The following is a 57,671-nucleotide window of genomic DNA, read 5'->3' as shown; positions in this document are numbered from 1 at the left end:
TTTTGGTGCAGAAAGAAGATTCTTATTTAAGCATAAGCAGACCAAAGAAACCATTACTACATTTTTGGAACATGGAAGTTTGTTGGTGATGAAAGATGAAACACAAAGCAATTGGTTACACCGCTTACCACCAACTACAAGAGTAACCACACCACGGATAAATTTAACCTTCAGAACAATGGTTGTTTAAGCCTGTACCTAAACAACCATCAGCATTTCTTATTTTTTAAACTCGCTAATATCTATAATACGGTCATCGTCAGGATTTTCCTTTAAAAACGAAGTTCCACGGCTGTTCTTTTCCCAGCTGTAGTTCTGCTGAATTTCGTTAACCATTGTTGCCGAATTCAGTACACTTGCAGGAACAGGTAAGTTAAGTGTTTCTCCAGTTAGATAATTTACCTGGTACAAACCATCTTTTACAGCAAAAACTAACGTTGTTTTATCCGACGAATAAAGGATAAAATTTCCCTGAATCAGTTCATTGGGGTTTTTTCTATTAATCTGATAAACTTTTCCTCTAACGGTAGCCACCACAAAATCATTATTCACTACCAAAGTTGTTCGGGTAATCTCCTGCAATCCCTTTGCAAAATCTTTATCTCCTTTTCCGTTGGATGCAATATTTAAAGTAACTGCATTTGGTACACCATCTTTAAGTGTGATGATATAAAATGGCGACAAACTACCAGCACCATCTTCAATCTGCACCAATACAGCGGTTTTTTGTGAATTCACAAATCTAGCCTCACGAAATTTATGCGCTACTGGCTTCGAACCCTCCTGAACGTAAAGCGTAGTATCTTTTAATTTCACGCTGAAACCACCTGAACTGTCTGGATTTTTATCGTAAACATCTTCAATGGTTAATATTTTGTCTTTGAATTTAGGAAACTCATTAAAGTCATCCTGATCGGTAAATGGCTTTGAGGTTAATGTTTTTTCTAATTTCCCGGAGCAACTAAATAAAAAAATAGACAGGAAAAAGGCGATGATTGTGTTTTTCATAAAAAGGAATAGCTTTAATTTTTAGCTAATTTATTATGTTTATGCTTAGTGATACAAGAAATGGCTGATAAAATTTTTGCTTAACAGAAAAAATACAATGTCAATTATTTTAAATTTTATCCATAATCCTAAAACCAAATCCAATAAACGACTATTTAAAGTAAGATAAACAACTGAAAATCTAACCGTTAAGAATTATGTTAGTACAAGCACTGCTGGGCGAATTTCTTCAGGAAGCAGAAAGCACCCGAAAATTGTTAAACGCTATTCCTCAACATATTTTGGAATATAAACCTTCTGAAAACTCCTGGACTACCGGGCAATTGGCCTGGCACATCTCCGAGATTTATAATTGGTATCCTTACACCGTTCAGGGTGCTGAATTTAATATGGATGAATATGAGGACGTAGAAAGGGATTATTCGGATATTGAGAAAATAAAAGAAAGGTTTGAACGTAATTTTAGCAAAGCCAAGGAAAGCCTGGAAACCATTAACGATGAAAATTTAAATGACTTGTGGAAGATGACCGTTGGAGGCCAGGTTGCTATTCCAGAAACGCCAAGGGCAGAAATCATCCGCGGATTTTTAATGAACCACATTTACCATCACAGGGGTGAAATGATCGTTTATCTTCGCCTGAACGGATGTAAAGTACCGGGCTTATACGGACCAACTTTTGAAGATGAGCAAGCCATGCAGGCTAAATAATAATTTAATAAATGAATGCTTTTATAGAAACAGAACGATTAATACTCAGAGAATTAAAAATTACCGATGCCAAAGGAATGTTTGAAATGGATTCAGACCCTTTGGTGCATCGCTTTTTAGGGAATAGCCCGGTTTTAAACATCAATCAAAGCGCTGCCGATATTGCTTTTATACAAGTGCAATACAAGGAAAATGGGATTGGCCGATGGGCGGTGATCGAAAAACATTCCGATCAGTTTATCGGTTGGAGTGGGTTGAAACTAATAAAAGATATCAATAACAACCACAGCAACTATTACGATATCGGTTATCGGCTTAATAGGAAGTTTTGGGGCAAGGGTTATGCCACTGAATCAGCAAAAGCTGCCATTGATTATGGCTTTAAGGAATTAAATCTGGTGCAAATCATCGGCATTGCCGATGTTGAAAATAAAGATTCTATTCATGTCCTTGAAAAATTAGGCCTGCAAAAAATTAATGTATTCGATTATAAGGGAAGAGATCATCATTGGTTTAAAATTGACAATTATCGTAAATGATGCATGCCTTTTAGCATTGCTTATTGATTTTTATGATTCAACCGGCTTAGGGTTTCTCTTGAAACACCCAAATATGCCGCGATAAGCTGCTTTGGTACAATATTATATAGCTGTGGATACATGTGCATCAATTCCTCATAACGGTATTTTACATCATTATTCATTAACGAAAGCAGCCTTTTTTGAGCAGCCACATATCCTTTATTGGATCGCCACCGAAAGAAGTATTCCATTGGGTACAGCTCCTTACAAAGTTTCTCCCGATCTTCGTTTGACAGGCACAATACCTCCGAATCAATCACACAATCGAGTGTAACAGTTGCCTTAGCATCCAAATACAAAGCATTATAATCCGAAGCCCACCAATTTTTCATGGCAAACTGAAGGATAAACATTTTTTGCTCGTCATTAAGATAAAATGTTTTGATACAGCCATCCAACACAAAATATTCCTCATTAACCGTATCACCTAAATTAATGATGGATTGCCCTTTTTTTAGGGACATGGGTTTAAAATGAGTAAACACATAATCAAATTCCTTTTCCGAAAGGTTGATGGTTTTGCTAAAATGTGTTTTCAAAATATCCTGTGCGGTCATTTTCATAGAGATGTTTGTACAGACAAAGATAACAAACCGGCTATTCATTCACATCAAGCCTAAAAGCGGTACACCATGTGACCTACATCACAAACAATCGACACCCTATTTATTGTGATCTAGGTCACGCAGCAATGTGCCGATTTTAAATCAATTTTGGTTCATCAAAACAAGCCACTCGAAAAAGGGTTAAATATTTGAAAATAAAAATTAAGAAATCATGACAAGTACAAACACTTTTAAAGTACTCATCGTACTCACCTCACACGACCAATTAGGCAATACCGGTCTTAAAACAGGATTTTGGTCTGAAGAATTTGCAGGTCCGTATTATACATTGGCCGAACATGGTGCTGAAATCACATTGGCTTCTCCGCAAGGCGGTCGTCCGCCACTTGATCCAAAAAGTGAACTTCCTGAATTTCAAACGGAAGCAACTAAACGTTTCGATGCTGACGAAGCCTTACAGGAAAAACTTTCGCATACATTAAAACTCAGCGAAGTTAACGCTGAAGATTACGATGCCATTTTTTATCCTGGTGGCCATGGTCCACTTTGGGATTTAACCAATGATCAAGCATCGATAGCACTTATCGAGGCATTTTACAGCAGCGGAAAACCTGTGGCTGCAGTTTGTCATGCACCAGGCGTATTAAGGTTTGTAAAAGATGAAGACGGATCACCATTGGTAAAAGGCAAACAAGTTACAGGATTTGCAAACACCGAAGAAGAGGCTGTAAAATTAACCGATATCGTTCCTTATTTGGTAGAGGATGAATTGAAAAAATTGGGTGGAATCTACTCCAAAACTGATGATTGGGGCAGTTATGTACTACAGGATGGACAATTGATTACCGGACAAAACCCAGGCTCATCAGTAGCCGTTGCCGAGAAATTGATTCAGTGGTTGGAAGAACATAAAAAATAATGGAAAGTTTCTGTATGGAAGCGCTATAGTTTCCATACAGAAATACATAATGAAAAACTGGGTAATTCATGAAATATCCAGCTTTTAAATAAGTCTAAAATCTCCATTTGGATTAATTTTTGATTGATGAAAAACAAAACTCTACACATCATGAAAAATTTATTTATCTGCGGATTAGTTTTATGCTTATTTAGTTCTTGCCTGGAAAAAATAGACCAGAACAAACTTGCGCAAACCAAATGGGAACTTACTGAACTTTCTGGCTTAACCTTACCAGCATCGGCAAAGGCTACTTTAAATTTTGGAGATAGCCTAAAAGTGAGTGGCAAATCTTTTTGCAATAGCTATGGAGGCCAGGGTGAGATTGTTGATAATAAACTAGCCCTTAAGAATCTTTTCAGCACTAAAATGTTTTGTCAGGAAACGGATGCTGCAGAACGAGCTTATTTGCAGGCTATCAATCAGGTAAACGCAGCAAAAATTGAAGGCAACCAACTCGTTTTATCTAATGGAACACAAAAATTATTGGTATTTAAAAAATTAGATTGATAACAATATCATATACAAGAGTCCGAAACAAACTATTTTAAGTAATTTCGGACTTTAGTTTATTTCCAAAGGATGCCAATAACCATCAAAGAAGATTTAAAATTCTTTTTCTCCACGGCGAGAAATGCATTCATCTTATATCAAAAGAATGATCCCTTACGTTTAGCGGGCGCAACGGCCTTTTTCACCAACTTTGCTTTACCACCAATCCTCATCATTTTAATTCGTTTGTTTGGCATGTTTACCGATAGAAGAATGTTGGCCACGCATTTATTTGAGCGTTTGGCCAATATCTTAGATGAAGACAGCATTCAACAAATCAGATCAACATTGAGGAACATCCGCGGTATTGATCAGGCCTGGTACATTACACTATTCAGTTTTGTATTTTTCCTTTTCGTGGCCACCACCCTTTTTAACGTGATCAAAAACTCTTTGGAGCAGATTTGGAACATTGGGCAAAAAGATAAAAAAGGATTTCTGAATACAATGAAGTCAAGGGCGATATCAGTGATTATTATCTTGCTTGCCGGTATTCTATTTTTTATTGGATTACTGGCTGATAGTATTCAGGCCATCATCGGCGCCTATTTAAACACCAATTCTCCCTCATTTGGATTGATACTGACTTCTATACTGAATCAGCTGATTTTCGTATTTATTGTAACTACTTGGTTCACCATGTTATTCCGGTTTCTAACTAATGGAAGGCCAACCTGGAAAGCTGCACTTTCTGGCGGATTACTCACAGGTTGTTTATTTACTGCCGGAAAGTATATTTTAAGGATTTTATTACCACTCAGCAACATCAGTAACATCTACGGCTCTGCCGGATCATTGATTGTGATTATGTTATTTGTTTTTTATTCCTCGCTGATTTTTTACTTTGGTGCATCCTATATCAAAGCACTCAGCATCGGAAGGGAAACTCCGATTATTCCTAAAAATGGCTCATTTGCCTACGAGATGACAGAAGTTGAGCTGGAGAAAAACGATTAAATTAAAAAGGCAAATCCATGATAGATTTGCCTTTTTAATTTATTTGAAATGCAGTTCGTTTAAAACAATCTATACCCTAAACCAACCGTAAATAGGTTTAACTTTGTTCCAGGATAACCTGCTTTATTAATTTTAGATAAACCCAATTCGTATCTCGCTTCAAGACTTAATTTTTTCAAATCAACCCCTGCACCAAATTGCCATGCAATTGCCTGATTTTTGAAATTTGCTCTGAACACATTTCCTGCTGCTTGTCCGAAACTCTGATTTTCATCTAAAATTAAAGAGAACATTGGTCCTGTATTTAAGCGCACTCCAATTCCGGCAGCACCAAATTTAGTTCCAACTAATAAAGGTACATCAAGACTGGTAAACCTTACTTTATTTATCTCCCCAGTAGCTTCACTAATCAGGTCTGCTTTTTTACCAGAAATATAAAGTTCTGGTTGGAAATGAATTCCCGCTGCACCTATTCTTGCCCACACACCGCCATAAAATCCTGCCCTGTTATCACTTGCAAAGGTATTTTCTGAATCGAATTTCGAAAAATTGGCTCCAGCCTTTAATCCGAATTGAACTGAGGGTAATACTTGCGCACTCGCAAAAAAGCAAACCATAAGCATGGCTGCTGTTAAAGATAAAAATTTCATATTAGGAATGATTTAAGGTTATTTAGCTGGTTGCATTGTTAATGGCTTCTTGTTCTTTCAAGGCCTCAACATTGTTTTTATTGCCAAAATTTTCCGTTTTGTTTGCAAAATAGTCTAAAATTGCAACAATAGTGTCTAAGTTGTCTGCCAATCTTTGGTGCATATCTCCGGCATCTTTCTCTAGTCTGCTATCGCCCAACTCAATGTTATCCACTTCAATTTTACCAATCTTCTGAATAAGTGCCTGTTGTGAATTTTGTAAATCCTCAAGCTCACGCACAATCTTTTCCATTAATTCAAACTTCTTTAAAGTATTCATAGGTCTTATTTTTTAATTTTTAAACTGTTTTATATTAAACCCCTACCTGCTCAATTTGTTTTTATTTCGATTCATTTGGAATTATGAAAAACAACTAATAAATTAGTTTAAAATTATTCTGATATGAGGAAGCTCCTGATCACCTGCCTTTTATTGTCCATCAAAACGATTTGCCTGGCACAATTAGTTACCATTGATAAAGAGAAACTTTTTGATTTTTATCAGAACCAGCGCTATGCTGAAGCAGGAGAATACTTGAAAACAAGTTATGGTTCGGAAACAACAGATTTGAAGGCTTTAACGCAGATAGGTTATTGTTTTTTAATGGCCGGGAATAATGTAGAAGCTGAAAAGTATTATGCAAAGGCTGATGCCACTCAACCAGGCAATTTGCCCATCCTCTTTTCATTGGCCAGTATCAACACCCGACGAGGAAATACTGAAAAAGCAAAATTGTATTACGGAAATATCGTAAAGATTGACAGCAATAATTTCATGGTGTATAAACTTTTAGCTAACCTTTACCTTTCAGATAAAGATTCATTAAAACTGGTCTATCTACTCAAGGCCAATAAATTGGTACCAACAGATGGAGATGTAGCGGCTGATTTAGCTGCCGTACATTCAATTTATCAGAATTATGATCGGGCTTATGACGTGCTGAATGTAGCGATAAGGGCAGATCCTGAAAATTTAGTTCTTCAACGGACCAAGCTGCCAATAGCAAATCTGCTCAAAAAATATGACGAAGTAATTGTTAGCGGTGAATCATTGCTGAAAGATAATAAAGATGCTAGCGTAATTAAGGATTTAGCAAAAGCTTATTACTACACAAAAAAATATGATAAAGCCGTTACGCTCTTCAGGCAGCTAGAGGAAATGCTTATGCAAAATGAGAATACGCTTTATTTTACCACGTTATGTTACCGGAATTTGAAAAACTACAAAATGGCAACCATCTATGCCAAGAAAACAATTGAAGAAGCCATTTCGCCAAATACATCAAGCTATTATGCCTTACTTGGTTTGGCTTACGAAGAAGACGAAAAATTTACGCTTGCTGAAACAGCTTATAAAAAAGGCCTACAATTTAAATCAAACCCCAACTTGTATTACCGCCTTGCGACATTAAACGATACAAAATTTAAACGGAGTAAAAGTGCCCTAAACTATTATCAGCTTTATTTAAAGAGCAAACCAAACCCCAAAGATGATGCAGATGAAATCAAATTTGTGCAGGCAAGAATCGAACAAATGGCATTGCTCACTAAATAAGGTCTTCGAAAACAGGCTTTACATGATCCCAGAATTCATCGAGGGCAATAATTCTGGGTTTGAAAAACGAGATCAAATCTGGCCAGTGCTGCTGATTGAATACGCTTACGCCGTTGAGTGTTAAAAAAATCTGGCTAACGGTTTTACCGTATTCGTCGGTAAAATCCCGGCTCCAATCCCACTCCTCATTTAATGTGTTCGTAAACATCAGTTTAAACTCCTCAAACTGATCAAATATTAAATGTCTGATTTCAGGATCCGGATGGGTAAGCTGAATAGCAATAATCGCCTGTTTATTGGTCACATCCATTTTAAAAAAGATGTTTTTTACGCCTGTTTTGTAGTTTACCCAATGAACAGTTGAGCCACTGGCAGAAGGAACAGGCTTCATATACTGTCCAAAACTGATCCAAAATTGTTGCCGTAGCCTCGCTGCTTCGTCTTTACTATACATATATTATTATCGCTATCGCCACAGCTATTACTACCAGCTTTTAGCGACCTGCAATATTAAAACATTAATATTTGTATTCAAAATGGTAGTCTCCCGAACCGATTTTCTCTTTTCTATCGGTATTGGGTAGCAACAAGGTGGCCCTTGAGTTTGGCGGAACGGAAACATCAAGTTTGAAAACGCCATTTTGCAAAGTCCATGATGATTTAACTTTACCATAAACAGTTTCCAGTTCGCCAGCTGCGCTGGATAATTTTCCACCGGGTTTTGGAGCAATTAATATTTCTTTGTAACCCGGATTTTCTGCTACCGGATTAATCCCTGCAATATTTTTATACATCCAATCGCCAATGGCACCATAAGCGTAATGATTGAATGAGTTCATATCCGCCGTTTGGAAAGTTCCATCCTGTTTAATTCCGTCCCATCTTTCCCAAATTGTGGTTGCACCCATTTTTACAGGATATAACCAGGAAGGATAGCTTTCCTGTATCAATAAATCGTAAGCCACGTTATCATAACCAAATTTGCTTAACACGTGGCATAAGTAAGGTGTCCCTAAAAAGCCTGTGGTTAAATGGTTGCCATAATCTCTAATGTTTTGAACCAGCCTTTCTGCAGCTTGCCTCCTGCTTGCTTCTGGAAGCATATCAAATTGCAAAGCTAAAACATAAGCCGTCTGTGTATTGGATGCGAGTTTACCATTGGCGGTCATATTCTCATTCACATAAGCTTGTTTGATTCGTTTTAAAAGCCCTTCATATTTGCTCACTTCATCATTTTTCCCTAAAACCCTTGCCGCATTGATGAGAAGTTGTGTAGAGTGCGCATAAAAAGTTTGTGCAATCATATACTTGTCGGTTACTGCTGCTCTGCCATCATTGTCATCATTCGGGCGATAAAAAAGCCAATCCCCAAAATGAGAACCCGTGTTCCACAAATCGTTTTTTGCTACGGAAGAAATGTAATCCACCCATTTTTTCATGCTGGGATATTGTGCTGATAAAATGCCCTTGTCGCCATAAGCTACATACATATCCCAGGGAATAATGGTGGCCACATCTGCCCAGCCGGCAGAACCAGCATCTCTTTTGTTAAGTACATTTGGCACAACATAAGGTACGCTGCCATTTTCTAGCTGATCTGCAGCAACATCTTTCATCCACTTGGTAAAAAAGCCAGCCACATTCATATTAAAGGCCGCGGTATTGGCAAACGCTTGCGCATCTCCTGTCCATCCTAAACGCTCATCCCTTTGCGGGCAATCGGTAGGCACATCTACAAAATTGCCTTTTTGCCCCCACTGGATGTTGTGCTGTAATTGATTAATCAAAGCATTTGAACTGGTAAAAGTACCGGTCGTTTTCATATCAGAATACAATGCAACAGCGGTTAGCGCATCAGCAGTGAGTTCGCCAGGATAACCATCTATCTTCACATACCTGAACCCCTGAAAGGAGAAGTGTGGCTCAAAGGTCTGTAATACATTTCCTTTGAAAATATATTGGTTGGTCTGTTTTGCAGAGCGAAGATTGGTGGTGTAAAAATTACCGGCCTTATCCAACACTTCAGCGTGGCTGATGCTAATTTTTGTACCTGCAGGTCCTTTTGCAGTTAATATCACCCAACCAACAAGGTTCTGTCCGAAATCAACAACGGTTTCTCCAAGTGGCGTTTTAAAAATTTTAACCGGTTTAAAAGTTTCATGTTTTTTTACAGGCGGGCCACTCATGCCAACCAATTTTTCATTTCCTTTCGGGATAATTCTCACCGCTTTCCAGGATGCATTTTCCTTGAAACCAACCCGATCCCAACCGGGCTGTTCTTGCCTGGCATCATAGGTTTCGCCATTGTAAATATCAGAATATAAGATGGGGCCATTCGCACTTTTCCAGGTATCATCAGTAATGAAAATTTCTTTGGTTCCATCTGTATAGGTAACTTCTAACTGAAAAAGCAGTGCCCTGGTATCGCCGTAGAACTTATTCTGCCCAGAAAAACCAATATTACCCTTATACCATCCATTTCCCAATGAAATACCAAAAGCATTTAATCCGATTTTTAACGATTTTGTTAAATCATAAGCCTGGTATTGGATGTGATCTTTATAGCTGGTCCAGCCGGGGGCGAAATAATGATCGCTGATTCTGCGTCCATTCAAATTGGCCTCATAAAGTCCTTTAGAAGTGATAAAAGCCATAGCCGTTCGAACCTTTTTTCGGACATTGAATTCTTTTCTGATCATCGGACTGCTTGCAGCGGTATCATTTCCCGCAACGGTCACCCAGTTCGAAACCCAGTCTGCTGCCTTTAAACCCGTTTGGAAAATTTGTACCGGAGACCACTTTGAAGTATTTCCATAGTTATCTTTCACCCTCACCTGCCAATAATATCTGGTATTAGATTTTAAATCGGCGCCGCTATAAGTTATTAGTACCGACTGATCATTATTTTCTTTAGTACTCCAAACCTTTTTTTTCTCAATTGATTCATCCAATCCTACACGAATTTCATAAGAAGTTTGCATCGTATTTTTGATCTCAGAAACTATCTTCCAACTAAACCTGGGTTGCGCTTCATCTATAGTAAAAGGATTTACTAAATGCTCAACAGTTAAATCTTTAACCGCAATTTTCTGTGAAAATCCTGCCACTGAAGCGAAGACAACAAAAGTAAAAACAGCTGTAAATCTGATTATTAAAGAAAATAAATTCATATAGGTTGGCTCAATTTGGTTTGAATATACGATAATGGCGAATATCAAACGGCAAACCGTCCTGTACTGTTATGATTAAAAGTAAAAACCCCGGTTAGCAATAACCGGGGCTTCCTTTGCTACCAAATTTTTACTTTCGTTTATTTGTTTCCCATTAAACGGGCAACATATTTTCCAATGATATCAAATTCTAAATTTACGGTATCGCCAACCTGTACCTGGTGCAAATTTGTATGTTCAAACGTGTAAGGTATAATGAAAACTGAAAACTCATCATCTTGTGAATTGACAACGGTTAAGCTAATTCCATTTACGCATGCAGAACCTTTTTCAACAGTTACATTTCCGGCAGTAGCATCGTATTTAAACCGATATTCCCAACTGCCATCCAGTTCTTCCCGCTTTATACAAACTGCTGTTTGATCAACATGTCCCTGAACAATATGTCCATCAAGGCGGGCATTCATTTGCATGCAACGTTCCAGATTGATTTTGCTACCTACTTTTAAATCCCCTAGATTGGTTTTTTTTAACGTTTCGTCTATAGCCGTTACCGTATGGGTATCATCGTTTAACGCTACCACCGTTAAGCAAACACCATTATGTGCTACGCTTTGATCTATTTTAAGTTCATGACTAATGGCTGATGCAATGGTGAAATGTATGTTAGTATGATCGTTTTTGATGGCTTTCACCTCGCCTAGATTTTCTATTATTCCGGTAAACATTTTTTAGTATTTAATTCTGTTTTTTCTCCAATCGGAGGTTTTCGCATGTGCTTTTCTGCTCAATGAGGTACTTTCTTTCTGATCGAAAAGTTGGGCGGCAATTATTGCTGCAATCATTGCCTCCTGCTCATCAGCTTCTTTCAAACTTTCCGGATTGAAATATTTACCGACAAAGTGCGTATCAAAATCGCCTGATTTAAAAGCATCGTGTTGCATCACAAATTTACCAAAAGCCAGCGTTGTTTCTATCCCGGTAATATCATATTCTTCAATTGCCCTGATCATTCTGTTGATTGCCTCTTCCCTATCCTTCCCGTAGGTGATGAGTTTGGCAATCATCGGATCGTAATAAATAGGAATTTCCATGCCCTGTTCAAAACCATCATCAACCCTTACGCCATTTCCTTTTGGTGTTTTGTAGGTTTGCAATGTACCAATATCCGGAAGGAAATTATTGTTAGGGTCTTCGGCATAAACCCTCAATTCTACCGCGTGACCGCTGATTTTTAGATCATCCTGGCTGAAACTCAAGGGCTCTCCTGATGCGATTCTGATTTGCTCTTTCACCAGATCAATACCTGTGATCAGTTCGGTAACAGGATGTTCCACCTGCAATCTCGTATTCATCTCCAGAAAAAAGAAATCGAGGTTTTCATCCAAAATAAATTCTACTGTTCCAGCACCTGTATAATTAACCGAACGAGCCACATCAACAGCACATTTCCCCATTTTTGCCCTGATTTCTGGTGTTAACACTGATGAAGGTGCCTCTTCAACAACTTTCTGATGGCGCCTTTGAACGGAACATTCGCGTTCAAAAAGATGAACAATGTTTCCATGTTCATCACCTAGCACCTGAATTTCGATATGCCGTGGAGAAGTTACATAACGTTCAATAAAAACTGCGCCATCGCCAAAAGCTGAAGTGGCCTCGCTTACAGCCAATTGCATTTGTTCTTCAAAATCATCCACACGCTCAACAATCCGCATTCCTTTACCACCACCACCAGCAGCGGCTTTAATTAAAATCGGAAAACCTACTTCAACTGCCCGCTGTTTGGCTTCACCAATATCTTGTATTGCTTCTTCAGTTCCGGGAACCATCGGAATGTTGTATTTCAAGGCCGCAGCTTTTGCCGATAGTTTGTTGCCCATAATTTGCATGGCCGCTGGTGAGGGTCCAACTAAAATTAATCCTGCATCGGCAACCTGCTGAGCAAAACCTGCATTTTCCGATAAAAATCCATATCCAGGATGGATGGCTGTGGCACCGGTTTCCTGGCAAGCTTTAATAATTTTTTCTCCAACTAAATAACTTTGATTCGACGGGGCCGGACCGATACAAACGGCTTCATCGGCATAGCGCACATGCAAGGCTTCGCGGTCTGCCTCCGAAAAAACAGCGACAGTTCGAATGCCCATTTCTTTTGCAGAACGCATAATACGCAACGCAATTTCACCACGATTGGCTATAAGAAGCTTAGATATTTGAGTTTTGGATCTTTTAAACATTTGGCTATTCACTAAAAACTTTATTACAACAATCTTTACAAATGCAAAATAATTTCGATGGCTTCATCAATCATCGATTGATTCAAATCTAAATGCGTTACTAACCTAATGGTACTTGCACTCGTAGTATTGCAATGTAAACCTTTTTCTTTTAATTGATCAACGATTTTTTGCGCAGCACCCGGAGCAACAACAAAAACCAAAATATTGGTTTCAACAGGCATAATTGATTTTACATAACTTGTTCTGGCCAGCGCTACCGCCAGGGCTTTTGCGTGGTCATGGTCTACTTTTAGGCGTTCCACGTGATGATCAATGGCGTAAATACCAGCTGCAGCTAAAAATCCGGCCTGGCGCATACCGCCGCCAAAGGCCTTTCTAAGCTTCCTGGCTTTCCTGATCATATCTTTACTGCCAAGCAAAACAGATCCAACCGGAGCACCAAGTCCTTTAGAAAGACAAATGGAAATTCCATCGAAGTACTTACCATAAGCACTTGCCTTATCGCCTGTGGCCACCAGAGCATTAAAAACCCGGGCACCATCTAAATGCAATTTCAAACCTTTAATATTACATAAGTGATGAATAGGTGCGATTTGACTTAAGGTATAACACTTGCCGCCGCCTTTATTTACAGTATTCTCTAAAACCACCAAACTCGAATTGGGGTAATGAATATTGTCTTCATTAATCTCTGGCTCGATTAACTCAGGTGTTAATATACCACGCTCCCCATTCAGCAGCCTTACCGAAGCTGCAGAGTGAAATGCAATACCGCCAATCTCGTAGCGATAAACGTGGGCAGTTTGGTCGCAGATAACTTCATCCATTGGCTGGGTGAAACATTTAATGGCAATCTGATTAGTCATGGTGCCAGACGGGCAGAATAATCCTGCCTCCATGTTGAACATTGTAGACAGTTTTTGTTCAAGTGCCGTCACCGTTTCATCTTCACCAAAAACATCGTCGCCCACTTTGGCACTCATCATCGCATCCAGCATACCTGCTGTTGGCTTGGTCACCGTGTCACTCCTAAAGTCTAAAAATCTGCTATTCATTTTGATATTAATTGTAAAATATTTCTGACGATTAAAAAAAAGACCAATGCCTTTTCGAGTATAATTTTAAGCTTTTTAGCCCATTAAGCGGCTTATATAGTGTATTTTTTACACACTTAAATTTTCACAACAACAAATTGTTAAAAAATTATTAAAAAAAAAGATACAAAATATAAGAGTTTTTATACTTTTATCGTGCTAAAACCAAAAATAAATAAAATGATAGTAATTGCAGACGGCGGATCTACCAAAACAAATTGGTGTTTGATTAACGAGGCCGGCAGAAAAATTTACTTTAATACTGAGGGATACAATCCTTATTTTTCTAAGGGAGAATATATTGTAAAGTCTTTAAATGAAACGCTTCCAGACCACTTGGAAAAAGAAAAATTGACGGGAGTTTACTATTACGGTGCCGGATGTTCAACCCCAGGCAATGTAAAAATTGTTGCTGATGCAATGAAGCAGGTTTTTACGAATGCTGAAATTTTTGTTGGTCATGATCTTCTTGCCTCTTGCAGAGCACTTCTTGGAAACGAGCCAGGATTTGCCGCTATTCTAGGTACGGGAACCAATTCATGCTTATATGATGGAACAGACATCACCTTAAATATTGATTCTTTGGGTTACTTTTTAGGTGATGAAGGTAGTGGATCTTACATTGGTAAGCGTATTTTGAGCGATTACATGAAAGGTTATATGCCGAAAGGTTTACGTGAAGCATTTTATGATAACTATGCCTTAACTAACGAAGATATTTTCGATAACATTTACAACAAACCATTGCCAAACCGTTTCTGCGCAAGTTTTAGTAAATTTTTATACGATTTTAAAGATAACTACGAAGATTACGCTTTCAGCACAATCGATTATGCATTTACTTCATTTTTTGAGGCTTTGGTTATTCACTACCCGAATTATAAAGATCACAAGTTAAATTGTGTAGGTTCTGTAGGTTACAGTTTCCGTGATATTTTGAGTATTGTTGCCGACCGTTATGAAATGGGCGTGGGCAAAATCATCCGCTCTCCTATAGATGATTTAGTTCATTACCATTTAGAATTGGCACCGAAGAAATAAGTCTTGAGTCCGAAGTCCGAAGTCCGGAGTCTCGAGTCAATAGTCGATAGTCGATAGTCACAAACAAATAAGCCCGATTTGAAATCTCAAATCGGGCTTATTTTGTATAAAAACTCTCGGCTCAATGCCTTTTCACTTTCTACTTTTTACTTTCAACTTTTCACTTTCAACTTTTTACTTTTTACTTTCCACTTCCAGCTTAAAAAGAAATTTCCTTACCGAAAAGCTTGGCATATTTCCGCTTATCGAAACGATATAAAGTAGCAGCCCTGTAAGAAACGCCTTTTTGTTTTTCGTCCAGTTCTTTCAATACACCAAAGCTTACAATCTTTTTTCTGAAATTTCTTTTGTCGAGCTTTTTACCGAGTACCAACTCATAAACATGTTGCAATTGCGTGAGTGTAAACTTTTCTGGCAGCAACTCAAATGCAATGGGTTGGTGTTTAATACGCCGCTTAATTTTCTCAAGGCCTTTATCATAAATCTTTTGGTGATCGAAAGCAAGCTTCGGCAAATCTGTTATCGGCAACCAGTTGGCTCGTTTTGCGTAATTACTAATCGGGCGAACTTCTTTATCACCACCCAAACGGATCAAAGCATAATAAGCTAAAGTAATTACCCTTCCCTGAGGGTGCCTGTTAGGATCGCCAAAGGCATAGTATTGTTCCATGAAAATACCACGCAAACCAGTAAGTTCATATAAAATCCGAGCGGCCGATTGATCTAAACTTTCATCAGCACCAACAATGTTACCGGGCAGTGCCCACCAATCTTTAAATGGTTCTTCATTCCTTTCAATGAGCAGGATTTTAAGTTCCTTACCATCAAATCCAAACAAAACGCAATCTATCGAGAATACTGAATCTAAATGAGGTAAAATTTGTTCCAAGGTAAAATTTAGTTATTTTAAGCAGATAAAGGTATGACTTTCAATATTAAGTAAAAAAAATAAAAAAAATTACTTAGTGTAAAAATTACACACTATATTCGTATCATAGATGGAGCCAAATATTAAAAATATAGCTGTACTTACTTCTGGTGGCGATGCCCCAGGAATGAATGCCGCAATCAGAGCTGTTGTTCGTACCGGAATATATCATGGCATTAACATGTTTGGTGTAATGCAAGGATATCAAGGACTAATCACTGACAACATAAAACCAATGGACGCCCGATCTGTAAGCAATATTTTACACTTGGGCGGAACGATATTAAAAACCGCACGTTGCCTTGAATTTAAAACTGACGAAGGGCAGCAAATAGCATACAACAACTTAAAGAAAAATGACATTGATGGATTAGTGGTAATTGGCGGAGATGGTACTTTTACCGGTGCCAAAAGATTTTCTGAAACTTTTGGAGTTAAAGTAATTGGTATCCCTGGCACAATAGATAATGACTTAGTTGGATCTGACTTTACGTTGGGTTATGACACCGCCATAAATACAGTAATTGAAGCGATTGATAAAATCAGAGATACTGCCGACGCACACGACCGTTTATTTTTCATTGAGGTAATGGGCAGAGATTCTGGCTGTATTGCCTTAAGAAGTTCAATTGCAAGCGGAGCTGAAGCGGTACTTTTACCTGAAAGAGAAACCAGCGTAAATGAATTGATTGATAAACTTGCTTTAGGTGCCGCAACTAAAAAATCATCAAGTATTGTAATTGTTGCCGAAGGTCATAAACAAGGTGGTGCTTATGATATTGCAAAAAAGGTAAAAGAAACTTTCGATCATTACGATACTAAGGTTACGATACTGGGCCATTTACAACGTGGCGGAAGTCCGAGCAGTTTCGATCGGATTTTAGGCAGCCGTTTAGGCTTTGCCGCAGTTAACGCTTTAATTGCAGGAGAAACGGAACAAATGGTAGGATTAAAAGGAAACGAAATTAAGTTGACTAGCATTAAAGAGGCGTTATCATCGCATAGCTTTAAACTAGAGCCCGATTTAATGGAAATGACCGAAGTTTTATCCATTTAATTATGATAGCAGTTGTTTACAGTGGATCAAGAACGGCATTTTGGAAATTAACCCAAAATGGACAGGTTGTTGCGCATTGCAACACAACGGGGATAAATCCAACTTTTGTTGATCCGAAAACACTTTTGCAGATACTAAACAAGAAAGTTGTTCTGGTAAATCATGCAGAAAATATAAAGAAGATTTATTTCTTCGCAGCCGGCGCTTCCTCTGCCGATCGTAAGGAGGAATTGGCAAAAACCCTTTCATCTTTTTTCAGATACAGTAAGGTTTTTGTAGAAGATGATTTATTCGGCGCAGCAAAAGCAGCCTGTTACGATAAACCCGGAATAGTAGGCATGTTAGGAAGCGGCTCACACTGCGCCTATTTCGACGGCAAAAAACCATTAAGAAATAACTTCGGCTTAGGTTATATCCTTGGTGACGAAGGTTCTTCAAATTACTTTGGAAAAATGCTCTTGAAAGATTTTTTAAGTGAAAAATTACCGAAAGATTTGGAGACGAAATTTATCAGAAATTATAATCTGGATCGCCCTCAAATATTGGAAAGAATTTACAACAAGCCACAGGCCAATGTATTTTTAACGTCTTTCTTTGATTTTTTTACACAGAATATTGAACATGAGTACATCATCAAGTCAATTGATGATGGATTTGAAAAATACTTCCAGAACTACATCATCCCAACTGTAAATAAATATGGTGATGAGGAAATTCATTTTGTTGGCAAGGTGGCTGCAGAAATGGAAGATCGTTTGCAATTGACAGCAGAACGACATAAACTTAAAATTAAAACAGTTATTAAAGAACCAATACTTAATTTATTAAAACATTACACTAATTAACAAAACAATGAGCAAAATTGGAATAAACGGCTTTGGCCGTATCGGCAGACTGGTTTTCAGAGCTGCATTAAAAAGAGGATTAGAAATTGTAGCAATTAACGATTTAATTGAGCCAGATTACATGGCTTATATGTTAAAATATGATACTACCCACGGTAAGTTTGATGGAACAATTGAAGTTGTAGATGGAAATTTAGTAGTTAATGGCAAAACAATCCGTGTAACTGCAGAAAGAAATCCTGCTGATTTGAAATGGGATGCTGTAGGCGTTGAAGTAGTAATTGAATCAACTGGTTTATTCTTAACACGTGCTGATGCAGAAAAACACATTGCTGCAGGTGCTAAAAAAGTAGTTTTCTCAGCGCCAGCTAAAGATGCTGATATCCCTACATATGTAATGGGTGTTAACCACGATAAATTAACAGCTGATCAAACGATCGTTTCTAACGCTTCTTGTACTACAAACTGCTTAGCGCCAATTGCTAAAGTATTAAATGATAACTTCGGTATCGTTGAAGGTTTAATGAGTACTATTCACGCTGTAACGGCAACACAAAAAACTGTTGACGGGCCTTCTGCAAAAGACTGGAGAGGTGGACGTGGTGGCTTCTCAAACATCATCCCTTCATCAACTGGTGCTGCTAAAGCGGTAGGTATGGTTCTTCCTGAATTAAAAGGAAAACTGACAGGTATGTCATTCCGTGTTCCTGTTGCTGATGTTTCAGTTGTTGATTTAACTGCCCGTTTAGAAAAACCAGCTTCTTACGAGCAAATCAAAGCAGCAATGAAAGAAGCTTCGGAAGGTTACCTTAAAGGTGTTCTGGCATATACTGAAGATGAGGTTGTTTCATCTGATTTCATTGGTAACGATCATGCATCAATTTTTGATGCTGGTGCAGGTATTTCATTGAACGATAACTTTGTAAAAGTGGTTTCATGGTATGATAATGAGTGGGGATATTCATCTGCACTTGCAAAATTCGTGGAATACTACGCAAGTTTAAAATAATTTTTAGTTTAATTACTAAAATGGAAAGCGGCAATGTGAAAACATTTGCCGCTTTTTTGCGTAAAAAGAACCTTCACTAATAAATAAAATAAATTCAATATCGATTAATTCAGTTTTACTGTATTTTTTATCATGAATTTACCCTTAAGATTTAAAAAAATAGCTTAATACGTACCTAAAAATCAAACAAAAGAATGTTAAATCGATTTTTAGGAGATTTTTCTGCTATCCGCCACCATATTTCAATAATATTTAACATTTACTTAACATATTTTCACCCTACATTTGCATCGCTATCATTTTAAAACATCAAAAACGTGATAAAAACATTTGTAAATAAAAAATGACAAAAAAAATATTAAAAAAAATCTTAGTGTATTTTTTACACTAACAACTTTTTTACTATATTTGTAGAGTAATAAACGGAACGATGTTTGTTAACAAGTAAAAAGAAAAATCATTCTCGAAAAACTTTAAGTTTTGAAGAGGATTAAAGACAAAGCCTGGCTCATAACAGGTTTATATTTGGTTAGAAAAAAAGGAGACGCTTGGATGAGGTCTCCTTTTTCTTTATACAACTTTTTTAGAAGATCATTTATATCAAAATAGACATTAACACATTCCGGATATGAGTTGTAACGAAATATGATTAAACCTGAAAACCATCCTGCAAACTGAAAAGATCGTATGACATGTTACAGTATGTTTTTAAGGGGTTGATTAATTCATCAGGAAAATCAAAAGAAATGTTACCAGCACAACTTCAGCAGGTCAAAATAAAATCAGATCGGTAATGTTGTAGCGAAAATTGAATTAATTTTCAGCTGTAGTTAGTTCTAGTTCAATTAAAAAGCTTACGAAGAAATTAATTTTTGTTTATTGGCAATTTGATTCATCCAGGTGAATAATCTGGTTCGTGTTTCATCAAACGAAGAAATAGAATTCCAAATCTCTATGAAAGTGTATTCAAGAATCTGTTTAGACTTTATATCATCGTGCACCGTTCTTTTAATGTTTCCATAAATGGCACCTGAATATTGATGATACAACTCTTTAAATGCCACTTCATCATGATTCCTTAACCTGTTCAGGAAAAATTCATAATCTGAACTCCAAACTTTAAGGTTTGATTTTACCAGATGATCATGATCAGCAGAAAGAGGGATTGACAATTGCATTTTATAGCTTAATAATTTTATAACACCGTATTTTGAGGTTTGTTCTTTTCACATCTCATTTTCAAACAACTAACTGGAATACAGGATATAAATGTGATTTTTTCTGTAAATCGATTTGAAATGCCAATTATTAACCATGAATTATTCCCCGTGAATTGCCGATGATTTGTACATTTGCTTAAATATGAAATTTTTGATCTATATATTGAGTTTCGCGATACTCGGCCTATCCTGCATTACCTGCGAGGATGTCGTTTCTTTAGCCGCCAATTCATCAGAAATTTCCTCAGCAGCTGTAGAAAAGTCCAGCACTTCAGCAGATCAGGATAATTGCTCTCCACTATGCACCTGCAATTGTTGCGGACAGCCCTTATTAGTTTTTTCAATTGCTTCAATGGCAAATACATCAAAGCGACAAGCTCCTAAAGATAAATTGATCGCATACAATAACCAGTTTATTTCCAGTTACATCCAAAACATCTGGCAGCCGCCAAAATTGAGTAATTTTTATATCGGATAACCGATTTATTAAGGATCACAGGATCCATTTATTCAATTATAAACATTTCACATGCGAAAAATATTTTTATTGCTATGCGCCTTTGTGTGCATGGCCAGTGCTTATGCACAAAATTCACTCAGATTAACAGTTAAAGACAAAAAAGACAATACAGTTTTAGCCGATGCAACAGTTTTAGTGAAGGGCACCAATATCATCCTTAAAACTGCAACCGACGGAACCGCAAATTTGAATAGCATTCCCAACGGACCTCAAACGATATTGATACGAAATGTAGGTTTCGAAGAATATAAACTCTCTTTAAACTTTCCACTCACTCAAAATAAATCATTTGAAGTTTTGATGGAATCAGCCGAAGATGAATTGGAAGATGTTATTATCTCCTCAACCAGAACCAGCAGAAGCATCCAAAACACGCCAACCCGGGTAGAAACCATCGAACTGGAGGAAATTGACGAAAAAAGCAACATGCGTCCCGCCAATGTTTCGATGATTTTACACGAAAGTACGGGTATTGCTGTCCAACAAACCTCGGCAACAAGTGCAAATGCCAGCATCAGGATTCAGGGTTTAGACGGTAGATATACGCAACTTTTAAAGGACGGTTATGCCAGTTTTGGCAACTTCGCCAGCGGCTTGAGCATTTTAGAAATTCCACCGCTTGATTTGGCACAGGTAGAAATTATTAAAGGCCCATCATCCACACTATTTGGTGCAGGCGCCATTGCCGGCGTAGTCAATTTTATTTCACGGTCGCCGAGAGAGAAAGCAGACTTGAATTTTATCCTTAACCAATCGAATGTTGGCCAAACTAATGTGGGAGCTTTCAGTATGCAAAGAGGTGCAAAAATTGGATATAGTTTACTTGCATTGACCAATTTCCAAAAGGCTTATGATGTGGATCAGGATGATTTCACTGAACTTCCAAAAACGAAAGATTTCACCATTCACCCCAAACTATTCATTTACCCAAATGATAAGACTACAATTATTATTGGTAATGCGTTTACAAAAAGCGATCGTACAGGAGGCGATATTTTTGTAGTTAATAATGGTGTTGATGCCAATCATCAATACTTTGAAACAAACAATAGCACCAGAAATACGTCGACTTTAGATTTCAGTTATAAAACTGCTGAAAAAGATCTATTGAAAGTAAAAACCAGTTTTAACTACTTCAAACGTGGGATATCTATTCCGGCATATGTTTTCAATGGGGTTAATTACAACTCTTATACTGATTTAAGCTATCTCAAGACGCTGAAGAATCAGAGTTTAATTTTCGGGGCAAATGCCGTGTATGATAAATTTTCAGAAAGCAATCAACAACCACTTCTTAAAAAAGATTTTACTACCCGAACTGCCGGGGCCTATGCGCAACATACCTGGGATGTAACAGAAAATTTCAAATTAGAAAGTGGTTTGAGAATAGATTTTGTAAACTATTACAATACCAATTACAAGCAAAATGAGGTTTTCGTTTTGCCACGTGTTTCTGCTTTATATAAATTCGATGACCACTGGAGTTCGAGAATCGGCGGTGGCTTAGGCTACAAAACCCCTACCCTTTTTACTGAACAAACCGAAACTTTTCAGTATCAAAACCTCCTGCCATTGGCAAATGTTAAGGCTGAGCGGAGTTATGGCGGAACCGCTGACATCAACTACAAAACAAATATTGGTGATGACTGGTTGCTTAGCTTTAATCAAATGTTTTTCTTTACCCGAATTAATAATTCAACTATTCTTTTACAAAACAATAATGGCGATTTTTATTTTGGCAACACGAAAGACGCGGTACGGAGCCTTGGTTTTGAATCCAATGCGAAGCTAATATTTCATGAGTACTTTAAACTTTTTGCGGGTTATACTTTTACTGATGCAAAAGCGAATTACCTCCCAGTGATTCAAACCATAAGGCTTTTACCGAAAAGCAAACTTAATCTGGCGCTGCTTTATGAAAAGGAAAGCAACTTTAAAATGGGGCTGGAAGGCTATTTCACTGACAAACAATACCTTTACAACAACCAGCAAACCAACCCTTTTTGGGAATTTGGCTTTATGGCAGAAAAGGTTTTCGGAAAAATTTCTGTTTTCATTAACGCAGAAAACTTTACGGATACCCGGCAAAGCCGATATAAAAGCGTAGTGAACGGATCACATCTAAACCCTACTTTTGATGATATCTGGACGCACACAGAAGGCAGAACCTTCAATGGAGGAATTAAATTAAAGTTGTAATAATTAAATAAAACTTGCGAGTACAAAGAGTTATTGTATCTTTGCACCCTCCTTGGAAGCTTCCACTCCAAGGATTAAGAAAGCCTTTCAGCAATGAGAGGCTTTTCTTATTTTATCATTTAACACTTTTAAATACCACTAAGGCCAGTGGCGGAAGCGTGATCTCAATTGAATATTCTTGTCTGTTAAAACTCTCCGTTGATGGAACAATATCACCTCTATTATTGATTCCACTGCCATAATACACAATATCATCCGTATTGAAAATTTCTTTCCATTTGGTTTTAAATGGCACACCGATTCTGTAATTTTCCCTAACAACCGGCGTAAAGTTTAATGCGATGACCAAGGTGTCTTTAGCCTTTGGTCCTTTTCTCATAAATACAAAAACCGATTCGTTCGCGTTATCCGCATCCAGCCATTCAAAACCTTCATAGCTAAAATTGAAATGATACAGAGCTGGTTCCTTTCGATATAGGAAATTCAGGGCTTTCACCGTTTCCTGCATGCCTTTGTGAGGTGCATACTGTAGCAGATGCCAATCTAGCGACTGGGTGAAATTCCACTCATTGGTATCGCCAAATTCATTACCCATGAATAAAAGCTTGGCGCCCGGATGGGTAAACATGTATCCATAAAGTGCTCTCAGATTGGCAAACTTTTGCCATTCATCTCCGGGCATTTTATAAAGCATCGGCGATTTTCCATGCACCACCTCATCATGTGAGAAAGGCAACATAAAGTTCTCGGTAAAAGCATAAGTCATGCTGAAACTTAACTGGTGATGATGATGTTTTCTACCCAGCGTATCTACCTTAAAATATTTTAAAGTATCGTTCATCCAGCCCATCATCCATTTCATACCGAAACCTAAACCACCAGCATGTACCGGATGGGTAACGCCAGGATAGGTACTGCTTTCTTCAGCAATGGTTTGCACACCTTCAAAATTGCCGTAAACAGCAACGTTTAAGTCCTGCAAAAACTGAATGGCACCAAAATTTTCTGGTCCACCCTGATCATTGGTAGCTGCATCGCCGTCTTCTCTCGAAAAATTAAAATATAACATGGAAGCCACGGCATCAACCCGCAAGCCGTCGGCATGGTATTGATCGATCCAGAAGATGGCGTTGCTGATTAAAAAAGAGCGAACTTCGGGTCTGTCATAGTTGAAAATATAGGATTTCCAATCTGGATGAAATCCTTTACGCATATCTGCATGTTCATACAGGTGCGTTCCATCAAACTCATATAATCCGTGTCTATCGCCAGGAAAATGAGAAGGAACCCAATCTAGAATCACTGCAATGTTTGCTTTATGCAGTTCATCAATTAAATACATAAGGTCTTGAGGAGAACCATAGCGAGAACTTGCTCCAAAATAGCCTGTAATTTGATAACCCCAACTCGGAAAAAAAGGAAATTCCATCACCGGCATCAGCTCCACGTGTGTAAAACCCATTTCTTTAACATAAGGAACAAGCCTGCCAGCAACTTCTCTTGCCGTTAAAACTCGTTCCGGATTACCAGGGTCGCGTTCCCATGATCCTAAATGTATTTCATACACTGAAATCGGCTGATCCAAGGCATTCATCTTCGCCCTTTTAGAAAGCCAGGTTTTATCTTTCCAGGAATAATCGGTATCCCAAACCATTGAAGCCGTTTGTGGAGGATGCTCCCATCTTCGGGCATAGGGGTCGCCCTTTAAATGTTCCGACTCATCAAAACCTTTAACGAAATACTTATAAATGTCTCCTTTTGCCATGCCTGGTAAAAATCCCTCCCAAATGCCCGATTTGTCCCAGCGTTTGTTAAGTTGATGTGCATGATTATCCCACTGGTTAAAATCTCCAACTACGCTTACCCTAATGGCATTGGGGGCCCAAACCGCGAAATAAGTTCCATTTGTTTTTTCGACATTGATGAGGTGCGAACCTAATTTTTCATACAGCCGGAAATGCTTGCCAACTAAAAAAAGATCGATGTCGTAATCGGTAAACAAACTGTGTACCCAAACTGATTTACTGGTATCAACCTTGGCTATTGCTGTTTTTTTCTCTGAAACTTTTTTCGTTTTTGGCATGTGGATTTTGGCTAGATAAATGAAGCCCCAAATGCTAAACAACATTTGGGGCTAAAAGATTTACAGACTTAAAATCTGAATTTCACTAAAGGTTTTTAAACACTTGAAGTGTAAAATGTTTTGATCATCAGTATAAAAATCACTTACTTCTTTATTATCAACAATGATTTTTTTAACCTGGAATTTCAAGCCCATCACATTACAAACATAAAATTGATAATTTGGGGTATATAAGCCTTCAATACGTTGATTCACTTTAAATATTTGCTGATCAGCTTTCACCGTAAACTTTTTCTCCAGGTAAATATCCTGTTCAAAAGCAAAAGTATCGCCGTGATCCTCATACATGTAAGAGTTTACTTCGTAATCGCTTTGATAGATATTCAATACCACTTCCGTAATTGCTTTTTCATCAACATACTGCATCACCGGGTATTCCGGAATGACAGATCCGGCCCTAACGAACATCGGCATGCTGTCAATTTTAGCCTCAACGGTATATTCGTTTCCACCTTCTAAAACTTCGTTGGTCCAGAAATTGTACCAGGTTCCTTTAGGGAGATACACTTTTCTTGAAATTGCGCCTTGCTCTAAAACCGGACAAATCAACAATTTATCGCCATAACAAAATTCATCCTGGCGGAAACTGTTGCTGATATTTTCTTGCTCCAACATTACCAAAGGACGTAAAATCGGGAAACCATAACGGTGATGCTCCCAAAAAACTGAGTACAGGTAAGGCATTAAACGATACCGCAGCTCTATAAATTTACGGTTGATATCTTCAAAAAATTCGCCAAAACTCCATGGCTCACGTTCTGCAGTATCACCAGCAGAGTGGGCTCTCATAAACGGCGAGAAAGTTCCCAGCTGAATCCAGCGGGTAAATAATTCGCCATCAGGCTCGCCGCTAAAACCGCCAATATCTGTTCCACAGAAAGGAACGCCAGATACCGATAAACGTTGGCACTGAATATTCCCGATTTTCAAATGTTCCCAGGTAGCAATATTATCTCCGGTCCAAACACTGGCATAACGTTGCATACCAGAATAACCTGCACGGGTAATGGTAAACGGACGTTTATTGCGCATCAGTTTTTTCAAGCCTTCGTAGGTTGAACGAACCATCTGCATGCCATAAACATTATGCGCTTTGCGGTGCGAACCGCGGTAGCCGTCGTAATTGTGACGCACATCATTCGGGAAGGTGCCTGAACCAAACACTGCCGGTTCGTTCATATCATTCCAGAAACCAGCAACACCCATATCCACCAACTCCTCATACAATTTACCCCACCATTTTCTAACTTTAGGGTTGGTAAAATCAGGAAACTGGCAACGGCCTGGCCAAACATGGCCTTCCATAAAATAATCATCACTTCTTCTACAGAAGTATTTATTGTCTTTCCCTTCTTTGAAAACCCAATAATCGTCATCTACCTTAATTCCCGGATCAATCATCACAACGGTTTTGAAACCATCATCAGAAAGTTCTTTGATCATTTTGCGTGGATCAGGGAAATATTTTTTATTCCAGGTAAAGCAACGATAACCATCCATGTAATCGATATCCAGGTAAATGGCATCGCATGGAATTTTTCTATCTCTAAACTGCTTGGCAATTTCCTTAACTTTTGTTTCCGGATAATAACTCCAGCGGCATTGCTGATAACCTAAAGTCCATTTTGGAGGCATTGGGTGTGTGCCCGTTAAACTGGCATAACGTTTCACCACATCCATAATGTGCGGACCATGAATATAGTAATATTGCAGTTCGCCACCATCAGCCCAGAAACTGGTTTTACTTAAATCTTCACTACCAAAATCGAAATAAGATTTAAAGGTGTTATCGAAAAAGATTCCGTATGCGGCCTGATTGTGAAGACCAATATAAAATGGAATGGTTCGATACAGCGGATCCTGGTTCCAACCGAAAGAATAAGCATCGGTATTCCAGTTTTCGAAACGGCGACCGCGTAAATTGAAATTTCCGGATTTATCACCTAAGCCGAAAAAGTTCTCTTCGGGATGACATTTTTTGGTTGCATAAATGTAGTAACCGCCAAAATCGACATTCTCTTCCCAGTGCATGGAATTGGCCTCATCAACCATTACCAGATTGGTAATGTTATCAGAAAAAGATATATGGAAATTAGCCTTTTCGATTTTACAGGTTACAGAATGCGTGGATACTGTATAGTGATCTTCATGTTCCTGCATTTTAAAAACTGAAACTTTTTGATCAACCTCTGGGACAGCGTAAGAAAAATCATCCAGAAAAACACCGTGTGGTGCGAGGCGAACGCGAATAATCTCATCACTAACCACCCTAATTTCCACCTTGGCATCGCCATCAGAAAAATAAAAACGATTCCCCTCTTTTTTTACCTTTTTTACTGCTCCAAGATATTGTTTAACGATTGGCTTAACCGATATATCAACAGGATTATTTAAATGCTGAATCTCTTGTTCCTTCTCAATCAGGTCGTTTACCTCACTTGTCTTGTCGTTAGTATCTTCCATCCTTATTTATTCAAAATTTTAAATTAATTACCCTTAAAGTGGGATGTGCTTAAGAAAGTACTATAATACAAATATTTTATAAAACAGGGGGATTAAATTATAAATAAAAGCCCTCATTACTTTAAGGTAACGAGGGCTTCATGAAAGCGAATGTTTTAAATTTTTATGGATTAAAAGAGAATGCCAGGTAATAAATTGCACCTGCGGCAGGGTTACCGTAAGAAGTAATGTAATATTTGTTCATTACGTTCGATCCACCCAATTTGATTGATGATTTTACCGATGGGATTTTATAACTAACCTGTGCATCTAATGAACTGTAAGCCGGAACTTCTCCTGATGCAAATGATGAATTCCAGTAGAATTTATCTTGCCAGCGATAAGATAAGTTATAACCCACATTTTTAAAGATTTCTTTATTTCCAAAACCCAGGTTGAAACGTACTTTCGGCGTATTAAAATCATTAATATAATTCGCCGGAAGATCGCCAATTTGATTGTATGAAACATTACCACTGATGTTATAATTGCCAATCAGATAGTCCAGTCCTAAAGCTGCACCGTAAGAAGTTACTTCTCCTGCAGCATTTACCGGAACACCAAATTTAACAAAAGTTGGAGCCGCCAATGTACCTACATTCTGATAAACATCAACTGCCGTGATAAAGTCTTTATAGATGTTATAGTAGCCGTAAGCATCAACCAATAAATTTGGGAGGATTAATCCTTTATAGCCCAATTCATACGATTGAACACTTTCAGGACGAACGCCGCGATCATCAAAAGTGTATTGCTGTAATAAGGTTGGGTTTGGTGTGCCTGTAGCTGCTGAAGCTAAAAATGCCCGATAACTTACATCAGTAAAGGCTTTATTGCCATTTAAATTGTATTTGCCAAACATGATCTCAGGCAAACCACCAATTAAACGCTGAGAACCACCGCCCACAGATAAATCTATATACTGATTTTGGGTAGTTGGATTACGGTAACCGGTTTGATAAGAAGCCCTGATGTTGTTGTTTTTAGCTACTGTAAAAACCCCGGTGATACGTGGTGTAAAACGCCCTTCGAAGTTCATGCTTTTATCGTAACGGCCAGCAAAAGTGAACTTCACTTTATCATTAAATAGTTTTTTACCAATTTGTGCAAATGCACCATATTCATTAATATCAATTGATTCATTCAAATCGTTAAAAATTGTCCCTGCTGAATTTAAATCGTATAAACGGTATGAAGCACCCACCTGAAATTCTACCACATTGTTGAAGGCATTGGTAAAATTGTACATTCCCTCGTAGTGGTATAAATTCGATTTATCATCAAACTTAGCACCGTAAACACCCGTACCAAAATTTGTAGCACTGATATTGGTGTTCATGATATTTTGTTTAGCCGTTTCAAACTGCGGGCTACCTGGCTCAAACCTGCCTTGGTTAGCTACGCCTCTTGCTGTAACGTGTGCTGCCGCGTCACTTTGACCTGCTGCCCTTGCACCTACATAATTGCCGATATACTGTGGAAACCAGGTAGTGGATGGTTTTGAAACCTCATTAATATAACTTCCTAGGATAGATGAGATATAAGAATCACCTGAACGCTCCTGGGTAGTGTAACCTTTGATGGAGAAATCCTGTCCTTTAACCTCTAACTTGTACTGACCAATATTGAAATTACGCAACGAATAACGATCAGAACCGGTATAAACTGATGTTCCTGTTCCCCAGTTGGCTTGTGCCACAGCCTGAATGGTGTTGGTAATATTATAGTAAACTGCGCCTGATGCTTTCAATGATTTGGTATCATAATCAACCAGATTTTGTTCATTGTAACCAGTTCTTGAAACATTTTGATCAGGAATCAAATTTGCTTTTAATCCCACATAAAATGGAAGATAATTTTGAACTGCCGGACGCAATGCCGCTGGCAGCCCTGCTAAAAAACCCGTTTGCTGAGCAGCATTTGGAATGGCAGCACCAAAAGCACCATCCATTAGCGCCTTAATGTTCGGAATGGCACCCCCAGAACCTGCATTAATGCCTGAAATGGTTGCATTCTGAACACTCAACGCTACATTACGCATATTCTGGCTTACCTCATCTCCATAAACATTAATACCATCGTAATTGGTATCGCTGTTACGATCGCCTGATTTAAACATCCTTGCATTACGATCAAAGTTAGAATAGTTTGTACCCATCCAGTCTTTTGCTTGCAAAAATGAGAAAGCCGCTTTCACACCAAACTTATTATTCCACGATTTTGCCACACGAACATCCAATTGATTAAAAGGCTGAACACTTGAGTTATCATCGTTTACATGGTTAACACCGGTTTTATATTGAAAACTCGCTCCTTGATATTTGAATGGATCTTTAGAAGTCATCAATAAAGTACCATTAATACCACCTGCACCGTATAAAGCAGAAGAAGCTCCTGGTAAAAGTTCAACATTATCTACATCGAGTTCTGTAATCCCAACAATATTACCCACCGAGAAGTTTAAACCAGGTGCCTGGTTATCCATTCCATCGATGTATTGATTAAAACGGGTATTTCCGTTGGAGTTAAAACCACGGGTGTTGATGGATTTGAAGGTTAAACTCTGCATACTGCTTTCTACACCTTTCATGTTGTTCAAGGCATCGTAAAACGATGGCGCAGCAATTTCGCGAATGGATGCAGCGCTCATTCTTTCGATTGAAACCGGCGATTCTAAAATTCGCTCCGGTGTTCTTGATGCCGAAACTACCACATCACCACCTAAGGTAACAGCTGTTTCCAACTCGATATTAATTCCGGAAGTATTCCCCGTAACTTGGCGTTCTACAGTTCCATAGCCCACATAAGAGGCAACTAAGGTAAACGGAACTTTTGCGCTTGTTGTAAATGAAAAACTTCCATCGCCTGATGAAGCTGTACCACCGGTTTGCCCCTTAATGGTAACACTCACGCCGGCAAGGCCTTCTTTTGATTGCTTATCTTTAACGGTTCCACTAACCGTGATGTTTTGTGCATGTGCTGCAATATTTATCGCAAACACTAAAAATAACACATACAAGATCTGTGTAAAGTTTCTTCTCATAAATGATTAAAATTTGGTTAGTTGTATTATTAGTTAGGATAAACTTAAATGCTTTTTTCGAATTAAACAAATTATGTTTGCATAATAATTTCAATTCATTTTATAATTTTGATTGATAGTCAGTTTGTTGTATTTTCATCTCATAAAAATCAGCATTTTACTCGTAACTTAGTCAACTGATAGTTTTTAGCTAACCATTATTTATGAATAAAATTAAAGCGCTATTCTGTGTAGTTATCCCCATAGCCCTCGCCTTCTTATTTAATACGAAAATTGGTCAAAACCCTCCCCTTTTAAAGTTTTTGAATCCTTTTATGGGTTTTTGGCAAAATGCTGAAAACAATCATTTTATTTTTAACCATAAGGTGAAAATAAAAGGTGCTTTTGATAAGATTGAGATTGTTTTCGACGACCGGATGATCCCTCATATTTTTGCTCAAAACGACCACGATCTTTATCTAGCCCAGGGTTATGTTACGGCAATGCACAGGCTTTGGCAGATGGATTTTCAAACCCGATTTGCAGCTGGAAGAATTAGTGAAGTGGTTGGCGAAAAAGCCATCGAAGTAGATCGCTATCAGCGTAGAATGGGGATGGTTTATGGTGCTGAAAATTCGTTGAAAGGGATGATGGCCGATCCTAAATCAAAGGAAATGATCCTGGCTTATACTGATGGAATTAATGCCTATATCAAAACGCTTTCTAAAGCCAATTATCCGCTTGAATATAAACTACTTGATTTTAAACCTGAAAACTGGACACCTGTAAAATGTGCGCTTTTATTAAAGCAAATGTCTGCAGTACTGGCCATGGGTTCCGATGAGTTCTACATGACCAACATCCTTAAAAAATTCGGTCCTGAGGTGACTAAAGATCTTTTTCCCGATTACCCGTTTAGAGAAGATCCGATTATTCCGGTAGGAACCAAATGGGATTTTACGCCGCTGCCAACACCAAAAACACCTGAAAGTTTTACACAAGCCCTAACAGGAGAAGTGAAAACTAAAGAAAAAATTGAAGGTATAGGCAGTAACAACTGGGCTTTATCAGGTTCAAAAACAGCTTCAGGTTATCCCATTTTGGCAAATGATCCGCATCTGGATTTAACCTTGCCATCTATCTGGTACCAGATTCAGTTGCATGCGCCAGGCATTAACACCTACGGGGTTTCATTACCCGGTGCACCAGGTGTAATCATTGGTTTTAACCAGAAAATTGCCTGGGGTGTAACCAATGTGGCTGCCGACGTGCTCGATTTTTATCAGATTAAATTTAAAGATTCATCGCACAATGAATACTGGTATAACAATAAATGGAATAAAACTACCAGGCGATTAGAAACCATCAACATTCGTGGCCGTAAAACTGAGATTGATACCGTTTATTATACCCACCACGGTCCGGTTGTTTATTTCCAGAAACCAAAATACGGAAGAGCAGATAATGTGCCGGTTGGCGATGCCCTGAGATGGATTGCGCATGAAAAATCGAATGAGTTGATGACATTTTATCAGCTAAATCGTGGCAGCAATTATAACGATTACCGTAAAGCTTTAACTTATTACACTGCGCCGGCGCAAAATTTCGTTTTCGCCAGCATTGATAATGATATTGCCATTACGCCAAACGGTAAATTTCCATTGAAGTGGAAAGATCAGGGAAAGTTTATTTTGGATGGAACCGATCCGGCATACGATTGGCAGGGATGGATTCCGGCTGCTCAGAATCCAACGGTTAAGAATCCACCACGCGGTTTTGTAAGTTCGGCCAACCAATCATCTACCGACAAAACTTATCCATATTACATCAATTGGGAATTTTCACCCTATGAAAGAGGAAAACGCATCAACGACAGGTTAGGTGCGATGAGCAAAGCGACGATGGATAGCATCAGACTCATGCAAAGCGACAATTACAGCATTATGGCTCAAAATCTGGTTCCAGCCATAGTGCCTCTGCTAAATAATGAAAGCTTAAACGCCACCCAGAAGGAAGCTTTAAGTTATGTATCCAAATGGAACAAACGTTACGATGCGGATGAAATTGCGGCCAGCATTTTTGAAATCTGGACCAAGCGCTTATCCTTTAATATCTGGAATGATGAATTTGTAGTTAAAGGCATTCCCATGCGTTATCCATCCAGAGATCGCACTGTAGAAATGATCTTAAAGGAGCCGAATTCCAAATGGTACGATAATGTGAATACCAATCAAAAAGAATCACTTGCTGATCTGGTAAATGAAGCATTTAGATACAGCTGCGACAGTTTAGAGCGCAGGTTTGGCCCGATTAACAGAGATTGGAGATGGAGTAATGTGAAACAAACCAATGTACCTCACTTAGCAAAAATCCCGGGAATGGGTTCGAAAGTCTTACAAATCGGGGGAGCGAAAAGCACGATTAATGCCATCAGCGAAACCAATGGACCTTCATGGCGTATGGTGATTGAATTGGGTAAAACCCCAAAAGGTCATGGCGTTTATCCAGGTGGCCAATCTGGAAACCCAGGAAGCAAATTCTACGATAACATGGTAGATACCTGGGCAAATGGTCAATTGTACGACTTATTTTATATGAAAAGTGCCGATGACCAGTCGGGCAAAATAATCTCTCGTTTAAAAATTTCAAAATAGCTTAACATGGTTTTCATCGTTATACTGATAATTTGTTTCTTTCTTCAAATGATTGCACCTTGGTGGGTGATCGTTGTAATTTCATTTGCTACCTGTGGCATCATTGGCAAAACAGGGAAAATCGCTTTCTGGCAATCGTTTTTTGCCATCTTTTTATTGTGGATTGGTTATGCCTTATTTAAAAGTTTACCTAACGATAATGTGTTGGCAGGCCGCGTTGCGGTGATGACAGGCATTAAATTGTGGTGGGCTTTGCTTTTAGTTACCGGAATTTTAAGCGGATTGGTTGCAGGCATTAGTGGTTTTTGTGGTTACCATTTCAGAATGGCCATGCTTGCTAAAAAAACTGACGAGAAAATAGCATAAGGCTTCGTACTTTTGCACTACAATGCTTAATCAGGAAGATTTATTCGCTATAAAGACTGCAGAAGAGTTTAGTGCTCATGCCCTTTCCATTTTTAAACATCAGGCAAAACATTGTCAGGTCTACGGAGAATACATCCATCATTTAAAAATTGATGTTGATCAGGTAAAAAAGATGGAGCAGATTCCGTATTTACCGATCGGTTTCTTCAAAACACATACCATTTTAAGCAGCCAAAACCCCGTTGAAGTTACCTTCAGCAGTTCGGGCACCACAGGCATGGTACAAAGCAGTCACCACGTTACAGATGTTAGCCTATATGAGTTAAGCTATTTAAAGGCATTCGAATATTTTTATGCTGAAGTAACTGATTATTGCTTCCTTGCTTTACTCCCATCCTACCAACAGCGCTCAGGTTCGTCATTAATTTACATGGTAAATGACCTGATTGAAAAAAGTGGTCATCCGCAAAGCGGTTATTTTTTGTATAACCACAAAGACCTTTTACAAACTTTGCTGGCTTTGAAAGCAAAAAAACAACCTACAGTATTAATTGGGGTAACTTATGCCCTGCTTGATTTTATTGAACAATTTGAGATTGATTTCCCTGAATTAATTGTGATGGAAACCGGCGGTATGAAAGGTAAACGCAAGGAAATGGTTCGTGAAGAATTACATGAGCAATTAACAAAGGGCTTTGGTGTACCAACCATTCACAGTGAATACGGCATGACCGAATTGCTTTCCCAGGCCTACTCTTTAGGTGATGGTGTTTTCAATTGCCCCAATTGGATGAAGGTTTTAATTAGAGACACCAATGATCCGTTAAGTTTAATTCATAATGGCAAAACCGGAGGAATTAATGTTATTGATTTGGCGAATATCAATTCCTGTTCATTTATTGCTACACAAGATTTAGGCAAAATTAACCCAGATGGAAGTTTTGAAGTTTTAGGCAGGTTTGACAATGCCGATATTAGAGGTTGTAATTTATTGGTGCAGTAACTTACAGCAACCGGTTATCGAAACTAAAAGGTTTGATTTCTAAAATTTTAATGTTTTCTGCCAGCGGATGACTGACGTTCATTAAGAAATTGAATTCATCTGCAATGAGAGCTGAAGGCACTTTTAGCAATAAGTGTTTGTTTGTTTTTACAAATTCATCGCCGATCCTTTGCAATTCAAAAGATGATGGATAGGATCTCCAGTTTTTAGGAAGTTGATTGACGTTGCAAACCTCAATACTTTCATCACTAAGTTCAAAAATTGTTAAGCATAATTGATTTGTATCGCTAATGTTATCTATGTTGGCTAATACCTCCAGGGCCGCCAATGCCCGGTTTTCTGCCATGTAGTGCATTGGTGTACCAATGGAATTCCATCGGCCACCAAACATTTTAGCACCAGTTCCGCTGCTATATTTAGCATATTTACAATTGCTAATGCGATATAAAATCATTTAACTAAAAACACCGTATTCTATCCTACCTAGAATTTGTAAAACCATTTCGAAACCAATGCTGGTATCTAATAAAGCTAAGGGAATTTCATTATTCAGTGCTTTGTTAGGATGCCTAACCCAGGAATTAAACGCCTTTGTTGTACCCAGAACTTCGATGCCGCGTTCGTATAATTTCGCCAGTGCAATCGCTCGATCTGCATATTCCGTTTTAACGAGGGTATCTGCTGTGTAACGCTGTAACGTTCTATCTGAAATATGTAAAATGCCGGCAATTTCCTCCATGGTTAAGGAAATTTGTTGCGCCAAAGCTGTTAAAGATTTCTTTGCGATCCCTTTTCGGGCAAGCTCGAGCAAGTCAAAATCAGAAGGATTTGAATACTGACTTCCCATCATGGCAACCATAGGGGTGTAATTAACACCTCTGTACACTACCATTGGTTCCGCTGCATTTTTTAAATCATCAACTTTCTTTTTCATATCAGACAAATATACTCAAATATATACATTTTGTCTGATTTAGAAAAGACTACAAAAAAAATCCCAATCGATTTGACCGGGATTTTATCATTGAAATTTTAATACTATTCGGCTATGAGTAAGAAATAATTTTTCTTTCCTTTTTGAACCACTATGAATTGATCATTAATCAAATGATCAGCATTGAATACCTGAGTAGCCTCAGCCACTTTTTCTTTATTTACTGATACGCCACCGCCCTGGATGAGTTTTTTAGTTTCTCCTTTTGATGGAAATACCGATGCTTTTTCAGCAAGCAAAGTTGCGGCATCAATTCCAGCTGCCAGTTCGGTTTTAGAAATTTTAAACTGTGGAATACCTTCGAACATTTCTAAGACCTGCTTTTCAGCTAAACTTTTCAAAAACTCCAGCGATCCGTTTCCAAAAAGAAATTCAGAGGTTTTGATAGCCGTTTCAAGCGCTTCAACACAATGCGTTTTGATGGTGATATCTTCCGCCAATGCTTTCTGTAAAATACGCAAATGAGGCGCTGCATCATGTTCAGTTTCCAAAGCTTCAATCTCTTCTTTGGTTTTTAAGGTAAAAATTCTGATCCACTTTTTCACATCATCATCAGAAGCATTTAGCCAAAACTGGTAATATTTGTAAGGTGAAGTTTTTTCAGGATCTAGCCAAACTGCACCACTTTCGGTTTTCCCAAATTTGGTTCCGTCTGCTTTTTTTATAAGTTGGGTAGTAATGGCATAAGCTGTTCCCGCATCTTTTCTTCTGATGAGCTCTGTTCCGGTAACAATGTTCCCCCACTGATCTGAGCCACCCATCTGAACCAGGCAGTTTTCATTTTTCCATAAATGATAAAAATCGTAACCCTGAATCAACTGGTAACAAAACTCCGTAAACGATAATCCCGAATCACCTTCCAAACGTCTCTTTACGCTATCTTTCGCCATCATGTAGTTCACGGTGATGTGTTTACCTACATCCCTGATAAAGGTAAAAAGGTTCATATCTTTAAACCAATCGGCATTGTTAACCATTACAGCACCATTGCCACCATCTTCAAATTTTAAGAACTTGGCCAGTTGCGTTTTCATTCCCTTAAGATTGTGTTCAATCATTTCTGGAGTTTGGAGATTACGCTCATCAGATTTTCCCGATGGATCGCCAACCATTCCAGTCGCACCACCAACTAAAGCAAGAGGTTTATGCCCGGCTTTCTGGAAATGAATTAAAGTCATGATTTGCGTTAAATGGCCAACGTGCAATGAATCGGCAGTCGGATCAAAGCCAATATAACCAGAAGTCATACCCTCTTTTAATTTTTCCTCCGTATTCGGCATAATATCATGCAGCATGCCACGCCACCTTAACTCTTCAACAAAATTCGTCATTGTACAAACACTTTTATAATATGCCTGCAAAGATAAAATTTTAGCTTAGTTTAAAGCAAATTAGTTGGCAACGGTAAACCAGGTTATAAAATCAGCCTTGGCGGTATTAAAATCAGCATGTCCAATCAGGCAATTCAGTGCACCATCACTTCTAATGGCCTGGTTTGGCACCCCCGCATTATTCAGCCAATTATCACAAAGTTTATTAATAAGCGCAACTTCTTTATCTTCAACTGCATCCATATCCATGGCATTTAAGGTAGCGTATTCATCTTTAGTAATGCCGGGAGGTAAATCCCAATATTTACCAGTAGCGTCATTAATCAGCATTGGCCGTAAAACAGGATTCATCCTTATAAAATCAACAGGTTTTGCGGGCATGGCTGAATTTAAAATCATATAAGCTACAAAGGCCGCGGTATCGGGTGGATCATTTAAAATACTGGTTCCCATTTTTTGAATATCCTGTATCAAACCAGGTTCTTCATGTTTGGCTTTTAATTCACTGTACCTCGTCGGGATTTCCTCATCGTACTGCAACTGCGAAACTGTGCCTGTACCGATAGAAAGCACCTGAATATGTTCAATTTGATATTGCTGACGGTTGCAGATGGCCTCTGTTACAGCAGCCAGAACCGGATTATTATTACCGGTTACCCCACCATCCCAGTAATATTTTAATTTATTATTTACCTTAAAGGTAGCAGGCTCATTGAAATAGTTTACAGGAGCCGTACTCGAAGCATGAATGGCATCAACAAGGCTCACCAAACAATCAGAGGGTGTTTGCACAATCGGAGGAAGATTTTTAAGTTTTCTTTCGATTACTGAAGTAGATGCCATACTATCGCAATCAGTCCTGAACATCTCTGCCCTGTTTCGGTAGTAATCATACCCAATAATCAAAAACTGGGTTTTAACTTCACTATTGATGGCAACGTGTTTGGGAACATGCATTAAATCAATCTGCGATATTTTTGGCAAAATTTCTTTTAATGCCTTGTGTTTTCTTTTGGTGGCATACTTTGCCCCAATTTTGAATAATCTGGCGGCGCTTGATAGTAAACTTTTCTCCCAAAAACTCAACCTGGAGAATACCCTGCTTCTTAATTTTTCATCACCGAATATCTTTTCGATTTCAGATAAACGAAGATTTTCAGCCATTGCCGCGGCTACCAAACTGCCACCACTATTGGCGGCTACCAGGTCAAACTTGGCTAACACTTCATGCCCGGTTGGGTCAGGATTATTGAAAGTTTCCGCAAAAAGTTTACGCAAACATTTTACTTGAATCAGCGCCCAGGATCCACCTCCATCTAAAGACAGGATCCTGTAGGTTTTTGAATTAGGCATGACGGGTTTGTTAGGGTAATTAAATTTATAAATAATTAGTTTACAAAACAATACGATTTTCCGACCTAATATCCACTACTTGGAGTTTTTAGGCAAGAAAGAAAACATTAACTTGTGCCATGAACTTTTTGTCTCATTACTACTTCGATAAATCAACTGATGATGCCAATGTGGTTATGGGAATTGTGCTGCCAGATTTAATCAAAAACGCATCGAAGGAAGCAAATTTATATCCTCAAAAAAATGAATTTCTTTTTCATGGTAATCCTGATGAAGAATCGCTTTTAAAAGGCTGGAAAAGACATTTACAGGTTGATTTGCTTTTTCACTCTTCCCATTTTTTTTTCGAAAAAACAACGGCACTTAAACACCTCATCAAACCAGTGGTAGAAGGAACACCTGTTCGACCTTCATTTCTTGCCCACATAGGTTTAGAGCTTTTACTGGATCATTTGCTTGTTGAACATAACCGGATTCAGGTCAACCATTTTTATGAAAAACTGGTTGCTGTAAAAAAGGAATCGCTTGCGGATTTCCTGGAGCATTGTGGTTTAAAAGATCAAGCTGTTTTCTTTAAGTTTCTTGACGGATTTATCGGCAGTAAATACCTGTTGAGTTATCAAAAACTGGAAAATATCAGTTGCGCCCTCAACAGGATTTGCATGCGCTTATGGCCTGAGACTTTAAGTGAAAAACAATTAGAGTCGCTAACATTTGAGTTATCGATTTTTAAAACTGTATTGGAAAAGGATTTTATGGAAATTTTTGAGGAAATTGAGGGAAAGTTGGTATGAGAGCATTAATTTTATTTTTATTTTTTGGCATTGGTATCCATAAAAATCAATCAGTAGAAGAAACATATCAATTTAAACCACTATTAAATCATAAAAATGCTTTACAAGAATCAAAACAGAATAAAAAATTAACACTGCTCTACTTTTCAGCATACGGTAGTGTTATTTGTGAAATGATGAAGGAAAATGTCTTTGGTGATGCAAATATAAAAAGCTTGTTAAAGCAAAAATATTGTTCTTTTAAGGCGATGGTAGATGATAAGACACCAATCCCCAAAGCCGAGCAGTATATCTCCAAATTAGACAAAAAGCCGGTTCTAACTGTGGGAGCAAGATCAATTGATATTCAAGTTTCAGTTTTAAAAACCAATATTCAACCATACTTTGTTATCATTGATGAAAACGGAAAGCAAATCAGACACCTAGTTGGAAAAACAAATGCTAAAGATTTCTTAAAATTTTTAGTTGGCAAATAAGCACTTTTTTAACCCTCCAAATTTCAGAATTAGCAAAATACCTATTTCTCTTTTTTATATTTGCTCCTATGTCGCTATTTGCAATAAAAGAAGAAATGGATGCACTGGTTGCCGAGTTGAACCAGCACAATTATAATTATTATGTTTTGGCGATGCCAACCATTGGCGATTATGAGTTTGATAAAAAGTTAAAGCATTTAGCCGATTTAGAAAAAGCAAATCCTGATTTCGCCGACCCCAATTCTCCTACCCAGCGTGTTGGTGGCGACATTACCAAAAACTTTATTACCGTTCAGCACAAATACCCGATGCTTTCATTGGGTAACACGTACAATGAACAAGATCTCCGCGACTTTGATGAGCGTATTCGCAAAGCCATTGGCGATAATTTTCAATATGTGTGTGAACTCAAATTTGACGGACTATCGATCAGTTTGACTTACGAACATGGAAAACTAGTTAGAGCAGTAACCCGTGGTGATGGTACCAAAGGCGATGACGTAACCAATAACGTTAAAACTATCCATACTATTCCGCACCAAATTAAAACTGAAAAAGCACCCGAGCACTTCGAGATACGTGGTGAAATTTTTATGCATAAAGCTGCATTTTTGCGCTTGAATGCTGCACGTGAAGAACTGGGTGAAATTGCTTATGCAAATCCACGAAACTTTGCTTCAGGAACGATAAAAATGCAGGATAGCAAAGAAGTGGCAAAACGCCCTTTGGATGGATTTATCTATTTTTTATACACCGATAAAAACGAATTCAAAAACCATTGGGACAGCTTAAATGCTGTGAAAGATTGGGGGTTCCATGTTTGCGAGCACAATCGCTTGGTGAATAACATCGATGATGTATTGGCATTCATCCATCATTGGGAAACTGAACGTTTTAAATTAAGCTATGATATTGATGGTATTGTAATTAAAGTAAATAGCTATGCGCAACAACAGGAGCTCGGTTTTACGGCCAAATCTCCACGTTGGGCAATTTCATATAAATATAAAGCAGCTGAAGTTGAAACAGTTTTAGAAAAAGTAACTTACCAGGTTGGCCGTACAGGTGCCGTTACGCCGGTGGCCAACTTAAAACCTGTACTATTGGCCGGAACAACGGTTAAAAGAGCCACACTACATAATGCTAACGAGATCGAAAGATTAGACTTGCATGAAGGAGATACGGTTTTTGTAGAAAAAGGCGGAGAAATCATTCCGAAAATCATCAAGGTGAATTTAGAGAAGCGGCTAGCTGGGTCAGTTAAAGTACATTATTTGCGCAATTGTCCGGAATGTGGAACCGAACTGATTAGAAAAGAAGGAGAAGCGGTCCACTACTGCCCAAATGATGAGGGCTGTCCGCCGCAGATTGTGGGTAAAATTCAGCATTTCATTAGTCGAAAAGCAATGAATATTGATGGATTGGGTGATGAAACCATTGAAACATTTTACAAACGAGGCCTGATTAACCACATCAGTGATTTATACACTTTGTATCAAAAAGCTGATCAGTTAAAAGAAATCGAAAGATTCGGAGCACGATCTATTGAAAACATGCTTGCAGGAATTGAAAAATCGAAAGAGATGCCTTTTGAAAAAGTTCTTTTTGGATTAGGCATTCGATATGTTGGTGAAACTGTTGCCAAGAAATTAGCTGCCGGAGTGAAGAATATTGATAAACTCTCGACTGCCACTGTAGAAGAACTGATTGCCATTGATGAGATTGGGCAACGTATTGCCGAAAGCATTGTTGAATATTTCTCAAATCCTGAGCATTTAAGACAGATAGAATTATTAAAATTAGCAGGATTGGCTTTTGAAATTGAAGAAAAGGTAATTACACTTGATAGCGATACACTTATTGGAAAAACATTCGTAATTTCGGGCGTTTTTGAGCAATACAGTCGCGAGGAGTTAAAAGATCTTATTGAAGCCAATGGCGGAAAAATTTTAAGCAGCATTTCTGCAAAACTAAATTTCCTTGTTGCAGGAGATAACATGGGTCCTTCAAAACTAGAGAAAGCTACAAAGCTAAATATTCCAATCATTAGTGATACGGAACTTTTAGCAATGATACAATAGAAATGAATGAATGATAGATTTAGTGAATGACAGAATATGAACATTCATTCATTCCGTCATTCAAAATTCAATAATAACAACATATAATGAACAAATTTCAGGGTACAGGGGTAGCATTAGTTACGCCCTTTAACACAGATGGATCAGTTGATTATAACGGTTTAAAAAACCTGATTAATCATTTGGTGGAAGGAGGAATTGATTACCTCGTTTCTTTAGGCACAACCGGCGAAACCGCTACAATGACTAAGGAAGAGAAGAAGAAGGTGTGGGCATATACCGCTGAAATTAATGATAACAGATTACCTTTAGTTGCAGGAATTGGCGGAAACAATACCTTAGCCGTTGCCGAGGAAATGAAAAATTTCGATACAAATGGCTACAGTGCAATTCTATCGGTAAGCCCCTACTATAACAAACCAACACAAGAGGGAATTTACCAGCATTACAAATACCTGGCAGAGGTTTCTCCACTAGATTTAATGTTGTATAACGTTCCTGGAAGAACAATGAGTAACATGAGTCCTGAAACGACTTGCAGGCTTGCCCATGACTTCAAGAATATCATTGCAACTAAGGAAGCATCAGGAAGTTTTGATCAGTTTAATCAGATTATGAGAGATAAACCTGAAGGCTTTCTACTGATCTCCGGAGATGATCCTGTTACGCTACCAATGATGGCTTTGGGCGCATCAGGCATTATTTCTGTCATTGGAAATGCATTGCCTAAACAGTTTTCAGATATGGTGAGATTGTGCATGGCTGGCGATTTTAAAGGTGCTACACCGGCACATTTAAGTTTGGTAGAATTTACCCGTTTGGCTTTTGCAGAAGGCAATCCGGCAGGAATAAAAGCTGCTTTAAAACAATTGGGTATATGTGGAGATACAGTGCGTTTACCGTTAATTAAAGCCTCATCATCCTTAGAGCAAGCTATTGCGCTAGAATTGGAAAAACTAAGCCAGCCAGCATAAACTGCGCTAAAAAATATTCGGTTTTCTTTCCGATGAAAAACAGGTTAAACTTTTGCGACACATCGCATTCGTATTGACCTGTTTTTTTGTGGGTAATTGAAAAATTACAAATTTTCAAAACCATAAGGATCAACAGATTACAAGTTTGGAAATTGCGCTATTGAGTATAGCCAATGTTAACGAAACAAAGATAATGATACAGGCATCATTATTGAATCGCGATCACTACACACAAATTAAACATCATGAGAAAATTATTTATTGTAACCCTGGCAGGTATCTTGCTGGGCTGCAAAGTTCCTGCTATTGTTCCAATCGGAACAACGGAGACAACTTTTAAGCAATCAAAGAAAACAGCAGAACTGGTTTCGGCTTCAGCTGATGGAAATAAGATCTATCGCGTTTCAAGACGAACTTTTGATTCCATTAATGCACCGTATTTTTCCTTCTACTATTTTTATAATGGTAAGTTGGTACGCTATGAGCAATCAGAGCGAAGCGATGATTACAAATTTATCCTGTAAACAAGAAAGTCCCGATGCATATCGGGACTTTCCTTTTATAAATATCTTTAGGTTTAAGCTTTGTTTTTAGTATCCTGCACTTCTAAACGAATGGCTTGAGCCAAGTTTTTTAAATCCTGCATGCCTTTACGAACTCTGGTTCCAGCAGCGCTGTTTCCTTTGTTATAAAACTTGTCTGCATCAGCTTCCAAAGCTGCAACTAAACTTTTTACTTCTTCAAATTTTTTCATTTTTTTAGTACTCCTATAATTTTAAAGGTTTGAGTTTTAATTATCTAACTCTAATTTAAACTGTTTGTTGTATAAACAAAAATTTTTAGCAGAATAAAAAGATGCCTTTAAAGCGTTTTTTTCCACAATTAAACGATTTATGAACACCTACAACTGCCAAACAACAAGCAAAACACTATAAATGAGGTGATTAAAAAATTTAAGAAATAAAAAAAGCCCTTTAAACTAGATTAAAGGGCTTTACAAAAATATGCTTATTTATTATTATACAATCGCGAATTGATTCTCCTTGTAATAGCCATTTTCAAGCTTTTCAGATACTTCACTGAATGCATCTAATGTACGTTGTACATCTTCAAGTGTATGAACAGCAGTAGGAATTAAACGCAATTCTATCATTCCTTTCGGAATAACAGGGTAAACCACTATCGAACAAAAAATACCGTAGTTTTGGCGTAAGTCGAAGGTAATAGCGGTTGCATCCGTTAATTCTCCTTTTAAAAACACAGGTGTAACTACTGAATCTGTCACCCCTAAATCAAAGCCACGTTCACGCAAGCCCTTTTGAAGTGTCATTGCAATTTCCCAAAGTTTATCTTTAAGCTCAGGTTTGCTTTTTAACAACTCTAAACGTTTGATCAATCCTTTTACCATTGGCATAGGCAATGCTTTAGCAAAGGTTTGTGAACGCATATTGTACCTTAAGAAATTGGTAATCTCCTCAGTAGAAGCTACGAAGGCACCAATTCCAGCCATCGATTTAGCGAATGTACCGAAGTAAACATCAATACCTTCAATACAATCCTGCGCTTCATGTGTTCCGGCACCAGTTTTACCCATTGTTCCAAAACCATGTGCATCATCAACCAAAATACGGAAATCGAATTCTTTTTTCAGATCTACAATTTCTTTAAGCTTACCTTGCGCACCACTCATACCAAAAACGCCTTCGGTGATTAATAAAATACCACCGCCAGATTCGTTGGTTAGTTTGGTAGCTCGCTCTAGCTGTTTACGGGCGCTTTCGATATCATTGTGTTTATAAACAAAACGTTTCCCCATGTGCAGACGTAAACCATCGATAATACAGGCATGAGATTCAGCATCATAAACGATTACGTCGTTCCGATCTACCAAGGTATCAATAATGGAAACCATCCCCTGATAACCATAGTTTAACAAAAACGCATCTGGCTTACCTACAAACTCGGCAAGTTCCTGCTCCAGTTGTTCGTGATATTTTGAGTTACCGCTCATCATACGGGCACCCATAGGGTAAGCCATACCAAATTCGGCAGCAGCATCAGCATCTGCTTTTCTGACTTCTGGGTGATTGGCCAGGCCTAAATAGTTATTTAAACTCCAAACCAAATGCTCTTTTCCTTTGAATTGCATGTGTGGTGCAATTTCTCCCTCTAATTTTGGAAACGAGAAATACCCATGAGACCATTTCTGGTGTTGACCAAGTGGCCCCATGTGCTTTGCTATCTTATCAAATATATCCAATGTATTATGTGTTTTTTATAATAAATTTTTGCGAATTTACGGTTTATTCGTCTTAAAATCAACCAGATTAATCTGCTGGCTGTCAATTAAGATTTTTTAACAATCTAAATTTATGCTAAAAAAGCCCCGAGGATTAATCGAGGCTTTATAATTATATTTGGTTTGATCTAGTCAACATTATCATGTAAGAAAGAATTGTTTGGTCTAATCTCTGTACCGCCATCCTGATCATTACTTAATGTGAAACGACTTACTTGCGATTCAGACGAATGTTGAACCTGTTGCAACTGCATTTGCTTGCGCTTATAAGCAGGCTCATTTTCTAACTCCTGTAAACCATTGGTGGTACGCAATTTCATACTCAAATCTTTTAAACGTAAGATACGTTCTTTAGATTTTTTCAATTGCTCCTCCATCGATTCATCATTTTTATCATCATCTAAACCAACAACAGGCATCTCAGGTTCTGGCTCAGGCGTAGGCGCAGGTTGTACAACCGGTGTTTCGAAAACAAAATTAGTTTCAGCTAATTTAACTTCGAATTCATATCCAGTTTCCTGAGGCTCTTCTACCTGTGGTTCTTCCTCTATTAGAGTATGGCGAATGACATTATTTTCTGGTTCCTGAACTTTCTGGGCTTCTGCTTTTGCAAACATTCCACCAAAAAGATCTGCTTGTGAAACTTCTTCTTTCGCTTTCATCACAGGCTCGTAACTTGGCGCAGCTTTTGGCTGTATAAAAGAGTTTACTGGCTCCACCGGACGAACCAATGGTGCTTCTTCAGGTGTTAACAGAGAGATTTTTTTCTTGTTTTTTTCCTCGTGAACACGTTCTTCTGAAGTTTGGAAACCTGTAGCAATAATGGTTACAGACAATTTATCTTCCAAAGATTCATCCGTACAGTTACCCCAGATTAAATCAGCAGATAAACCTGCCTTTTCCTGAATGTAATCTGTAATAATAGAAACCTCATCCATAGTTACCTCACGGGCACCAGAGCTGATGTTCAATAAAATATAACGGGCACCTTCAATTTCATTATCTTTTAATAAAGGAGAAGCTAATGCACCTTCAACGGCTTGTAAAGCACGGTCATCACCTTCAGCAGCGTGACTACCCATGATGGCTACACCACTCTCTTTCATTACGGTGCGCACATCTTTAAAATCTACGTTTATATAACCCGGAACTGTAATAATCTCTGCAATACCTTTTGCAGCCGTTGTTAAGATATCGTCAGCCTGGCCAAATGCAGAACCTAAGGTTAGGTTACCGAAAATCTCACGTAATCTATCATTAGAAATCACCAGGTAAGAATCTACGTACTTTTTAAGTTCTTCCAATCCTTCATCAGCCTGAAGCCTACGTCTTTTTCCTTCGAAAGAAAAAGGCGTGGTTATAATTGCAACCGTTAAAATATCAAGTTCTTTAGCAGCTTTGGCAATAATTGGAGATGCACCCGTACCTGTACCGCCACCCATTCCTGCTGTAATAAAAAGCATTTTGGTGGTACTGCCCAGCATGGCTTTAATATCATCAATATTCTCTATTGCTGAGTTTTTTCCAACTTCAGGGATAGATCCAGCACCCATTCCTTCAGTTAAACTAGCACCTAATTGCACCTTGTTAGGGATAGGACTAGACTCTAAAGCCTGCGCATCTGTATTACAAATAATAAAATCTACACCAGTAATACCCGACAGGTACATATGGTTTACTGCGTTGCCGCCACCGCCTCCAACACCAATTACTTTGATGATTGATGACTTATCTTTTAACATTTCGAACTGCATATCTTTATGAATCAGTTGTTTAAAAAGTTTTAAATTCTGTTCATTACTCAACGTAATATTAACACTTTTTCAACAGACGTTTTCCACAAGTGTTAAGAATGTGGAAAACTCATCTTTTGTTGAAAAATAACTTAGCTTTTTAGATAATCTTCATCGCTAACATTCATATCATCCTGAATGAAAGTTTTAGTTTTAGCCAGTAACTTATCAAATAAACCTGGTCCGCGTTTTTCTTTTTCTTTAACGGTTTTTGGTTTTTCTACAAATACGCCCGGCTGTTTCATTTCCTCAATCAGTTCTTCAGCTTTCTGAATTCCTTTAATCAGCAAGCCAACACTGGTAGCATACATCGGGCTTTTTAAATCATCATAAATCGCCTTTGGCATGTCTTCGTATTTAGATAAGTGTTCATTTGGATAGCCAATACGACAATCTAAACCAGTCACATATTCAACTGCCTGAGACAAATGCTTCAATAAAGCACCACCACCCGTAATTACGATTCCACCAATTAGTTTTTTCTCATATCCTGAAGATTTGATTTCGTAGTAAACATGTTCGATGATCTCTTCCATACGGGCCTGGATAACATAGGCCAGATTTTTTACAGAGATTTCTTTTGGCTCGCGACCACGAAGACCCGGAACACAAATGATTTCGTTTTCTTTGTTTTCTTCCGCTAAAGCTGAACCGAAACGTGTTTTTAAAAGCTCAGCCTGATTACGCATGACAGAACATCCTTCTCTGATATCTTCGGTAACACTGTTTCCTCCGAACGGGATCACAGCGGTGTGGCGAATAATTCCCTCGTGGAAAATAGCAATATCTGTAGTACCCCCACCAATATCAACCAATGCAATACCAGCTTCTTTTTCTTCATCGCTCAACACCGACTCAGAAGATGCTAATGGCTCAAGAATCAAATCCTGAGTTTGTAAACCCGCATTGTTTACACATTTGATAATATTTTTTACTGCAGTAACCTGACCAGAAATAATATGGAAGTTAGCCTCAAGGCGTACCCCAGCCATACCAATCGGATCTTTAATACCTGGTTCATTATCAATTGTAAATTCTTGTGGCAATACATGAATAATCTCCTCACCCGGAGGCATTACCAGTTTAAACATATCATCAATCAACTTGTCGATATCTTTTTTACCGATTTCGTTGTTTAATTCTCTTCTTGTTAAAATCCCTCTGTGTTGCAGGCTTTTGATGTGTTGCCCTGCAATCCCCACATTTACCACCTGTATTTCTACATTGGATTGTCCGCTTGCCACTTCAACTGCCTGAGCAATGCCCTGAACAGTTTTTTGAATGTTAGAAACCACACCTCGTGTTACACCTGCCGATTCCGCCTTTCCTATTCCTAAAATTTCTATCTTACCGTGTTGGGTTCTACGACCAACGATAACACATATTTTTGTAGTACCGATATCCAATCCTACTACAATGGGCGACTGACTGGTAAATTTTGCCTTGTCCATATTCGTTAATTTTGTTGAGTTTTATATTGTTTTTCTAGGGATCTGATTTCTTTTTCTCTTTCTAACTTTAGCTGCGCAGCAGTTTTGGTTTTCTTTTTATCTGCAACAACCGAAGTCGTTTGTTTTTTATCCGCAGGTTTTGATTCCTTTGGTTTGGTTGCAGCAGTTGCCGCTGGTTTACTTACTTTCGGTTTAGTAGCTTCCGGCTTCTTCACCTCAACCTTTTTAGCTTCAGCTTTTTTGGGTTCCGGTTTCTTAACCGTTTCAACCTTTTTAGGTATAACTTTGGCTGTTTGTTCACTCACAGTTTTTCCAATTACAGCGTTGATTAATGAATCGGAAACTTTTTGTTGTATTCTCAAACTGTCAGCCGAAGAAATTGTTTTTGGTCTTCTGGCAATTTCAGTAGAATCTCTTTTCTCACACACAATTTGGTTGGTATATTTAATACTGATAGTGCGGTAAGTATCCCATCCTACCTGTGGCATTGCTTTTTTATAAAACAGCAGTAAATTGGTCATTTTCTTTTCCAACGAATCGGCGTTACCTAAAATAATACGCTGATTGCCCACTCTTGGAATCAATTCAATATCGTCTTTACCATCTACAACAATCTGTTCAATCTGTGAATCCCATAAGGTATCCCTTCTAATAAACAGCGCAGCTTTGTAAAGATCACGTGCCAGCTGAGTATGGAGCGTATCTACCCGGCTTCCGAAAACTTCGGTAATATTTCCGGTAGCCACCAAAACATTCGCGGTGAAGTTAGACGATATTGGCATTTTTAATCCATCATTATCGATATAAAAATCCTGACCGTTATTGTTCAATATCCGTACTACAGGCTGCCTTTGTTTTACCTCTATGTGCAACACACCATCCATCTCCACATAAACCTTCGCAAAAGCGATGTAAGGGTTAGACTGTAATTTCTTTTCAATCTGATGAATGTTGATGCGCTCAATATTTCTGCCTAGCAACACCCCCTGATCTTCTCTTAAAATGGCATCAATTTCTTCCCGCTCAATAAAATTATCCGCTCCCGGGATGAGTATTTTAACATCGGTACATTTTACCGTTTGCTTCTTAACATTGATGAAACTTAAAAGCACCACCACACCCGCCAGACTAATTAGCCAGGCAAAGCCAGTAAATATTGCGCTCCAGTTAACCCTTTTAAGCATTGTTTAATATATTTTTTAGTGGATCGATGATGGTATCAATGTCTCCGGCTCCAACCGTTAAAATTAATTCAGGTTTGGCATCCTTAACATACTGAAGCACAAAATCTTTTCCACATACTTTTTTATTTTCTAAAGTAATTTTATCGAGTAAAAACGTTGAATTTATCCCCTCCAAAGGCAATTCCCTGGCTGGATATATTTCCAATAGCAACAGATCATCGGCTGTGCTTAAAACTTTCGCAAACTCATCAGCGAAATCACGGGTTCGGGTAAACAAGTGCGGCTGAAAAATAACCGTTAGTTTTTTATCAGGATACAGTTGACGAACAGCGTGAAAACAGGCGCTTAATTCTTCCGGATGGTGCGCATAGTCATCAATATAAATCTGGCTGCCGTTGTTAACTATATACTCGAAACGGCGTTTTACGCCTTTAAAATTTGCTACTGCCTGTTTAATCTTTTCAGCGGCGATGCCTAACTTTAACGCTATCGCAATGGCAACGGTTGTATTTTCAACATTATGTTTTCCAGGCAACATCAGGCTGATATCATGAATAGATTTGTTTTGATCTTTGTAATCAAAAACAAACTTCGACCCTTCTACTCTTATATTTTCTGCTTTTGCATTTGCCGTGCTGCTTGCCGCATAGCTGATGCTATTATCTAAAGGCAATCCTTCATGAGCGTATAACGTTCCGTTTTCCTTTAACTGACCAGCATACAGGCGAAAGGACTCTTCCAAATGAGATTTGTCGCCATAAATATCTAAATGATCGGCATCCATCGACGTAACCACAGCGATATCCGGATGCAACGTAAGGAAAGAACGGTCGTATTCATCTGCCTCAACTACCACCACATTGTTTTTTCCGAAAAGCACGTTGCTGTTATAATTGCTGGTGATGCCACCTAAAAACGCCGTACAATCATAACCGGTATCTTTTAAAATGTGCGCTACGATTGATGAGGTAGTGGTTTTACCATGTGTACCCGCAACGCCAATGCAAAACATCCCCTTACTGATGATGCCTAAAACCTCTGAACGTTTTTTTAGGCTAAAGCCTTTATCTCTAAAATGATTTAATATTTTCGAATCTTTTGGAATGGCAGGCGTATAAACAATTAAAGTATCATCATGATGATCTAAAAAAGCACATGGCAAGGCAGATGACTCATCGAGATAAGTGATTAAAATTCCTTCCTGTTCAAGCGCTTCGGTAAGTTTCGTTCTGGTTTTATCATAACCACAAACCACCTGACCGCGTTTGGCAAAATAACGTGCAAGCGCACTCATGCCGATACCGCCGATACCCACAAAAAATACTCTGTTAATTTTACCTAATTCCATTTTTCTTTAAGCTAAAAGTAGAAAGACCAAAGTTTACGGCTCTTTCTATCGTTTATATATTTTGTTTGCTTTAAGATTGCTTCGTACCACGCAAATGACGAACTGTCGATTTCGCTTTGGTCGTTCAGCTTTATTCTTTAAGCTTTTATCAGTTTCAACACTTCACCTGCTATAATTCCATCAGCCTCCGGCAAAGCCATCCTTCCAAGGTTTTCAGATAATTTTTCACACTGTTCTTTATTACTTAAAAGTTCCAGCGCTTCTTTTACCAGGATGTCTTCAGCAGAGCGATCATTGATTAACAAGGCTGCGCCATTTTTAACCAAAGACATAGCATTTTTAGTTTGATGATCTTCGGCCACATTTGGTGAAGGCACCAAAATCACAGGCTTTTTGATCAGGCAAAGTTCAGCAATCGTTCCAGCCCCTGCCCGGCTAATTATGACATCAGCTGCTGCATAAGCCAGGTCCATCTTATTTAAAAACTCCAGAATGCGAACGTTTGGATGATATTCCATTCCAAGGCGTTCAATAATTCCTTTGTAATAGTATTTACCTGTCTGCCATACTACCTGCACATCTTGTGCGATTATTTCTGGCAAATGTTTTTCAATTGCTTTATTTAAAGTACCTGCACCCAAACTGCCACCCGTCACCATAATGGTTTTCTTAAGTGGATCAAGTTTTAAAAGCTCGGCCCCTGCATGGTGTTTACCCTTGATATCAACCACCTCTTTACGAACCGGGTTACCGGTTTTCAGGATGCGGTCTGCCGGGAAAAACTGATCCATTTCATCAAAAGCCACACAAATTTTAGATGCCTTTCTGCCCAACCATTTATTGGTTACACCCGCATAAGAATTCTGCTCCTGAATAAGGTATGGAATTCCTTTTAGAGATGCTGCGTACAATAAGGGTCCGGAGGCGTAACCGCCCACACCTACTACTGCATCAGGTTTAAAGTCGTTAATGATTTGCATTGCTCTGCGCACACTTCCAATAACCTTGAACGGCAGAGCTAGGTTCTTTACTATCGAACCTCTTTGCATGCCACTGATGTTTAAACCGATGATCTTATATCCGGCTGCCGGAACCTTTTCCATTTCCATCCTGCCGTTTGCACCCACAAACAAAATTTCACAAGCGGGCACCAAGCGCTTTAGCGCATTGGCTATGGCTACGGCGGGAAAAATATGCCCGCCGGTGCCACCACCTGATATGATAATTTTTGGGGAATTATTCATTTGTTATTATTTTTTTTTTACCACCGAGTGCACTAAGATTTCACCGAGTGCACTGAGCTATTTTTCTATTAAGTCAGAGGACATCGATTTTTCACAGCGTAAACTAAATCTTTACCTTAATTCTCTGTGTTTCTTTGTGCATCCTCTTTGTGTACGCTGTGGTTATTTACCACAACTACCCAAACGCCGGAATCTCTCCAACAATTACTTTATTTTTTACTTTCTCTTTATCTTCTTTTACAATTGCTCCTGAGTTTTCCTCAACGTCTCTGCTTACACTCAAAATAATTCCGAAAGCCACACTGGTAAAGATCATCGAAGTTCCCCCCATGCTTACCAATGGCAATGGAACTCCGGTTACCGGACCTAAACCAACTGCAACCGCCATGTTTGCAAAAGCCTGAATGGTTAAACTAAAGCTCAACCCAGCTGCTAATAACGCCCCGAACGCCTTGGGAGCCCGGGTCACTATTTTAATACATCGGTATAAAAGCACCAGGTAAAGTACCATGATTATAATTCCTCCCAGTGTCCCCCACTCTTCAATAATAATGGCGAAAATAAAATCCGAATACGGGTGTGGTAGGAAATTCCTTTGCGTACTGTTACCTGGCCCTTTACCAAAAACCCCTCCAGTGGCCAAAGCAATCTTTGCCTGGTCAGCCTGAAAAGTTTTATCTGAATGTTGCATCTCTGGATGCAAAAATGTGTTAATACGCGACATATACGTTTTTCTCCTCGGACCTAAGAAGAAAACGAACATGAGTAATACAAATCCTCCGGCACAAACAATAGCGATTTGTTTGATACTGATACGCCCGATGATTAATAACAAAATACTTACGCCAAATAACATCAACGCAGTAGAAAGATTGGCTAATGCAATTAAAACAAACACCACACATACTGAACCCATAATCGGAAGGAAAGACTCCCTCACGTTTTTGATGTTTTCCTGCTTTTTGGTCAGCATCCTAGCCAAAAAGGTGATCAATGCCAGTTTTGCCAAATCGGAAGTTTGGAACGTTAAGCCGATTACCGGAATTTTAACCCAACGGGAGGCATCATTTAAATTTGTACCAAAAATTAATGTATAAACCAATAGCGGTACCGTGACGATCATCAATATTTTAGATATACCTGCGTAATACCGATAATCCAACAAATGGGCAATGTAAATCATTCCAATACCCATCAACACGAAAATCAGGTGTTTGGTTAGCAATAATTTTTCTACCGCCTCCCCTTTTTTATAGGCCAAAGTCCCGGTGGCACTGTAAACCGCCATTACAGATATAAGCGAAAGCAGGATGATGATCAACCAGATCCATCTATCGCCTTTTGTTTTATTGAGTAATGTTTGGAACATATCTACCCTCCTTTTATAATTCTCTTACAGCCGCTTTAAACTGGTTGCCGCGGTCTTCATAATTTTTAAACAAATCGAAACTTGCACATGCTGGCGAAAGCAATACCGCGTCGCCACGTTTTGCTAAATGAAAAGCAATCTGTGCAGCTTCTTCAGCAGAGAACGTATTAACAATTACTTCCACGTCATCTTCGAAAGCATCGTGAATACGTTTATTATCCTTGCCCAGGCAAACAATCGCCTTTACTTTGCTCTTCACCAAATCTTTAAGCATCGTATAATCGTTACCTTTATCTACGCCGCCCATAATCAGCACCACGTCGCTGGTCATGCTTTCTAGTGCGTACCAGGTAGAGTTTACATTGGTTGCCTTGCTGTCATTGATAAAATCGATACCCGAAATCTTGGCCACATGCTCTAACCTGTGCTCAATATTTTTGAAATTGCCCATGCTTTCGCGGATGGTGTCATTTCTTAACTCTAAAACCTTCGCTACGATGCCCGAAGCCATGGAGTTGTAAATGTTGTGCTTGCCTTGTAGGGCTAAATCTGAAATAGACATGGTTAGTTCTTTATTTGGTTCAGTAAGGATGTGTATTGTATTCTCTTCTAAATAAGCACCTGCATCGATTTTTTTAGTAATCGAAAAAGGCAATGTTTTTGCCAAAGGGCTGACGTTTTCTAATGCCTTCAAACTTTCTTCGTCATCAGCACAATAGATAAAAACATCATCGGCTTTTTGATTTTGGATAATGCGCATTTTTGATGCAGCATAATTCTCCAGTTTATAATCGTAACGATCTAAGTGATCAGGAGTGATATTTAAAAGAACAGCGATATCTGCCTTGAAATCAAACATATCATCGAGCATGAAACTCGAAATTTCAAGTACATAATGATCATAGCTTTCTGCTGCAACCTGGGCTGCAAAACTATGACCAATATTACCTGCCAAACCTACATCCAATCCTGCATTTTTTAGGATATGATAAGTAAGCAAACTGGTGGTCGATTTTCCGTTCGAGCCGGTAATACAAATCATTTTGGCATCGGTATAGCGACCTGCAAATTCAATCTCCGAAATTACCGGTGTACCTCGGGCAACCAGCTTTTTAACGATCGGAGCCGTAGCAGGAATGCCTGGACTTTTGATTACCTGAGTAGCATTTAGTATAAGTTCTTCAGTATGTTTTTCTGATTCAAAAGGAATATTTAGCTTCTCCAGTGCCGACTTATATTGGTCTGCAATGGTTCCAAAATCTGAAACAAAAACATCAAATCCTTTCTGCTGCGCCAATTTAGCCGCACCCACACCGCTTTCACCAGCACCTAAAATAACAACACGGCCCTGCCCTGCCATTGCTGACGAAGTGGTGCTTGTTATATTATTCTGATTTGTGCTCATGAGATCTTTTATTTACTTTAAGCTTGTAACTTTTAACTTTCTATTTTTAACTTTCTTTTATCTTAATTTCAACGTGACAACTGTGATAATCGCCAGCATAATCCCGATAATCCAGAAACGGGTAACGATTTTTGCTTCGTGATAACCTTTCTTCTGGTAATGGTGGTGAAGCGGAGACATTAAAAATATCCTTCGTCCTTCGCCGAATTTTTTCTTGGTGTATTTGAAAAACGAAACCTGCATGATCACCGAAACGAGTTCTACTAAAAAGACACCACACAACACCGGAATCAAAAGCTCTTTACGAATCATCAGCGCAAATGAGGCAATGATTCCTCCGATAGCAAGGCTTCCGGTATCACCCATAAAAATTTGGGCAGGATATGAATTGTACCAAAGAAAACCTACGCACGAACCCACAAAAGCACCGGCAAAAATCAGCAGCTCACCAGAATTGGGGATGTACATGATATTAAGATAATCGGCCATTACCGTATTACCCGATACATAGGCCAAAATGCCCAGAGTGATTCCTATTACCGCGGAGGTTCCAGTAGCCAGGCCATCAATACCATCAGTAATATTTGCACCGTTTGATACTGCGGTAATAATAAATACGGTAAAAAGTATGAAAACCAGGAAGGCGTATTTCTGATAATCGCCACCTAAAAACTTAAATACCTTTGCATAATCGAATTCATTGTTCTTATAAAAAGGCATGTTGGTTTTGGTCGACTTTACATCCTGTGTATAGTAGAAGGTTTCTCCTTTCTGACGCAACACCATCGGCACCGTTGAGGTTGGTTTTACATCATCCTGAACGGTTTCCCTTACTACAATATTTGGATGGAAATACATGGTACAGCCCACAATTAAGCCTAAACCAACCTGTCCTACTACTTTAAAACGCCCCGCTAAGCCTTCTTTATTTTTCTTGAATACTTTGATATAATCGTCTAAGAAACCCACGGCACCCATCCAGACGGTAGTAATGATCATCAGGATTACATATACATTTGTAATGTTGGCAAATAATAAGGTTGGAATTAAAATACCCAACAAAATGATGATTCCTCCCATTGTTGGTGTACCTTGTTTTTGCATCTGGCCTTCTAAACCCAGGTTTCGCACAGTTTCACCAACTTGCTTTTTATGCAGAAAATCAATTAACCTGCGGCCATAAACCGTAGTAATCACCAGTGATAAAATAATGGATATTGAGGCACGGAAAGTGATGTACTGGAACAACCTTAATCCAGGAATATCGTAATGCTTATGCAGGTATTCAAATAATAAATATAACATTAGCTGTTTGGGTTTAGTTGTTCAAGTAAAATTTCCTTATCATCAAAATGGTTCCTTACACCATTGATCTCCTGGTATTTCTCATGACCTTTACCGGCCACCAAAATAATATCACCACTTTGTGCCAAATGGCAAGCGGTTTTTATCGCTTCTCTCCTATCTAAAATGGATAATGTTTTACGTTTATTACTTGGCGATACACCCGCCTCCATATCAGCAATAATGCTTTGTGGATCTTCCGTTCTTGGATTATCTGAAGTTAAAATCACTTTATCGCTCCAATCGCAAGCTACCTGTGCCATTACCGGACGTTTGGTTTTATCACGATCTCCGCCACAGCCAATCACCGTAATCACCTGTTCAGTTCCTTTGCGGATATTGGCAATAGTGCTCAACACATTCTGAACTGCATCAGGCGTATGCGCATAGTCGACAATGCCTATAATTTTATCCTCAGAAGTAATATAATCAAACCTTCCCTCCGCACCTGTTAAGCGGCTAAGAAGGGTCAGCACTTTTAATTTGTCTTGCTCAAGCAAAATGGCTGTTCCGTAAACTGCTAAAAGATTATAAGCATTAAACGAGCCTACCAACTTGAAAAATACTTCTTTATTATCGATATCCAGATGTAAACCACTAAACTGATTTTCGATAATTTTTGCTTTGAAGTCTGCAAGTTGTTTTAGCGCATAGGTTTTTTTATGTGCCTTTGTATTTTGCAACATCACCATTCCGTTTTTATCATCGGTATTGGTTAATGCAAAAGCTGATTTTGGCAGCATATCGAAAAAGGCCTTCTTCGCTTTTAAATAACTATCAAAGGTTTTGTGGAAGTCGAGATGATCATGTGTAATATTTGAAAATACACCACCTGAAAAAGTTAAACCCTCAATCCGGTGTTGTGAAACCGCATGAGAACTTACTTCCATGAAACAATAATCGCAACCGGCATTTACCATTCTGCTCAAAAGTTCATTTAAAGCAATTGGGTTCGGTGTGGTATGGGTTGCCGGCACAACAATATCATTAATATAATTTTCAACTGTTGACAACAAGCCTGTTTTATAGCCTAGATCCCTAAAGAGTTTAAATAAAATGGTTGCAATAGTCGTTTTACCATTGGTTCCGGTAATTCCGATCAATTTTAAATCTGCTGATGGATTACCAAAATAATTGCCGGCCATAATGCCAAGGGCCACGGAAGTATTTTCTACTTTGATGTAAGTCACCGTAAAATCATGCACTTCAGGCAAATTTTCGCAGATAATTACCGAGGCACCCTGAGCAATCGTTTGCTCAATAAATTGATGCCCGTCAGCCAGCGTTCCAACCACAGCAAAAAAGACATCGTCTTTCCCTACTTTACGCGAATCAAAATTCAGGCCATTGATTTCCCTATCGGTTTTACCAACCAATTCTTTAATCGTAATGCCGTAAAGTAATTCCTGTAATTGCATTTTAATATTATGTAGCGAGTAACAAGCATTAGACTTTCACTCTATTATTATTTATCTCCAGACTTTTAAATTCAAATTCCGGACTTTCTTCTAATTCAATTCTATCTGTACACCTAATCCTTTTCCTACCCTGGTGCCTGCAGCAATGGATTGGCTTGTAACCTTACCCGATCCAATCACTTTGGTTTTTAAACCTGCATTACCCAATAGGTACAAGGCAT

General features: G+C 38.5%; 51 protein-coding genes (2 of these 51 running past the window's edge). 21 read left to right on the top strand and 30 right to left on the bottom strand.

Annotation, left to right across the window (positions count from 1 at the left end; all coding sequences use genetic code 11):
• Window positions 1-190, top strand: partial view of an alpha-ketoglutarate-dependent dioxygenase AlkB family protein gene (locus R2Q70_RS07195; RefSeq protein ID WP_316806961.1) — the 3' end only. Its footprint begins 419 nt before the window's first position; the window shows 190 of its 609 coding nt (coding positions 420-609); its start codon lies off the left edge, out of view; the stop codon is at window positions 188-190.
• Between the two features lie 29 nt (window positions 191-219).
• Here the strand turns inward: R2Q70_RS07195 and R2Q70_RS07190 are convergent, their stop codons facing one another.
• Window positions 220-1,008 (bottom strand): hypothetical protein, encoded by a 789-nt coding sequence (locus R2Q70_RS07190; RefSeq protein ID WP_316806960.1) that lies wholly within the window; start codon window positions 1,006-1,008, stop codon window positions 220-222.
• 197 nt (window positions 1,009-1,205) lie between these two features.
• Between R2Q70_RS07190 and R2Q70_RS07185 the strand changes: the two genes are divergently transcribed.
• Both R2Q70_RS07185 and R2Q70_RS07180 read left to right on the top strand, forming a co-directional pair.
• Window positions 1,206-1,718, top strand: a complete 513-nt coding sequence (locus R2Q70_RS07185) for a DinB family protein (protein WP_316806959.1) — start codon at window positions 1,206-1,208, stop codon at window positions 1,716-1,718.
• Window positions 1,719-1,729: 11 nt separating this feature from the next.
• Window positions 1,730-2,257 carry a GNAT family N-acetyltransferase gene (locus R2Q70_RS07180; RefSeq protein WP_316806958.1) on the top strand — a complete coding sequence of 176 codons (528 nt, stop codon included), beginning with the start codon at window positions 1,730-1,732 and terminating at the stop codon, window positions 2,255-2,257.
• Window positions 2,258-2,277: 20 nt separating this feature from the next.
• Here R2Q70_RS07180 and R2Q70_RS07175 read toward each other — a convergent pair whose 3' ends face one another.
• Window positions 2,278-2,862, bottom strand: coding sequence for a Crp/Fnr family transcriptional regulator (locus R2Q70_RS07175; RefSeq protein WP_316806957.1), 585 nt, complete (start codon window positions 2,860-2,862; stop codon window positions 2,278-2,280).
• A gap of 214 nt (window positions 2,863-3,076) precedes the next feature.
• On the opposite strand from R2Q70_RS07175, the gene R2Q70_RS07170 reads away from it, so the two are divergent.
• The 3 genes from R2Q70_RS07170 to R2Q70_RS07160 all read left to right on the top strand — a co-directional run bounded on the left by R2Q70_RS07170 (window position 3,077) and on the right by R2Q70_RS07160 (window position 5,332).
• Entirely contained in the window at window positions 3,077-3,784 is a 708-nt protein-coding gene (locus R2Q70_RS07170) for a type 1 glutamine amidotransferase domain-containing protein (protein WP_316806956.1), read from the top strand.
• Window positions 3,785-3,934: 150 nt separating this feature from the next.
• Window positions 3,935-4,333, top strand: a complete 399-nt coding sequence (locus R2Q70_RS07165; RefSeq protein WP_316806955.1) for an META domain-containing protein — start codon at window positions 3,935-3,937, stop codon at window positions 4,331-4,333.
• Window positions 4,334-4,405: 72 nt separating this feature from the next.
• Window positions 4,406-5,332, top strand: a complete 927-nt coding sequence (locus tag R2Q70_RS07160) for a YihY/virulence factor BrkB family protein (protein ID WP_316806954.1) — start codon at window positions 4,406-4,408, stop codon at window positions 5,330-5,332.
• A 59-nt stretch (window positions 5,333-5,391) separates the two neighbouring features.
• On the opposite strand, the gene R2Q70_RS07155 is transcribed toward R2Q70_RS07160, so the two are convergent.
• Both R2Q70_RS07155 and R2Q70_RS07150 read right to left on the bottom strand, forming a co-directional pair.
• Window positions 5,392-5,982, bottom strand: coding sequence for a porin family protein (locus tag R2Q70_RS07155; RefSeq protein WP_316806953.1), 591 nt, complete (start codon window positions 5,980-5,982; stop codon window positions 5,392-5,394).
• A 22-nt stretch (window positions 5,983-6,004) separates the two neighbouring features.
• On the bottom strand, window positions 6,005-6,301 hold the full coding sequence (locus tag R2Q70_RS07150; RefSeq protein ID WP_316806952.1) for a hypothetical protein: 297 nt from the start codon (window positions 6,299-6,301) through the stop codon (window positions 6,005-6,007).
• A 123-nt stretch (window positions 6,302-6,424) separates the two neighbouring features.
• On the opposite strand from R2Q70_RS07150, the gene R2Q70_RS07145 reads away from it, so the two are divergent.
• A complete protein-coding gene (locus R2Q70_RS07145) occupies window positions 6,425-7,576 on the top strand; it encodes a hypothetical protein (RefSeq protein WP_316806951.1) in 1,152 nt (383 codons plus the stop codon).
• Here R2Q70_RS07145 and R2Q70_RS07140 read toward each other — a convergent pair.
• The 5 genes from R2Q70_RS07140 to R2Q70_RS07120 all read right to left on the bottom strand — a co-directional run bounded on the left by R2Q70_RS07140 (window position 7,569) and on the right by R2Q70_RS07120 (window position 14,044).
• Window positions 7,569-8,030, bottom strand: a complete 462-nt coding sequence (locus R2Q70_RS07140; RefSeq protein ID WP_316806950.1) for a DUF4268 domain-containing protein — start codon at window positions 8,028-8,030, stop codon at window positions 7,569-7,571. The two genes, R2Q70_RS07145 and R2Q70_RS07140, sit on opposite strands and share 8 nt — an antisense overlap.
• 64 nt (window positions 8,031-8,094) lie before the next feature.
• Window positions 8,095-10,746 (bottom strand): glycoside hydrolase family 78 protein, encoded by a 2,652-nt coding sequence (locus tag R2Q70_RS07135; protein ID WP_316806949.1) that lies wholly within the window; start codon window positions 10,744-10,746, stop codon window positions 8,095-8,097.
• A gap of 140 nt (window positions 10,747-10,886) precedes the next feature.
• On the bottom strand, window positions 10,887-11,474 hold the full coding sequence (locus tag R2Q70_RS07130) for a riboflavin synthase (protein WP_316806948.1): 588 nt from the start codon (window positions 11,472-11,474) through the stop codon (window positions 10,887-10,889).
• A gap of 3 nt (window positions 11,475-11,477) precedes the next feature.
• Window positions 11,478-12,986 carry an acetyl-CoA carboxylase biotin carboxylase subunit gene (accC, locus tag R2Q70_RS07125; RefSeq protein WP_316806947.1) on the bottom strand — a complete coding sequence of 503 codons (1,509 nt, stop codon included), beginning with the start codon at window positions 12,984-12,986 and terminating at the stop codon, window positions 11,478-11,480.
• A gap of 35 nt (window positions 12,987-13,021) precedes the next feature.
• On the bottom strand, window positions 13,022-14,044 hold the full coding sequence (locus R2Q70_RS07120; protein WP_316806946.1) for a GntG family PLP-dependent aldolase: 1,023 nt from the start codon (window positions 14,042-14,044) through the stop codon (window positions 13,022-13,024).
• Between the two features lie 219 nt (window positions 14,045-14,263).
• On the opposite strand from R2Q70_RS07120, the gene R2Q70_RS07115 reads away from it, so the two are divergent.
• On the top strand, window positions 14,264-15,124 hold the full coding sequence (locus R2Q70_RS07115) for an N-acetylglucosamine kinase (RefSeq protein ID WP_316806945.1): 861 nt from the start codon (window positions 14,264-14,266) through the stop codon (window positions 15,122-15,124).
• 199 nt (window positions 15,125-15,323) lie between these two features.
• Here the strand turns inward: R2Q70_RS07115 and R2Q70_RS07110 are convergent, their stop codons facing one another.
• Window positions 15,324-16,013, bottom strand: a complete 690-nt coding sequence (locus R2Q70_RS07110) for an NUDIX hydrolase (protein ID WP_010599987.1) — start codon at window positions 16,011-16,013, stop codon at window positions 15,324-15,326.
• A gap of 109 nt (window positions 16,014-16,122) precedes the next feature.
• On the opposite strand from R2Q70_RS07110, the gene pfkA reads away from it, so the two are divergent.
• The 3 genes from pfkA to gap are packed head-to-tail and all read left to right on the top strand — an operon-like array spanning window position 16,123 to window position 18,963.
• Window positions 16,123-17,109, top strand: coding sequence for a 6-phosphofructokinase (pfkA, locus tag R2Q70_RS07105; RefSeq protein ID WP_316806944.1), 987 nt, complete (start codon window positions 16,123-16,125; stop codon window positions 17,107-17,109).
• A 2-nt stretch (window positions 17,110-17,111) separates the two neighbouring features.
• The gene (locus R2Q70_RS07100) at window positions 17,112-17,954 is read left to right on the top strand and encodes a hypothetical protein (RefSeq protein WP_316806943.1); all 843 of its coding nucleotides are present in this window, start codon (window positions 17,112-17,114) and stop codon (window positions 17,952-17,954) included.
• A gap of 7 nt (window positions 17,955-17,961) precedes the next feature.
• Window positions 17,962-18,963, top strand: a complete 1,002-nt coding sequence (gene gap, locus R2Q70_RS07095; protein ID WP_316806942.1) for a type I glyceraldehyde-3-phosphate dehydrogenase — start codon at window positions 17,962-17,964, stop codon at window positions 18,961-18,963.
• Between the two features lie 854 nt (window positions 18,964-19,817).
• Here the strand turns inward: gap and R2Q70_RS07090 are convergent.
• The gene (locus R2Q70_RS07090) at window positions 19,818-20,141 is read right to left on the bottom strand and encodes a hypothetical protein (RefSeq protein ID WP_316806941.1); all 324 of its coding nucleotides are present in this window, start codon (window positions 20,139-20,141) and stop codon (window positions 19,818-19,820) included.
• Window positions 20,142-20,325: 184 nt separating this feature from the next.
• Here R2Q70_RS07090 and R2Q70_RS07085 point away from each other — a divergent pair, with 184 nt between their 5' ends.
• Window positions 20,326-20,661, top strand: coding sequence for a DUF6660 family protein (locus R2Q70_RS07085; RefSeq protein WP_316806940.1), 336 nt, complete (start codon window positions 20,326-20,328; stop codon window positions 20,659-20,661).
• A gap of 51 nt (window positions 20,662-20,712) precedes the next feature.
• Window positions 20,713-22,902 carry a TonB-dependent receptor domain-containing protein gene (locus R2Q70_RS07080; RefSeq protein ID WP_316806939.1) on the top strand — a complete coding sequence of 730 codons (2,190 nt, stop codon included), beginning with the start codon at window positions 20,713-20,715 and terminating at the stop codon, window positions 22,900-22,902.
• A 115-nt stretch (window positions 22,903-23,017) separates the two neighbouring features.
• On the opposite strand, the gene glgB is transcribed toward R2Q70_RS07080, so the two are convergent.
• The 3 genes from glgB to R2Q70_RS07065 form a co-directional block, all read right to left on the bottom strand.
• A complete protein-coding gene (gene glgB / locus R2Q70_RS07075; RefSeq protein ID WP_316806938.1) occupies window positions 23,018-24,985 on the bottom strand; it encodes a 1,4-alpha-glucan branching protein GlgB in 1,968 nt (655 codons plus the stop codon).
• A 60-nt stretch (window positions 24,986-25,045) separates the two neighbouring features.
• Window positions 25,046-27,508 (bottom strand): glycoside hydrolase family 31 protein, encoded by a 2,463-nt coding sequence (locus tag R2Q70_RS07070; protein ID WP_316806937.1) that lies wholly within the window; start codon window positions 27,506-27,508, stop codon window positions 25,046-25,048.
• 163 nt (window positions 27,509-27,671) lie between these two features.
• Window positions 27,672-30,590, bottom strand: coding sequence for a TonB-dependent receptor (locus R2Q70_RS07065; RefSeq protein WP_316806936.1), 2,919 nt, complete (start codon window positions 30,588-30,590; stop codon window positions 27,672-27,674).
• A gap of 203 nt (window positions 30,591-30,793) precedes the next feature.
• Between R2Q70_RS07065 and R2Q70_RS07060 the strand changes: the two genes are divergently transcribed.
• Genes R2Q70_RS07060 through R2Q70_RS07050 form a run of 3 tightly spaced genes read left to right on the top strand, consistent with a single transcriptional unit; the run spans window position 30,794 to window position 34,592 of the window.
• Window positions 30,794-33,223, top strand: a complete 2,430-nt coding sequence (locus R2Q70_RS07060) for a penicillin acylase family protein (RefSeq protein ID WP_316806935.1) — start codon at window positions 30,794-30,796, stop codon at window positions 33,221-33,223.
• A gap of 6 nt (window positions 33,224-33,229) precedes the next feature.
• Window positions 33,230-33,589 (top strand): hypothetical protein, encoded by a 360-nt coding sequence (locus R2Q70_RS07055; protein WP_316806934.1) that lies wholly within the window; start codon window positions 33,230-33,232, stop codon window positions 33,587-33,589.
• Between the two features lie 22 nt (window positions 33,590-33,611).
• A complete protein-coding gene (locus R2Q70_RS07050; RefSeq protein ID WP_316806933.1) occupies window positions 33,612-34,592 on the top strand; it encodes an acyl transferase in 981 nt (326 codons plus the stop codon).
• 1 nt (window position 34,593) lies between these two features.
• Here R2Q70_RS07050 and R2Q70_RS07045 read toward each other — a convergent pair whose 3' ends face one another.
• From R2Q70_RS07045 to R2Q70_RS07030, 4 genes are all read right to left on the bottom strand, one after another.
• Complete coding sequence (locus R2Q70_RS07045; RefSeq protein WP_316806932.1) at window positions 34,594-35,046, bottom strand: RES family NAD+ phosphorylase; 453 nt, start codon at window positions 35,044-35,046, stop codon at window positions 34,594-34,596.
• A complete protein-coding gene (locus tag R2Q70_RS07040; RefSeq protein ID WP_316806931.1) occupies window positions 35,047-35,526 on the bottom strand; it encodes an antitoxin Xre/MbcA/ParS toxin-binding domain-containing protein in 480 nt (159 codons plus the stop codon).
• Between the two features lie 104 nt (window positions 35,527-35,630).
• Window positions 35,631-36,917, bottom strand: coding sequence for a tyrosine--tRNA ligase (gene tyrS / locus R2Q70_RS07035; RefSeq protein WP_316806930.1), 1,287 nt, complete (start codon window positions 36,915-36,917; stop codon window positions 35,631-35,633).
• Window positions 36,918-36,977: 60 nt separating this feature from the next.
• Entirely contained in the window at window positions 36,978-38,270 is a 1,293-nt protein-coding gene (locus R2Q70_RS07030) for a patatin-like phospholipase family protein (protein WP_316806929.1), read from the bottom strand.
• A 119-nt stretch (window positions 38,271-38,389) separates the two neighbouring features.
• On the opposite strand from R2Q70_RS07030, the gene R2Q70_RS07025 reads away from it, so the two are divergent.
• The 5 genes from R2Q70_RS07025 (at window position 38,390) to R2Q70_RS07005 (ending at window position 43,119) form a co-directional block, all read left to right on the top strand.
• Window positions 38,390-39,064 (top strand): hypothetical protein, encoded by a 675-nt coding sequence (locus R2Q70_RS07025; RefSeq protein WP_316806928.1) that lies wholly within the window; start codon window positions 38,390-38,392, stop codon window positions 39,062-39,064.
• Window positions 39,061-39,540: a thioredoxin family protein gene (locus R2Q70_RS07020; protein ID WP_316806927.1), complete on the top strand. Its 480-nt coding sequence runs from the start codon at window positions 39,061-39,063 to the stop codon at window positions 39,538-39,540. The genes R2Q70_RS07025 and R2Q70_RS07020 overlap by 4 nt, the downstream gene beginning before the upstream one ends.
• Before the next feature lie 68 nt (window positions 39,541-39,608).
• Window positions 39,609-41,621, top strand: a complete 2,013-nt coding sequence (ligA, locus tag R2Q70_RS07015) for an NAD-dependent DNA ligase LigA (RefSeq protein ID WP_316806926.1) — start codon at window positions 39,609-39,611, stop codon at window positions 41,619-41,621.
• Between the two features lie 86 nt (window positions 41,622-41,707).
• Window positions 41,708-42,595 carry a 4-hydroxy-tetrahydrodipicolinate synthase gene (dapA, locus tag R2Q70_RS07010; protein WP_316806925.1) on the top strand — a complete coding sequence of 296 codons (888 nt, stop codon included), beginning with the start codon at window positions 41,708-41,710 and terminating at the stop codon, window positions 42,593-42,595.
• Window positions 42,596-42,840: 245 nt separating this feature from the next.
• Window positions 42,841-43,119 carry a hypothetical protein gene (locus tag R2Q70_RS07005; protein ID WP_316806924.1) on the top strand — a complete coding sequence of 93 codons (279 nt, stop codon included), beginning with the start codon at window positions 42,841-42,843 and terminating at the stop codon, window positions 43,117-43,119.
• A gap of 53 nt (window positions 43,120-43,172) precedes the next feature.
• Here the strand turns inward: R2Q70_RS07005 and R2Q70_RS07000 are convergent, their stop codons facing one another.
• The 12 genes from R2Q70_RS07000 to R2Q70_RS06945 all read right to left on the bottom strand — a co-directional run.
• A complete protein-coding gene (locus R2Q70_RS07000) occupies window positions 43,173-43,349 on the bottom strand; it encodes a hypothetical protein (protein WP_010602932.1) in 177 nt (58 codons plus the stop codon).
• Between the two features lie 264 nt (window positions 43,350-43,613).
• Window positions 43,614-44,855, bottom strand: coding sequence for an aminotransferase class I/II-fold pyridoxal phosphate-dependent enzyme (locus R2Q70_RS06995; protein ID WP_316806923.1), 1,242 nt, complete (start codon window positions 44,853-44,855; stop codon window positions 43,614-43,616).
• A 167-nt stretch (window positions 44,856-45,022) separates the two neighbouring features.
• Window positions 45,023-46,648 carry a cell division protein FtsZ gene (gene ftsZ / locus R2Q70_RS06990; protein WP_316807326.1) on the bottom strand — a complete coding sequence of 542 codons (1,626 nt, stop codon included), beginning with the start codon at window positions 46,646-46,648 and terminating at the stop codon, window positions 45,023-45,025.
• A gap of 131 nt (window positions 46,649-46,779) precedes the next feature.
• Entirely contained in the window at window positions 46,780-48,138 is a 1,359-nt protein-coding gene (gene ftsA / locus R2Q70_RS06985; RefSeq protein ID WP_316806922.1) for a cell division protein FtsA, read from the bottom strand.
• A gap of 5 nt (window positions 48,139-48,143) precedes the next feature.
• Window positions 48,144-49,322, bottom strand: coding sequence for a cell division protein FtsQ (locus R2Q70_RS06980; protein ID WP_316806921.1), 1,179 nt, complete (start codon window positions 49,320-49,322; stop codon window positions 48,144-48,146).
• Window positions 49,315-50,670 carry a UDP-N-acetylmuramate--L-alanine ligase gene (gene murC, locus R2Q70_RS06975; RefSeq protein WP_316806920.1) on the bottom strand — a complete coding sequence of 452 codons (1,356 nt, stop codon included), beginning with the start codon at window positions 50,668-50,670 and terminating at the stop codon, window positions 49,315-49,317. Before murC ends, R2Q70_RS06980 begins: the two co-directional genes overlap by 8 nt.
• 137 nt (window positions 50,671-50,807) lie before the next feature.
• Window positions 50,808-51,914 carry an undecaprenyldiphospho-muramoylpentapeptide beta-N-acetylglucosaminyltransferase gene (gene murG, locus R2Q70_RS06970; RefSeq protein WP_316806919.1) on the bottom strand — a complete coding sequence of 369 codons (1,107 nt, stop codon included), beginning with the start codon at window positions 51,912-51,914 and terminating at the stop codon, window positions 50,808-50,810.
• A 175-nt stretch (window positions 51,915-52,089) separates the two neighbouring features.
• Entirely contained in the window at window positions 52,090-53,283 is a 1,194-nt protein-coding gene (locus tag R2Q70_RS06965) for an FtsW/RodA/SpoVE family cell cycle protein (protein WP_316806918.1), read from the bottom strand.
• A 13-nt stretch (window positions 53,284-53,296) separates the two neighbouring features.
• Window positions 53,297-54,688 carry a UDP-N-acetylmuramoyl-L-alanine--D-glutamate ligase gene (murD, locus tag R2Q70_RS06960; protein ID WP_316806917.1) on the bottom strand — a complete coding sequence of 464 codons (1,392 nt, stop codon included), beginning with the start codon at window positions 54,686-54,688 and terminating at the stop codon, window positions 53,297-53,299.
• A gap of 57 nt (window positions 54,689-54,745) precedes the next feature.
• Window positions 54,746-55,993, bottom strand: a complete 1,248-nt coding sequence (gene mraY / locus R2Q70_RS06955; protein ID WP_316806916.1) for a phospho-N-acetylmuramoyl-pentapeptide-transferase — start codon at window positions 55,991-55,993, stop codon at window positions 54,746-54,748.
• Window positions 55,993-57,450 (bottom strand): UDP-N-acetylmuramoyl-L-alanyl-D-glutamate--2,6-diaminopimelate ligase, encoded by a 1,458-nt coding sequence (locus tag R2Q70_RS06950; RefSeq protein WP_316806915.1) that lies wholly within the window; start codon window positions 57,448-57,450, stop codon window positions 55,993-55,995. The genes mraY and R2Q70_RS06950 overlap by 1 nt, the downstream gene beginning before the upstream one ends.
• A 90-nt stretch (window positions 57,451-57,540) precedes the next feature.
• On the bottom strand, window positions 57,541-57,671 hold the final stretch of the coding sequence (locus tag R2Q70_RS06945; protein ID WP_316806914.1) for a penicillin-binding protein. It continues 1,966 nt past the right edge of the window; the window shows 131 of its 2,097 coding nt (coding positions 1,967-2,097); the start codon falls outside the window, past its right edge; its stop codon occupies window positions 57,541-57,543.

Origin of the sequence: Pedobacter agri, from assembly GCF_032678665.1 — a bacterium.
Classification (GTDB): domain Bacteria; phylum Bacteroidota; class Bacteroidia; order Sphingobacteriales; family Sphingobacteriaceae; genus Pedobacter; species Pedobacter agri_A.
The sequence above is the reverse complement of the archived record's forward strand: the minus strand, read 5'-3'. Positions and strand labels throughout refer to the sequence as shown.

Coding starts and splice junctions, on each gene's coding strand:
- R2Q70_RS07190 (WP_316806960.1), bottom strand. CDS start 1,008: ATGAAAAACACAATCATCGCCTTTTTCCTGTCTATTTTTTTATTTAGT.
- R2Q70_RS07185 (WP_316806959.1), top strand. CDS start 1,206: ATGTTAGTACAAGCACTGCTGGGCGAATTTCTTCAGGAAGCAGAAAGC.
- R2Q70_RS07180 (WP_316806958.1), top strand. CDS start 1,730: ATGAATGCTTTTATAGAAACAGAACGATTAATACTCAGAGAATTAAAA.
- R2Q70_RS07175 (WP_316806957.1), bottom strand. CDS start 2,862: ATGAAAATGACCGCACAGGATATTTTGAAAACACATTTTAGCAAAACC.
- R2Q70_RS07170 (WP_316806956.1), top strand. CDS start 3,077: ATGACAAGTACAAACACTTTTAAAGTACTCATCGTACTCACCTCACAC.
- R2Q70_RS07165 (WP_316806955.1), top strand. CDS start 3,935: ATGAAAAATTTATTTATCTGCGGATTAGTTTTATGCTTATTTAGTTCT.
- R2Q70_RS07160 (WP_316806954.1), top strand. CDS start 4,406: ATGCCAATAACCATCAAAGAAGATTTAAAATTCTTTTTCTCCACGGCG.
- R2Q70_RS07155 (WP_316806953.1), bottom strand. CDS start 5,982: ATGAAATTTTTATCTTTAACAGCAGCCATGCTTATGGTTTGCTTTTTT.
- R2Q70_RS07150 (WP_316806952.1), bottom strand. CDS start 6,301: ATGAATACTTTAAAGAAGTTTGAATTAATGGAAAAGATTGTGCGTGAG.
- R2Q70_RS07145 (WP_316806951.1), top strand. CDS start 6,425: ATGAGGAAGCTCCTGATCACCTGCCTTTTATTGTCCATCAAAACGATT.
- R2Q70_RS07140 (WP_316806950.1), bottom strand. CDS start 8,030: ATGTATAGTAAAGACGAAGCAGCGAGGCTACGGCAACAATTTTGGATC.
- R2Q70_RS07135 (WP_316806949.1), bottom strand. CDS start 10,746: ATGAATTTATTTTCTTTAATAATCAGATTTACAGCTGTTTTTACTTTT.
- R2Q70_RS07130 (WP_316806948.1), bottom strand. CDS start 11,474: ATGTTTACCGGAATAATAGAAAATCTAGGCGAGGTGAAAGCCATCAAA.
- accC (WP_316806947.1), bottom strand. CDS start 12,986: ATGTTTAAAAGATCCAAAACTCAAATATCTAAGCTTCTTATAGCCAAT.
- R2Q70_RS07120 (WP_316806946.1), bottom strand. CDS start 14,044: ATGAATAGCAGATTTTTAGACTTTAGGAGTGACACGGTGACCAAGCCA.
- R2Q70_RS07115 (WP_316806945.1), top strand. CDS start 14,264: ATGATAGTAATTGCAGACGGCGGATCTACCAAAACAAATTGGTGTTTG.
- pfkA (WP_316806944.1), top strand. CDS start 16,123: ATGGAGCCAAATATTAAAAATATAGCTGTACTTACTTCTGGTGGCGAT.
- R2Q70_RS07100 (WP_316806943.1), top strand. CDS start 17,112: ATGATAGCAGTTGTTTACAGTGGATCAAGAACGGCATTTTGGAAATTA.
- gap (WP_316806942.1), top strand. CDS start 17,962: ATGAGCAAAATTGGAATAAACGGCTTTGGCCGTATCGGCAGACTGGTT.
- R2Q70_RS07090 (WP_316806941.1), bottom strand. CDS start 20,141: ATGCAATTGTCAATCCCTCTTTCTGCTGATCATGATCATCTGGTAAAA.
- R2Q70_RS07085 (WP_316806940.1), top strand. CDS start 20,326: ATGAAATTTTTGATCTATATATTGAGTTTCGCGATACTCGGCCTATCC.
- R2Q70_RS07080 (WP_316806939.1), top strand. CDS start 20,713: ATGCGAAAAATATTTTTATTGCTATGCGCCTTTGTGTGCATGGCCAGT.
- glgB (WP_316806938.1), bottom strand. CDS start 24,985: ATGCCAAAAACGAAAAAAGTTTCAGAGAAAAAAACAGCAATAGCCAAG.
- R2Q70_RS07070 (WP_316806937.1), bottom strand. CDS start 27,508: ATGGAAGATACTAACGACAAGACAAGTGAGGTAAACGACCTGATTGAG.
- R2Q70_RS07065 (WP_316806936.1), bottom strand. CDS start 30,590: ATGAGAAGAAACTTTACACAGATCTTGTATGTGTTATTTTTAGTGTTT.
- R2Q70_RS07060 (WP_316806935.1), top strand. CDS start 30,794: ATGAATAAAATTAAAGCGCTATTCTGTGTAGTTATCCCCATAGCCCTC.
- R2Q70_RS07055 (WP_316806934.1), top strand. CDS start 33,230: ATGGTTTTCATCGTTATACTGATAATTTGTTTCTTTCTTCAAATGATT.
- R2Q70_RS07050 (WP_316806933.1), top strand. CDS start 33,612: ATGCTTAATCAGGAAGATTTATTCGCTATAAAGACTGCAGAAGAGTTT.
- R2Q70_RS07045 (WP_316806932.1), bottom strand. CDS start 35,046: ATGATTTTATATCGCATTAGCAATTGTAAATATGCTAAATATAGCAGC.
- R2Q70_RS07040 (WP_316806931.1), bottom strand. CDS start 35,526: ATGAAAAAGAAAGTTGATGATTTAAAAAATGCAGCGGAACCAATGGTA.
- tyrS (WP_316806930.1), bottom strand. CDS start 36,917: ATGACGAATTTTGTTGAAGAGTTAAGGTGGCGTGGCATGCTGCATGAT.
- R2Q70_RS07030 (WP_316806929.1), bottom strand. CDS start 38,270: ATGCCTAATTCAAAAACCTACAGGATCCTGTCTTTAGATGGAGGTGGA.
- R2Q70_RS07025 (WP_316806928.1), top strand. CDS start 38,390: ATGAACTTTTTGTCTCATTACTACTTCGATAAATCAACTGATGATGCC.
- R2Q70_RS07020 (WP_316806927.1), top strand. CDS start 39,061: ATGAGAGCATTAATTTTATTTTTATTTTTTGGCATTGGTATCCATAAA.
- ligA (WP_316806926.1), top strand. CDS start 39,609: ATGTCGCTATTTGCAATAAAAGAAGAAATGGATGCACTGGTTGCCGAG.
- dapA (WP_316806925.1), top strand. CDS start 41,708: ATGAACAAATTTCAGGGTACAGGGGTAGCATTAGTTACGCCCTTTAAC.
- R2Q70_RS07005 (WP_316806924.1), top strand. CDS start 42,841: ATGAGAAAATTATTTATTGTAACCCTGGCAGGTATCTTGCTGGGCTGC.
- R2Q70_RS07000 (WP_010602932.1), bottom strand. CDS start 43,349: ATGAAAAAATTTGAAGAAGTAAAAAGTTTAGTTGCAGCTTTGGAAGCT.
- ftsZ (WP_316807326.1), bottom strand. CDS start 46,648: ATGCAGTTCGAAATGTTAAAAGATAAGTCATCAATCATCAAAGTAATT.
- ftsA (WP_316806922.1), bottom strand. CDS start 48,138: ATGGACAAGGCAAAATTTACCAGTCAGTCGCCCATTGTAGTAGGATTG.
- R2Q70_RS06980 (WP_316806921.1), bottom strand. CDS start 49,322: ATGCTTAAAAGGGTTAACTGGAGCGCAATATTTACTGGCTTTGCCTGG.
- murC (WP_316806920.1), bottom strand. CDS start 50,670: ATGGAATTAGGTAAAATTAACAGAGTATTTTTTGTGGGTATCGGCGGT.
- murG (WP_316806919.1), bottom strand. CDS start 51,914: ATGAATAATTCCCCAAAAATTATCATATCAGGTGGTGGCACCGGCGGG.
- R2Q70_RS06965 (WP_316806918.1), bottom strand. CDS start 53,283: ATGTTCCAAACATTACTCAATAAAACAAAAGGCGATAGATGGATCTGG.
- murD (WP_316806917.1), bottom strand. CDS start 54,688: ATGAGCACAAATCAGAATAATATAACAAGCACCACTTCGTCAGCAATG.
- mraY (WP_316806916.1), bottom strand. CDS start 55,993: ATGTTATATTTATTATTTGAATACCTGCATAAGCATTACGATATTCCT.
- R2Q70_RS06950 (WP_316806915.1), bottom strand. CDS start 57,450: ATGCAATTACAGGAATTACTTTACGGCATTACGATTAAAGAATTGGTT.